This is a genomic window from Nonomuraea sp. NPDC003804 (genome assembly GCF_040610675.1).
In the GTDB taxonomy this organism is placed as follows: Bacteria; Actinomycetota; Actinomycetes; order Streptosporangiales; family Streptosporangiaceae; genus Nonomuraea.
Map to the genome: position 1 here is coordinate 453,700 of NZ_JBEXMT010000001.1, position 54,680 is coordinate 508,379.

The 54,680-nt window shown below is 73.6% G+C and carries 36 protein-coding genes (1 of these 36 running past the window's edge); 15 read left to right on the top strand and 21 right to left on the bottom strand.

The window, feature by feature from the left end; genetic code table 11:
* Together ABZX22_RS02105 and ABZX22_RS02110 are read right to left on the bottom strand one after the other, a co-directional pair.
* On the bottom strand, positions 1–626 hold the 5' portion of the coding sequence (locus ABZX22_RS02105) for a DMT family transporter (RefSeq protein ID WP_354905133.1). It extends 355 nt beyond the left edge of the window; only the first 626 of its 981 coding nucleotides appear in the window; the start codon lies at positions 624–626; its stop codon lies off the left edge, out of view.
* 50 nt (positions 627–676) lie between these two features.
* Positions 677–1,177 (bottom strand): MarR family transcriptional regulator, encoded by a 501-nt coding sequence (locus ABZX22_RS02110; protein WP_354905135.1) that lies wholly within the window; start codon positions 1,175–1,177, stop codon positions 677–679.
* Positions 1,178–1,265: 88 nt separating this feature from the next.
* Between ABZX22_RS02110 and ABZX22_RS02115 the strand changes: the two genes are divergently transcribed.
* Both ABZX22_RS02115 and ABZX22_RS02120 read left to right on the top strand, forming a co-directional pair.
* Positions 1,266–1,907: an NAD(P)H-dependent oxidoreductase gene (locus ABZX22_RS02115; protein WP_354905137.1), complete on the top strand. Its 642-nt coding sequence runs from the start codon at positions 1,266–1,268 to the stop codon at positions 1,905–1,907.
* Between the two features lie 78 nt (positions 1,908–1,985).
* Complete coding sequence (locus tag ABZX22_RS02120; protein ID WP_354905140.1) at positions 1,986–2,639, top strand: class I SAM-dependent methyltransferase; 654 nt, start codon at positions 1,986–1,988, stop codon at positions 2,637–2,639.
* A gap of 73 nt (positions 2,640–2,712) precedes the next feature.
* On the opposite strand, the gene ABZX22_RS02125 is transcribed toward ABZX22_RS02120, so the two are convergent.
* Positions 2,713–3,441 carry an SDR family NAD(P)-dependent oxidoreductase gene (locus ABZX22_RS02125; protein WP_354905142.1) on the bottom strand — a complete coding sequence of 243 codons (729 nt, stop codon included), beginning with the start codon at positions 3,439–3,441 and terminating at the stop codon, positions 2,713–2,715.
* A 117-nt stretch (positions 3,442–3,558) separates the two neighbouring features.
* On the opposite strand from ABZX22_RS02125, the gene ABZX22_RS02130 reads away from it, so the two are divergent.
* On the top strand, positions 3,559–4,191 hold the full coding sequence (locus ABZX22_RS02130) for a helix-turn-helix domain-containing protein (protein ID WP_354905144.1): 633 nt from the start codon (positions 3,559–3,561) through the stop codon (positions 4,189–4,191).
* Positions 4,192–4,207: 16 nt separating this feature from the next.
* Here ABZX22_RS02130 and ABZX22_RS02135 read toward each other — a convergent pair whose 3' ends face one another.
* Complete coding sequence (locus ABZX22_RS02135) at positions 4,208–5,146, bottom strand: methionyl-tRNA formyltransferase (RefSeq protein ID WP_354905145.1); 939 nt, start codon at positions 5,144–5,146, stop codon at positions 4,208–4,210.
* Between the two features lie 81 nt (positions 5,147–5,227).
* Between ABZX22_RS02135 and ABZX22_RS02140 the strand changes: the two genes are divergently transcribed.
* Positions 5,228–6,502 carry a lysine N(6)-hydroxylase/L-ornithine N(5)-oxygenase family protein gene (locus ABZX22_RS02140; protein WP_354905146.1) on the top strand — a complete coding sequence of 425 codons (1,275 nt, stop codon included), beginning with the start codon at positions 5,228–5,230 and terminating at the stop codon, positions 6,500–6,502.
* On the opposite strand, the gene ABZX22_RS02145 is transcribed toward ABZX22_RS02140, so the two are convergent.
* The 3 genes from ABZX22_RS02145 to ABZX22_RS02155 are packed head-to-tail and all read right to left on the bottom strand — an operon-like array spanning position 6,468 to position 9,403.
* Entirely contained in the window at positions 6,468–7,301 is an 834-nt protein-coding gene (locus ABZX22_RS02145; RefSeq protein WP_354905148.1) for an ABC transporter ATP-binding protein, read from the bottom strand. The two genes, ABZX22_RS02140 and ABZX22_RS02145, sit on opposite strands and share 35 nt — an antisense overlap.
* 5 nt (positions 7,302–7,306) lie before the next feature.
* Complete coding sequence (locus ABZX22_RS02150) at positions 7,307–8,380, bottom strand: iron chelate uptake ABC transporter family permease subunit (protein WP_354905150.1); 1,074 nt, start codon at positions 8,378–8,380, stop codon at positions 7,307–7,309.
* A gap of 3 nt (positions 8,381–8,383) precedes the next feature.
* On the bottom strand, positions 8,384–9,403 hold the full coding sequence (locus ABZX22_RS02155) for an iron chelate uptake ABC transporter family permease subunit (RefSeq protein WP_354905152.1): 1,020 nt from the start codon (positions 9,401–9,403) through the stop codon (positions 8,384–8,386).
* Positions 9,404–9,540: 137 nt separating this feature from the next.
* On the opposite strand from ABZX22_RS02155, the gene ABZX22_RS02160 reads away from it, so the two are divergent.
* The 3 genes from ABZX22_RS02160 to ABZX22_RS02170 are packed head-to-tail and all read left to right on the top strand — an operon-like array spanning position 9,541 to position 25,891.
* Positions 9,541–10,548 carry an iron-siderophore ABC transporter substrate-binding protein gene (locus tag ABZX22_RS02160; RefSeq protein WP_354905155.1) on the top strand — a complete coding sequence of 336 codons (1,008 nt, stop codon included), beginning with the start codon at positions 9,541–9,543 and terminating at the stop codon, positions 10,546–10,548.
* Between the two features lie 56 nt (positions 10,549–10,604).
* Complete coding sequence (locus ABZX22_RS02165; RefSeq protein ID WP_354905158.1) at positions 10,605–25,679, top strand: amino acid adenylation domain-containing protein; 15,075 nt, start codon at positions 10,605–10,607, stop codon at positions 25,677–25,679.
* Complete coding sequence (locus tag ABZX22_RS02170) at positions 25,676–25,891, top strand: MbtH family protein (protein WP_354905160.1); 216 nt, start codon at positions 25,676–25,678, stop codon at positions 25,889–25,891. Before ABZX22_RS02165 ends, ABZX22_RS02170 begins: the two co-directional genes overlap by 4 nt.
* An 18-nt stretch (positions 25,892–25,909) precedes the next feature.
* Here the strand turns inward: ABZX22_RS02170 and ABZX22_RS02175 are convergent, their stop codons facing one another.
* Positions 25,910–27,733, bottom strand: a complete 1,824-nt coding sequence (locus ABZX22_RS02175; protein WP_354905162.1) for an ABC transporter ATP-binding protein — start codon at positions 27,731–27,733, stop codon at positions 25,910–25,912.
* Positions 27,730–29,508, bottom strand: a complete 1,779-nt coding sequence (locus tag ABZX22_RS02180) for an ABC transporter ATP-binding protein (RefSeq protein ID WP_354905165.1) — start codon at positions 29,506–29,508, stop codon at positions 27,730–27,732. Before ABZX22_RS02180 ends, ABZX22_RS02175 begins: the two co-directional genes overlap by 4 nt.
* A gap of 130 nt (positions 29,509–29,638) precedes the next feature.
* Between ABZX22_RS02180 and ABZX22_RS02185 the strand changes: the two genes are divergently transcribed.
* The 3 genes from ABZX22_RS02185 to ABZX22_RS02195 all read left to right on the top strand — a co-directional run bounded on the left by ABZX22_RS02185 (position 29,639) and on the right by ABZX22_RS02195 (position 31,935).
* Entirely contained in the window at positions 29,639–29,908 is a 270-nt protein-coding gene (locus ABZX22_RS02185) for a metal-sensitive transcriptional regulator (protein WP_354905167.1), read from the top strand.
* A 74-nt stretch (positions 29,909–29,982) separates the two neighbouring features.
* Complete coding sequence (locus tag ABZX22_RS02190) at positions 29,983–31,323, top strand: MBL fold metallo-hydrolase (protein ID WP_354905170.1); 1,341 nt, start codon at positions 29,983–29,985, stop codon at positions 31,321–31,323.
* 39 nt (positions 31,324–31,362) lie between these two features.
* The gene (locus tag ABZX22_RS02195; RefSeq protein WP_354905173.1) at positions 31,363–31,935 is read left to right on the top strand and encodes a rhodanese-like domain-containing protein; all 573 of its coding nucleotides are present in this window, start codon (positions 31,363–31,365) and stop codon (positions 31,933–31,935) included.
* Positions 31,936–32,005: 70 nt separating this feature from the next.
* On the opposite strand, the gene ABZX22_RS02200 is transcribed toward ABZX22_RS02195, so the two are convergent.
* From ABZX22_RS02200 to ABZX22_RS02240, 9 genes are all read right to left on the bottom strand, one after another.
* Positions 32,006–33,211 carry an ROK family transcriptional regulator gene (locus ABZX22_RS02200; protein WP_354905176.1) on the bottom strand — a complete coding sequence of 402 codons (1,206 nt, stop codon included), beginning with the start codon at positions 33,209–33,211 and terminating at the stop codon, positions 32,006–32,008.
* Between the two features lie 79 nt (positions 33,212–33,290).
* Entirely contained in the window at positions 33,291–33,683 is a 393-nt protein-coding gene (locus ABZX22_RS02205) for a DUF1992 domain-containing protein (protein ID WP_354905178.1), read from the bottom strand.
* Between the two features lie 101 nt (positions 33,684–33,784).
* On the bottom strand, positions 33,785–35,278 hold the full coding sequence (locus ABZX22_RS02210) for an ATP-binding protein (protein WP_354905180.1): 1,494 nt from the start codon (positions 35,276–35,278) through the stop codon (positions 33,785–33,787).
* Between the two features lie 72 nt (positions 35,279–35,350).
* Positions 35,351–36,754, bottom strand: coding sequence for a Si-specific NAD(P)(+) transhydrogenase (gene sthA / locus ABZX22_RS02215; protein WP_354905183.1), 1,404 nt, complete (start codon positions 36,752–36,754; stop codon positions 35,351–35,353).
* Between the two features lie 15 nt (positions 36,755–36,769).
* Complete coding sequence (locus ABZX22_RS02220) at positions 36,770–37,021, bottom strand: hypothetical protein (protein WP_354905185.1); 252 nt, start codon at positions 37,019–37,021, stop codon at positions 36,770–36,772.
* A gap of 102 nt (positions 37,022–37,123) precedes the next feature.
* The gene (locus ABZX22_RS02225) at positions 37,124–37,876 is read right to left on the bottom strand and encodes a glucose 1-dehydrogenase (protein ID WP_354905187.1); all 753 of its coding nucleotides are present in this window, start codon (positions 37,874–37,876) and stop codon (positions 37,124–37,126) included.
* 40 nt (positions 37,877–37,916) lie between these two features.
* A complete protein-coding gene (locus ABZX22_RS02230; protein ID WP_354905190.1) occupies positions 37,917–39,020 on the bottom strand; it encodes a hypothetical protein in 1,104 nt (367 codons plus the stop codon).
* A gap of 100 nt (positions 39,021–39,120) precedes the next feature.
* Positions 39,121–42,459: a serine/threonine-protein kinase gene (locus ABZX22_RS02235; RefSeq protein ID WP_354905193.1), complete on the bottom strand. Its 3,339-nt coding sequence runs from the start codon at positions 42,457–42,459 to the stop codon at positions 39,121–39,123.
* Between the two features lie 16 nt (positions 42,460–42,475).
* A complete protein-coding gene (locus ABZX22_RS02240; protein ID WP_354905196.1) occupies positions 42,476–45,928 on the bottom strand; it encodes a serine/threonine-protein kinase in 3,453 nt (1,150 codons plus the stop codon).
* Between the two features lie 402 nt (positions 45,929–46,330).
* Between ABZX22_RS02240 and ABZX22_RS02245 the strand changes: the two genes are divergently transcribed.
* The gene (locus ABZX22_RS02245; RefSeq protein WP_354905199.1) at positions 46,331–46,504 is read left to right on the top strand and encodes a hypothetical protein; all 174 of its coding nucleotides are present in this window, start codon (positions 46,331–46,333) and stop codon (positions 46,502–46,504) included.
* Here ABZX22_RS02245 and ABZX22_RS02250 read toward each other — a convergent pair.
* Entirely contained in the window at positions 46,501–47,124 is a 624-nt protein-coding gene (locus tag ABZX22_RS02250; protein ID WP_354905201.1) for a pyridoxamine 5'-phosphate oxidase family protein, read from the bottom strand. The two genes, ABZX22_RS02245 and ABZX22_RS02250, sit on opposite strands and share 4 nt — an antisense overlap.
* Before the next feature lie 273 nt (positions 47,125–47,397).
* Positions 47,398–48,027, bottom strand: coding sequence for a TetR family transcriptional regulator (locus ABZX22_RS02255; RefSeq protein ID WP_354905203.1), 630 nt, complete (start codon positions 48,025–48,027; stop codon positions 47,398–47,400).
* A 64-nt stretch (positions 48,028–48,091) separates the two neighbouring features.
* On the opposite strand from ABZX22_RS02255, the gene ABZX22_RS02260 reads away from it, so the two are divergent.
* The 3 genes from ABZX22_RS02260 to ABZX22_RS02270 all read left to right on the top strand — a co-directional run bounded on the left by ABZX22_RS02260 (position 48,092) and on the right by ABZX22_RS02270 (position 52,945).
* Positions 48,092–49,519: an MFS transporter gene (locus ABZX22_RS02260; RefSeq protein WP_354905205.1), complete on the top strand. Its 1,428-nt coding sequence runs from the start codon at positions 48,092–48,094 to the stop codon at positions 49,517–49,519.
* A gap of 235 nt (positions 49,520–49,754) precedes the next feature.
* Entirely contained in the window at positions 49,755–50,852 is a 1,098-nt protein-coding gene (locus ABZX22_RS02265; protein WP_354905207.1) for a PrsW family intramembrane metalloprotease, read from the top strand.
* Positions 50,853–50,953: 101 nt separating this feature from the next.
* Positions 50,954–52,945 carry a hypothetical protein gene (locus ABZX22_RS02270; protein ID WP_354905209.1) on the top strand — a complete coding sequence of 664 codons (1,992 nt, stop codon included), beginning with the start codon at positions 50,954–50,956 and terminating at the stop codon, positions 52,943–52,945.
* 137 nt (positions 52,946–53,082) lie between these two features.
* On the opposite strand, the gene ABZX22_RS02275 is transcribed toward ABZX22_RS02270, so the two are convergent.
* The gene (locus ABZX22_RS02275; RefSeq protein ID WP_354905211.1) at positions 53,083–53,931 is read right to left on the bottom strand and encodes an alpha/beta hydrolase; all 849 of its coding nucleotides are present in this window, start codon (positions 53,929–53,931) and stop codon (positions 53,083–53,085) included.
* 53 nt (positions 53,932–53,984) lie between these two features.
* On the opposite strand from ABZX22_RS02275, the gene ABZX22_RS02280 reads away from it, so the two are divergent.
* Positions 53,985–54,557, top strand: coding sequence for an ABATE domain-containing protein (locus ABZX22_RS02280; RefSeq protein ID WP_354905213.1), 573 nt, complete (start codon positions 53,985–53,987; stop codon positions 54,555–54,557).
* The last annotated feature ends 123 nt before the right edge of the window (positions 54,558–54,680 follow it).

The window sequence follows — 54,680 nt, forward strand, 5'->3', positions numbered from 1 at the left end:
GGCACTCCCGCCAGCGCGGTGATCACCGCGAGCTGGAGGGTGCCGCTCATCAGCTGCCCCGTGGCGAGCACGACGGGCGCCTCGGTGCGGCGTCCGGTGACGAAACGGCCGAGGTAGGAGCCGCCGATGCCGTAGCAGAGGGCCGCGCCGAAGCAGGCCAGGCTGCCGCCGAGCTGGCCGCCGTCCATGGGCTGCCACACGCCGAGCACCACCATGACGCCCGCGAATCCGAGGCCGAGCCCGGCGACCCTGCCGGCGTTCGGCTTCTCGGTGCGCAGCAGCAGCGTGAAGGCGAGCGTGCACAGCGGGGTGGTGGCGTTCCAGATGGCGGCCACGACCGAGGAGACGTACTGCTCGCCGTAGGCGAAGAGGGTGAACGGCAGCGTGGTGAGCACCACGGAGGCCACCTGGAAGTGTCCCCACAGGCGCGGATCGCGTGGCAGCGCCTTGCGGCTGACGGCCAGGGCGGCCAGCAGGGTCGCCGCGCCGATGGCCATCCGGCCGAAGGAGATCTGGAGGGGATGCAGGGCGCCGACGGCCACCTTGATGAAAAAGAAGCTGTTGCCCCAGATGAGGGCGAGCAGCAGGAAAGCGGGCAGCCAGCGGCCCATGGGGGTGCTCTTCACGAGGTCATGAGCGTAGCGATGAGCCACGCGCACGATGTAGGGAAATATCCCTATTTGTCCGCGACGGCCTCGGCGACCACGCAGGCGTCGTGCTCGTTGCCGCCGTTGGCCAGATGGTGGGCGGCCAGACGCCGGAGCATGTCGCGGAAGCGCCCGCGCTCGTCGGGGTCGAGCGCGCGCAGCACGTGCTCCTCGACCAGACCGAGCACCCGCGCGGCCTCCGCGAGCCTGGCCCTGCCCGCGTCAGTGGCGACGATGACCCTGCTGCGCCTGTCGTTGGGGTCGGGCATGCGCTCGACCAGCCCCGCGGCCACGAGCTGGTCGACCAGGTAGACCATCACGGTGCGGTCGAGGCCCAGCTGGTTGGCCATGTCGATCTGGTTGCGGGCGCAGCCGTTGACCGCCGCGTGGACCACCATGTAGCCGCGCTGGGAGCCGGGGAAATCGGCGAGCGCGTGCTGCGCGGCCGTCAGGTGCGCGTGGAAGACCTGCCCCATGAGCCACCCCAGGTTGGTGTCGAATCCGGCGGGGAGCCCGTGCTCAGTCTTCATGGCCCGATGCTACTTCACTTGACAGATAAGCTGATGGACAGACAATCTGTCTCACAGATTATCTTTTCAACAGACGAAAGGGATCATCGTGGCTCATCTGCTGCACATCGACGCCTCCGCCGTACCCGCCGGCTCGGTCTCCCGCGGGGTGGCCGAGACGTTCAAGGACGCGTGGGAGGGCACCGTCGCCTACCGCGACCTGGGCTCCCGGCCGATCCCGCACCTGACGGCCTCGGGCATCAGCGCCCGCCTCACCCCCGCCCAGGACCACGACGCCGAGCAGGCGACGGCCTCCTTCCTGCAGGACGCGCTGGTGCGCGAGCTCCTGGAGGCGGACGCGTACCTGTTCGCGGTGCCGATGTACAACTTCGGCGCCCCGTCGACCTTCAAGGCGTGGCTGGACCAGGTCCTGATCCCCGGCCGGACGTTCGGGATGAGCCCGGCCGACAGTCCCGTCGCCGGCCGTCCGGCGACGCTCGTCCTGTCGCGCGGCGGCGCGTACGGCCCCGGCACGCCGAGGGAGGGCTGGGACTTCGCCGACCCCTACCTGCGCAAGATCCTGACCGAGGTGTTCGGCCTGGACCTCCACGTCATCACCGCCGAGCTGACGCTGGCCGAGACCACGCCCGCGATGGCGCCGCTGCGGGAGGCGGCGGCCGCCTCGCAGGCCGCCGCGCACGCCGCGGCCAGGGAGCACGCGCGCAGGCTCAGCGGAGCGGCACTCGTCTGACGGCCCGCCGCCTCGGGGCCGCGGCGGCCGTCCGGGGACGGTCCGGGCCGCGGCCCCGGAGGACTACGGTGGTCACCCGTGATCGAACCGGACTTCCTTCGCGCCACCCGCGCCGCCTACGACCTGGCCGCCGTTCCGTACACCGAGTTCAACAGCACGGTCTTCCCGACCCTGACCTTCGACCATGCCATGATCGCCGTGTTCGCCGACGTCGTGCGGGCGGCGGGGGGCGGGCCGGTCGCCGACCTCGGCTGCGGGCCCGGCCACGTGACGGCGCAGCTGCACGATCGCGGGCTGCCCGCCTTCGGCGTCGACCTGTCGCCGGAGCTGATCGCGCTGGCCCGCCGGGCGCACCCGGAGCTGCGGTTCGAGGTGGGCTCGATGGGCGCCCTCGATCTGGCGGACGGTTCCCTCGCCGGGATCCTGGCCCGCTACTCGATCATCCACACCCCGCCGGAGCGGCTGCCGGAGATCTTCGCCGAGTTCGGCCGGGTGCTGGCTCCGGGCGGCCACCTGCTCGTCTCCTTCCAGGCCCACGAGGATCCGGCGGGGCCGGCGGAGATGTTCGACCACAAGGTGACCCCGGCCTACCGGTGGCCGCCCGACCGGATCGCCGGCCTGCTGCGCGAGGCCGGGATCGCCGAGGTGGCCCGGCTGGTGTCGGCCCCGGAGGAGGACCCCCAAAGGGGCTTCCCGCAGGCCCACCTGCTGGCCCGCAGGCGGGCGAGCTGAGCCTGGTCGGCCCGCACGAGGACGTGCGTGCGGGCCGACCGGGGGGACGTGCGAGCCGACCGCGGGTCCCGGGTCAGGCGAAGGCGCTGAACGTCGTCTCGGCGCGGTCGCGCGTGGTGTACATCTGCCACGCGGCGTCGGCGATGGCGTCGGGGTTCAGCGTCTTGTCCCCCACGTCGCCGAACTGCTCCGGCTGCGACGTGACCAGCTGGTGGATGTCGCCACGCTCGATCAGCCCGCCGATGGTGAGCATCCCGGCGTAGACCCCCGTTCCCGCCAACCCCGCGTTGAGGGTCAGGACGTAGTTGCGCAGCGCCGCCGACGAGACGGCCAGGTCGCCGAGCGCGGGCATCGGCACGGCGGCGCTGAGCCCGCCCGCGAACAGCAGCCCGCCCGCGCCGCGCTCGATCATGCCGGGCAGCACCGTGCCGGTCACGTCGATGGCCGGGTACACCCAGCTCATCGCCTCCCGCACCCCGGCCGTGTCGGCCTCGGTGATCGGCCTGGGCCGGGGCCCGTCGATCGCGCCAGGACCGTAGTAGATCAGGTCGATGCCGCCGTACCGCGCGGTGACGGCCTCAAGCGCCGAGCGGAGCTGGTCGCCGTCGCGGACGTCGGCGGGGAAGGAGGCGGCCTCGATCCCCTCCTCGGCCAGGGCGGCGATGTACCCCGCGTGCCTGGCGCCGGTACGGGAGACCAGGGCGACGGTGTGGCCTTCGCGGCCGAAGCGGTGGGCGACGGACAGCCCGAGGCCGGGCCCCACCCCGATGACCACAGCCGTCCCGCGGGCGGTTTGAGACATGGAAAAGGACACAGTGCTGCCTTCCGAGTCGCAGTGACAAATAACTCGAGGGCGCCCTCAGGTTATGTCGACGGTAACATAATCTGAGGGCGCCCTCGAGTTAATGGGATGGGAAACATGGCCACGGGATCACGACCCCTGCGCGCCGACGCCGCGCGCAACCGCGACAAGCTGCTGGTCACCGCGACCCAGCTGTTCGGTGAACGCGGCCTCGACGTGCCGCTGGAGGAGATCGCCCGCACGGCTGGGGTCAGCATCGGCACGCTCTACAACCACTTCCCCACCAGGGAGGCCTTCTTCGACGCGATCTTCCCCGAACGGCTGGCGGCCCTGGACCGGATCGCCGCCGCGGCCCTGGAGGACCCCGATCCGTGGAACGGCTTCGCCGGCTTCCTGGAAGGGCTCTTCGCGCTGCAGGCCGAGGACCGCGGGCTCAACGACGCGCTCGCCCGGCGCTTCCCCAGCACCTCCGAGGTGAGCGACGCCTGCCACCGCGGTCTGCGGGACGTGGACCAGGTCATCGAGCGGGCCAGGCGAAGCGGGCAGTTGCGCGCCGACTTCACGGCGCAGGACGTGGCGACGCTGGTCTGGGCGATGTCGCAGGTGATCAGGGAGTCGACGGGGGTGGCGCCCCAGGCCTGGCGGCGGTGCCTGTCCTTCTTCCTGGACGGCCTGCGCACCGAGGCCGCCCATCCCATGACGCCGGCGGAGCCGGAGCAGGCCGGCCGCGCGACGGCGGACAGGCCCTGAGCCCCGGCGGACGCCCCTAGCGGAGGTAGCCGCCCATCGTCGTGAAGAACTCCGTCGCCGGCAGCTCGACGTCGTCGTCCTTGCGGACCCGCTCGATCACCAGGCCGTGGCTGCGGCCGCGCCTGGCGTCGGCGCCGGCGACGATGACCACGCCGTCGCCCTCGCGGATGAACACCCTGCCGGGCGTGCCGCCGTACCTGCCCCGGGAGACCGAGGCGCGCAGCACCCTGATGCGCGTGCCGTTGTAGTGGGTGAAGGCGTTGGGGTACGGGTCGGACTGGGCGCGGACCAGCCGGGCGATCTCCTCGGGGCTCCAGGTCCAGTCGATCCTGCTGTCCTCGATCGAGCGCTTGTGGAAGAAGCTGGCCTTCGAGCGGTCCTGCGGCGTCCAGTCCGTCCGGCCGGAGGCGATGAGCTCGAGCGACTCGGCGACGATGGGGCCGATCAGGTCGACCGTGCGGTGGAACAGGTCGGTGGCGGTGTCGTCGGGGCCCACCGGTACGGCGCGCTGGAGCACGATGTCACCCGCGTCCAGGTCGGCGTCCATCATGTGCGCGGTGACGCCGACCTCCTTCTCGCCGTTGACGAGCGCCCAGATGATCGGGGAGAACCCGGCGTAGGCCGGCAGCAGCGAGTCGTGCACGTTGAGCGTGCCGTGACGGGGCAGGGCGAAGATCTCCGGCGGGATCCACGTGCGCCAGTTGTTGGCGACGATGAGGTCGGGGTCGGCCTCCTTGAGCCTGGTCATCAGTTCCTCGTCGCCGGGCCGGTCGCGCACCAGGACCGGGACACCGTGCTCCGCGGCCAGGTCGGCGACCGAATCGCCCCAGATCCGCTCGTAGGCGTGCTCGCTCTTGGGATGCGTCACGACGAGGGCCACCTCGTGGCCCGAGTCCAGCAGCGCTCGCAGCGTGCGGTGGCCCCACGTCTGGTAGCCGAACATCACGACCCGCATGGCGTCTCCTTGTAGGGGGGATCGGAAAAGGTTAGGCTCGCCTTAATTAGGAGAGGCTAACCTAACCATGGAAGGTCATCAATGCCCCCGTCGGAGCACCACGTCCACGATCTCGTGGGCATCGGTTTCGGTCCCTCCAATCTCGCCCTGGCCATCGCGTTACGGGAACACGCCCCGCTCGACGCGGTCTTCTTCGAGAAGCAGCCGGCCTTCGGATGGCATCGCGGCATGCTGATGGAGGGCACGACGATGCAGGTGTCCTTCCTGAAGGACCTGGTCACCATGCGCAACCCGGCCAGCCCGTTCAGCTTCCTGAGCTACCTGAGCGACAAGGGCCGGCTGGTCGACTTCATCAACCACAAGACGATGTTCCCCTCGCGTCTGGAGTTCCACGACTACCTCGAATGGGCCGCGGCCTCCTTCGCCGACCAGGTGGAGTACCGGTCCGAGGTCGTCGCCATCACCCCCGTGACCGTCGACGGCGTGATCGAGTTCCTCGACGTGGTGGTACGCCAGGGCGGCTGCTCCGACGAGCTGACCACCAGGAGGACCAGGAACGTGGTGATCGCCGCGGGCCTGGAACCGGTGCTGCCGCCGGGCGTGGTGAGCGACGAGCGCGTCTGGCACAGCGAGGAGCTCCTCGACCGGCTGCCCACGCTGCGCGAGCCGCGGCGCGTGGTCGTGGTGGGCGCTGGCCAGAGCGCGGCCGAGGTGACCGACCACCTGCACAGCACCTTCCCCGGCGCGGAGGTGTGCGCCGTCTTCGCCAAGTACGGCTACACGCCCGCCGACGACAGCTCGTTCGCCAACCGCATCTTCGACCCCGCCGCCGTCGACCACTTCTACACCGCGCCGGACGAGGTGAAGCGGCGGCTGCTGGACTACCACGCCTCCACCAACTACTCGGTGGTCGACCTGGAGCTCATCGACGAGCTCTACCGGCGCCACTACCAGGAGAAGGTGCGCGGCGTGGAGCGGCTGCGGATCCTCAACGCCTCCCAGGTGGTGGAGGTCGCCGAAGGGCCCCGGGTGACGGTGGAGTTCCTGCCGACGGGAGAGCGCACGGTCCTGGAGGCCGACCTGCTGGTGTACGCGACCGGTTACCGTCCCGGCGACCCGCTGACGCTGCTGGGCGAGGCCGGCGAGCACTGCCTGCGGCTGCCGGACGGCCGCCTGCGGATCGAGCGCGACTACCGCGTCGCCACGACGGAGGCGATGCGCTGCGGCATCTACGTGCAGGGCGCCACCGAGCACACCCATGGCATCACCTCGACGCTGCTGTCGAACACCGCCGTGCGGGTGGGCGAGATCGTCCACTCGATCAGCCGCGCGCGTTCCTACGCGGGCCGGCGCTGACGTCGCCGTCGTGGTGGCGGCCGATCGGGATGATCAGCGGGGTTCCGCTGACCGGGTCGGCCGCCACCTGGCAGCGCATGCCGAAGACGTGCTCGACCAGCTCGGCGTCGATCACGTCGGCGGGCGGCCCCTCCGCCACGACGCGCCCGGCCCTCATCACGATCAGCTGGTCGGCGTACCTGCAGGCCTGGTTGAGGTCGTGCAGGACCATGACGACCGTGCGGCCCTGGTGGCGGTTGAGGTCGACGACCAGGTCGAGGACGTCGATCTGGTGCGCCAGGTCGAGGTAGGTCGTCGGCTCGTCGAGCAGCAGCACGGGCGTGCCCTGGGCGACCGCCATGGCGATCCAGGCCCGCTGCCGCTGGCCGCCGGACAGCTCGTCCAGCGGCCGGTCGGCGTGTTCGAGCATGCCGGTGGCCACCAGCGCGTGCGTGACCGCGTCCTGGTCGGCCGACGACCACTGCCGCCACCAGGTCTGGTGCGGTGAGCGGCCCTGCCCGACCAGGTCGGTGACGGTCAGCCCCTCGGGCGCGACGGGCGACTGCGGCAGGATGCCGAGGTGCCGGGCGACCTGCCGGGTGGGCATGGTGTGGATGGCGCGGCCGTCCAGGTGCACCGCGCCGTCACGGGGGGCCAGCAGCCGGGCCAGGGCGCGCAGCAGCGTGGACTTGCCGCAGGCGTTCGCGCCGATGACGGCGCTGATCCTGCCCTGCGGGATCTCCAGGTCAAGGCCGTCGACGACGACGCGGTCGTCATAGGCGAGCGTCAGCCCGCTGGCCCGCAGCGACGGGTACGTCACGTGTCTCATCCTCCCGTGCCCCGCCGGTTGGCCCGGCTGAGCTGCCACAACAGGAACGGCGCGCCGAGCACGCCCGTCACCACCCCGACGGGCAGCACGGAGTCGGCCATGAGGCGCTGGCTGACCAGATCGGCGACCAGGACGACCACTGAGCCCGTGAGAGCCGAGGCGGTCGCGGGCGGGCCTGCGGTGCGGGCCATGCGCTGGGCGATCTGCGGCGCGGCCAGCGCGACGAACAGGATCGGCCCGGCCGCGGCGGTGGCGAAGGCGGCCGCCGCGGCGCCGCACAGCAGCAGGGCCAGGCGGGTGCGCTGCACGGGGGTGCCGAGCCCGCCGGCCACGTCGTCGCCCAGGCGCAGCGTCCGCAGCAGCCGTACCAGCAGGAGCACCGCGGGCAGCAGGACGGCGAGCGTCACGGCCAGCGGCCCCGCCTGCGCCCATCCCCGGTCGTTGAGATTGCCGACCAGCCAGCCCAGCACCTTCTGCGCCTGGTGGAGCTCCGCCCTGCTCAGCAGGTAGGAGGTGAGGCTGACGCACATCCAGCTGACCCCGATGCCCACCAGCACGATCCGGTAGCCGGTGGTGCCGCGCTTCCAGGCCAGCAGGTAGATCAGCACGCCCACGGCGACGGCGCCCGCCAGGCCGAGCCACTGGAGCCCCAGGCCGGCGCCGGCGCCGAGCACGATGCCCGCGGCGACGGCGGCGCCCGCGCCCTGGGTGATGCCCAGCATGTCGGGGCTGGCCAGCGGGTTGCGGGTGACGGCCTGAAAGATCGCGCCCGACAGCCCGAGGGCGGCCCCGGCCAGCAGACCCACCACGGCCCTGGGCAGCCGCAGCTCCCACACCACGAACAGGTCGGCCCGCTCCCCCTCCCCCGCCAGCGCGCGGACGACGGCGGCGGGCGCAAGCGCGTAGTCGCCCGCGCCCGCGCCGACGGCCAGGCAGAGGACGGCGAGCGTCACGAGGGCGAGCAGCAGCCAGGTCAGCACGAGCCGGGGGCGCAGCACGCCGGAGACGGCGGGCCGGTCCACCCGGAAGGTCAGGCGGTCGCGGGAGCGCGTGAGATGCGGTCCGAGCATCGGCTACAGCTCCGCGAGCCTGCGACGGCGGACCATGGCGATGAAGAACGGCGCGCCGAGGAAGGCGGCCACCAGGCTGACGTCGAGCTCGGTGGGGCGCACGACGACGCGGCCGAGGATGTCGGCCACCAGCAGCAGGCAGGGCGCCAGCAGCATCGAGGCGGGCAGCAGCCAGCGGTGGTCGGGGCCGGTGACGATTCTCACCAGGTGCGGGACGACGAGCCCGACGAAGACGATCGGTCCGGTGACCGCCACGGTCGCCCCGGTCAGCACGGTCACCGCGAGCGCGCCGCGCAGCCGTACGGACACGAGGCTGCGGCCGAGGGCGGCGGCGACGTCGTCGCCGAGGGACAGGCTGTTGAGCGCGGGCGCGGTGCTCAACGCCAGCACGGCGCCGCCGGCGAGGAACGGCAGGAGCACCAGCAGCGTCCCGCCGTCGTGCCCGGTCAGCGAGCCGGCCGACCAGTACCTGTAGCGGTCGAGCGCCTCGGGGTCGGTCAGCGCGATGCCGCCGGTCAGCGAGTCGAGCAGGTAGGTCACGGCCACGCCCGCCAAGGCGAGCTTGACCGGCGCGGCGCCGCCCCTGCCCCTGCTGCCCAGCAGGTAGACCACAGCACTGGCGACGGCCGCGCCGCCGAAGGCGAACCAGACCGACGACAGCAGGCCGCTGACACCGAGCGCGGCCGCGGCGACCACGACGCCGAAGGCGGCGCCCGCGCTCACGCCGAGCAGGCCGGGATCGGCCAGCGGGTTGCGGGTCAGCCCCTGCATGACGGCTCCGGCCAGGCCGAGGGCCGCTCCGGCGAGCACGGCGACCAGGGTGCGGATCAGCCGCGTCCCGCCGACGATGGCCGCGACCTCGGGGTCGACGGCGGCCGGATCGGCCAGGGCCGTCCAGACCTGGCCGAGCGGGATCGCCCTGCTGCCGACGGCCAGGGACAGCGCGCAGAGCACGACCAGGACCCCCGCGCTCACCGCGATCAGGAGCGGCCGCCGTGCCGCGGCGGTTCTCTGCTGTGTCACGAAGATCCGATCTTCCGCTTTTTAGGTTAGGCATACCTCACTCAGTCGCCTCGCGCAAGACTTTTCCGCGATTGAAGATAGGTAAGGCTTACCTTAGTCTGCGTGCCGGTGACACTTCAGATCCGGAAGAGGAAACTATGTCCAAGCGTCTCTCGACAGTGCTCGCCGCACTGGCGCTGACCGTCGCCGCCGGCTGCGGCAGTCCCACCCCGGCCGGTACGGCGGCGCCCGCCCCCGCCTCGCCCGCCCCGGCGACCGGATCGGCCTTCCCGGTGAAGGTCGAGCACATGTACGGCACGACCGAGATCGCCAAGCGTCCCGAGCGGATCGTCACCATCGGCCTGAGCGACCACGAGCCCGTCCTCGCGCTCGGCTTCAAGCCGGTCGGCGTCGTGGACTGGTTCCAGCGCAGCCCGTTCTCCGACTGGCCCTGGACCAAGGACAGGTGGGGCGGCACCGAACCCACCGTGCTCGGCCTGCGCGAGGACGGCGTCAAGTTCGAGAAGCTGGTCGCGCTCAAGCCCGACCTCATCTTCGCCATGTACTCCGGCATCCAGAAGGAGCACTACGACAAGCTGTCGCAGATCGCTCCCGTCGTCGCCCAGCCGAAGGGCTTCGACCCCTATGCCGCCCCGTGGCAGGAGATGACGCTGCTGGCCGGCCGCGCCCTCGGCGAGGAGGACACGGCCAGGCGGCTCATCGCCGGCATCGCCGACCGGTTCGCGAAGGTCCGGGCCGACAACCCGCAGTGGAAGGGGCTGACGGCCGTCGCCGCCGACAGCTTCAAGGCCGGGCAGTACTCGGCCTTCCAGAAGGGCGACCCCAAGTCGGCGTTCCTGGCCGAGCTGGGCTTCACCGTCCCTGAGGAGATCACCAGGCAGGCCGGCAAGTCCAACGTGGCCGAGTTCGGCTCCGAGGGGCTGAGCCTGCTGGAGGTCGACCGCCTCGTCTGGCTGACCACCGGCAAGCAGCCGTGGGAGCGGATCAGGAACGACAGCGTCTACAAGCAGCTGAAGGTGGCCAGGCAGGGCCGCGACCTCTTCCTGACCTACCAGGACCCGCCGATCGGCGCGGCGCTGTCCTTCAACACGGTACTGAGCATCCCCTACGCCATCGACCAGGTCGTGCCGCTTCTCAAGAAGTGATCCCCGGCCGGCCCGGCCCACCCTGATTCCCGCAGAGTGACGTGAAAGGCAGCCAGATGTCCGTACTTCCGCTGACCGGAGCCCAGACCGGAATCTGGCTGGCCCAGCAGTTAGCGCCGGACAGCCCGGCCTACACCATCGGCGGCTACGTGGAGCTCGCGGCCGACGTGGCGCGGCTGGCCGGGGCGATCAGGCAGGCCGTGACCGAGGCGGAGAGCCTGCACGTGGTGTTCGCCCAGGACGAGGCCGGCCCTGTCCAGATCACCAGGCCCGCGGGCGACTGGCCGCTGCCGGTCCTCGACCTGGCGGAGGCGGACGCGCGGGCGTGGATGGCGGCCGACCTCGCGCGGACCGTCGATCCGGCCCGCGGGCCGATGTTCGCCCACGCGCTGCTCAGGCTCGGCGACGGCCGGCTGTGGTGGTACCAGCGGTACCACCACCTGGTCACCGACGGGGCCGGGATGCTGCGCCTCATCCAGCGCGTGGCCGCCCTGTACGGCGGCGGCCCCGACACCGGCGTCGACTGGTCGCTGCCCGCGCTGGTGGCGGCCGACGCCGGCTACCGAGCCTCAGCCGGGCACGCGGCCGACGCCGCGTACTGGCACGGCAGGTTGGCGGGCCTGCCCGACGAGCCTGCCAGGCTGGTGGAGTGCCCGCCCGCCCAGGCCGGCGGCGTCCTGCGCCGCACGATGGAGCTGTCGCCGGAGCGCTCCGACGGGCTGCGCGCGGCGGCGGCCGCGCTGGGCACCCGGCTGTCGCGGCTGGCCATCGCGGCCGTGGCCGCCTACCTGCACCGGGCGAGCGGCGAGCGCGACCTGGTGCTGGGCCTGCCCGTCGCGGGCAGGCTCCACGGCGAGGACTCCCCCGCCCTGATGTCCAACGTGCTGCCGCTCAGGCTCGCCGTCAGCCCGTGGACCACGGGTGCCGAACTGGTCGCGGCCGTGGCCGAGGAGGTCAGGTCGCTGGGCGCGCACGCCCGCTACCGGGGCGAGGACCTGGCCAGGGAGCTGGGCCGCGTCGAAGGGCTGCGCTCGCTGATCGGGCCCACCGTGAACGTCATGCCGTACCACGAGGGGATCAGGTTCGGCGACGGCGACTGCGTCATCCACCACCTGTCCCTCGGGCCGGTCGGCGACCTGTCCGTGGCCGTCTACGACCGGCCCGCGGGCCAGGGGCTGCGGATCGACCTCGACGCCGACGCCGCGGTGTGCGACCCCGAGGCGCTGGCCGAGCACGAGCGGCGCCTCCTGCTGACGCTGGAGGCGCTGGCCGAGCGGCCCGACACGCCGCTCGGCGGCATCGACCTGGCGCCCGTGCCCCCGTTCGTCCCCCTGCCCGGCGACCTGCCGGAGATCTCGTGGACGGCGGCGTTCGAACGGCAGGCCGCGCACGCGCCCGGCAGGCTCGCCGTGATCTGCGAGTCGGAGCGGCTGACCTACGGCGAGCTGAACGCCAGGGCCAACCGGCTCGCCCACACGCTGCGCGCGCAGGGCGTCGGCGCCGAGGACGTCGTCGCGGTGGCGCTGCCCCGCTCGGCCGACCTGGTCGTGGCGCTGCTCGGCGTCATGAAGGCGGGCGCCGCCTACCTCCCGCTGGACGCCGACCATCCGGCCGACCGGCTGGCCTTCATGGTGGCCGACGCCGGTGCCCGCCTGCTCGTCACGGTCTCGGGCCACGCCGCCGACCTGGAGCTGCCCCGCCTGCTTCTGGACGCCCTCCCGCAGGCGGCCGACACCGACCCGCCCGAGGGCGCGCTGCACCGGGCCGCCTACGTCATCTACACGTCCGGCTCGACCGGCCGGCCGAAGGGCGTCGTGCTCTCCCACGAGGGCGTCGGCGCCCTCATCGCCACCGCCGTCGAACGGCTCGGCGTCGACTCCTCCAGCAGGGTCGCCCAGTTCGCCTCCGTGGGCTTCGACGTGGCCGTCTGGGACCTGGTGATGTCGCTGTGCGTGGGCGGCACCGTCGTCGTCGTGCCGTCCGAGCGGCGCGTGGCCGGCGAGGAGCTGACCGGCTACCTGGCCGAGCACCGGGTCACGCACATGATCCTGCCGCCGTCGCTGGTGGCGGCGCTGCCAGCCGGGTGCGCGCTGCCCGAGGGCGGCGTGCTGGTCGTCGGCACCGAGACGGTCCCCGCCGAGCTGGTCGCCCGCTGGAGCGAGCGCATGCGGGTCGTGGCCGCCTACGGCCTGACCGAGGCCACGGTCAACTCCACGCTCTGGCTCGCCGAGCGCGACTGGTCGGGCCCCGTGCCGATCGGCGTGCCGGACCCGGGGACCCGCTGCCACATCCTCGACGCGGCGCTGCGCCCGGTGCCGCCCGGCGTCACCGGCGAGCTGTACGTCGGCGGCCTCGGCCTGGCCAGGGGCTATCTCGGCAGGCCGGGGCTGACCGCCGAGCGGTTCGTCGCCGACCCGTTCGGCGCGCCGGGCGAGCGGATGTACCGCACCGGCGACCGGGCCCGCAGGCGCGCCGACGGCACCATCGACTTCCTCGGCCGCGAGGACGGCCAGATCAAGATCCGCGGGTACCGCATCGAGCCCGGCGAGGTCGAGAGCGTCCTGATGAGCCACCCCGCGGTCGCCCAGGCGGCGGTCGCCGCCGTCGAGGACCACCGGGGCGTCAGGCGGCTGGTCGGCTACGTGACGGGCGACGGCGGCCTCGACCCCGCCGACCTGCGGCGGCTGGCGGCCGGCGCGCTGCCGGAGTACATGGTGCCCGGCACGATCGTGGTGCTCGACGGGCCGCTGCCGCTCACGCCGAACGGCAAGCTGGACCGCAAGGCGCTGCCCGCGCCCGAGTGGACGGCGCAGGCGGGCGGCGCCGCCCCCGAAACCCCCGCCGAGCGCGTGCTGGCCGGGCTGTTCGCCGAGGTCCTCGGGCTGCCGTCGGTGGGCGCGCACGACAGCTTCTTCGAGCTCGGCGGCGACAGCATCGTCGCGATCCAGCTGGTCAACAAGGCCAGGCGGGCGGGTCTCGCGATCACGCCGCGGGAGGTCTTCCAGCACAGGACCGTCGCCGCGCTGGCGCGGGGGCGCGGCCAGGCCGTACCCGAGCAGGCTCATGACGCGGGCGTCGGCCTGGTGCCGGAGACGCCGATCGTCCGCCGGCTGCGGGAGGTGGGCGGGCCGATCGACGGCTTCCACCAGTCGGTGACCGTGCGCGTGCCGGACGATCTGGACGAGGGCCTGCTCACCGGGGCGTTGCAGGCCGTCCTCGACCATCACGGCATGCTGCGCGCCCGGCTGCTGCGCAGTGAGGACGGCTGGCACATGGAGGTGCCGCCGCCCGGCACGGTCCAGGCGGGCGGCCTGGTGGCCGGCGACGGGGTCGAGGCCGCCGTCGGCCGGCTGGACCCGGCGGCGGGCGTGATGCTGCAGGCGGTGTGGTCGCCGGGCGAGAGGCGGCTGTCGCTGGTGGCGCACCACCTGGTGGTGGACGGCGTCTCCTGGCGCATCCTGCTGTCCGACCTGGCCCAGGCCGCGCGGGCGGTGTCCGCGGGCGAGCCGGTCGAGCTGCCGCCGGTCGGCACCTCGTTCGCGCGCTGGTCGCGGCTGCTGGCCGAGGACGCGCCGACCCCCGCGCGGCAGGCGGAGCAGCAGGTCTGGCGGCGGACGCTCGCCGGGCCGGTGCCGTCGCTCGGGCTGCGGCCCCTCGACCCCGCGACCGACACGGCCGCGCGCGAGCGTAGGCTGACCGTCGTCCTGCCCCCCGACGGGACGACGCCACTGCTGACCGACGCCCCGGCCGCCTACCACGGCACCGTCAACGACGTGCTGCTGACCGCGCTCGCGGCGGCCTTCGCCCGCCGTCACGGCGCCGGCGGCCTGCTGGTCGACCTGGAGGGGCACGGCCGGGAGCAGGACGCGGTGGCGGGCGATGCCGACGTGACCCGCACGGTCGGCTGGTTCACCAGCCTGTTCCCCGTCAGGATCGACGGCGGCGACGTGGCGTGGGAGGAGTTCCGCGCCGGCGGCCCGGGGGTGGGCCGGGCGCTCGGGCGGGTCAAGGAGCAACTGCGCGCCGTCCCGTCGGCCGGTCTCGGTTTCGGGCTGCTGCGGGGCGCGCTGGGCGACCTGCCGACACCGGAGGTGCTGTTCAACTACCTGGGCCGGTTCAGGGCGGACGGCGGCGCGGACTGGGAGCCGGCCGCCGGGGCGGAGCCGCTGTCGGCCGGGCGCGACCCCGGCATGCCGCTGACCCATCACCTCGAGGTCAACGCGATCGTCCGCGACGGCGCGTCCGGGCCCGAGCTGAGCGCCACCTGGTCGTGGCCCGAAGGGGTCCTCGACCGGGTCGACGTGGCGGAGCTGGCCGAGGCCTGGCTGGAGGCGCTGCGCGGGATCGCCGCCCACGTGGCCGGGCCGGCGGCGGGCGGGCACACGCCGTCCGACTTCCCTCTGGTCACGCTCGACCAGGAGGAGATCGACGCGCTGCCCCGCGACCTGGAGGACGTCCTGCCGGTGACGCCGCTCCAGCAGGGCCTGTACTTCCACTCGCTGTCCGACCCCGACGTCTACACCGTGCAGCAGGTCGTCGAGCTGGCCGGACCCGTCGACCCCGCCACGCTGCGCCGCCGGGTGGAACGCCTGGTGGACCGGCACGCGCCGCTGCGCGCCGGGTTCCTGCAGCGCGCCGACGGCAGGGTCGTGCAGTACGTGGCCGGCCGGGTGGCGGTCCCGTGGGCGGAGGTCACCGGCGCCGACGTCGACGAGATCGCCGCGCGGGAGCGGGCCAGGCCCTTCGACCTGGCCGCGCCGCCGCTGCTCAGGTCCGCCCTGGTCAACGGGCGGACGCTGGTGCTGACCCTGCACCACCTGGTCGCCGACGGCTGGTCGGTGCCGATCATGCTGCGTGAGCTGCTGGGCGAACGCCTCGGCGAGGTCACCCCCTACCGCGACTACTTCACCTGGCTGCGCGACCGCGACGACGAGGCGGCGGGACGGGCCTGGCGTCGGGCGTTGGAGGGGCTCGACGAGCCGACACTGCTCGGCCCGCGGTACCAGGCCGGCGCGCCCGGCCAGATCACCTTCGAGGCCGGCGCGGACCTGGCCGGCTGGGCACGGGCGCGCGGGCTGACGCTGAGCACGCTCGTGCAGGGCGCGTGGGGGCTGCTGCTGGGCCGGCTGACCGGCCGCCACGACGTCGTCTTCGGCAGCACCGTCTCGGGCCGGCAGGCCGCCGTCGAGGGCGTGGAGTCGATGGTCGGCCTGCTGGTCAACACCATCCCCGTACGGCTGGCCTGGCGCCCCGGCGACCGTCCGGCCGACCTGCTGGCCGGGCTCCAGGACGCGCAGGCGCGGCTGCTGGACCACCAGCACCTCGGCCTGGCCGACATCCAGCGGATCACCGGGTTCGGCACCCTGTTCGACACGCTGGTGGCGGTCGAGAACTATCCCGTCGAGGGCGACATGGGAGCGATCGCGGGCGTGGACGTCCGTGACGGCTCCCACTACCCGCTGTCGCTGACCGTCGTGCCGGGACGCCGGATCACCTTCAGGCTCGACCACTCCATCGGCGCGAGCGCCGCCGCGCGGGTGGCGCGGGCGCTGCGGCACCTGCTGGAGGAGCTGGTCGCCGCCGGCGAGCGCCCGGTGGGGCGGCTCGACCTGGTCGAGCTCGAGCAGGCGCGCCTGCTGGGCGGGCCGCGTGAGGTACCGCCCACGACGCTGGCCGCCGCGTTCGCCGCCCAGGCGGCCACGACGCCCGACGCCACCGCGGTGATCTTCGGCGAGGAGGAGGTCTCCTACGCCGAGCTGGACCGCAGGGCGCAGGCGCTCGCCGTACGGCTGGCGCGACGCGGCGTCGGTCCGGGCGGGTTCGTCGCCGTGGCGCTGCCCCGCTCGCCCGACCTGCCGGCCGCCGTGCTCGGCGTGCTACAGGCGGGCGCGGCCTACGTGCCGCTGGACCTCGAGCATCCGGCCGAGCGGCTGGCGTACATGCTGGCCGACTGCGGCGCCCGCGTGGTGGTCACCGACGGGTCCTTCCCCGAGCACGAGGGGGTGGAGCGTGTCCTGATCGGCGGCGCTGCGAGCGATCTTTTGAGCGGCCCTTTGAGCGGCCCCGCGAGCGATCTTTTGAGCGACCCCTCGAGCGGCACCGAGAGCGGCGCCCGGAGCGGCACCGGCGGCGTCGAGGGCGGTCCCGAGGGCGGTGGGGGCCCGCTTCGCGCTCCCGCGCCGGACGACCCCGCCTACCTCATCTACACCTCGGGCTCGACGGGCCGGCCCAAGGGCGTGGTGGTCACGCACCGCGCCATCGTCGGCCACCTGGCGTGGGCCCAGGACCTGTTCGCCATGGACGGCACCGACCGGATGCTGCAGCAGGCGTCGGCGAGCTTCGACGCCTCGGTGTGGCAGATCTTCTGGCCCCTGTGCTCCGGCGCCGCCGTGGTGCTGGCCGAGCCCGGCGGGCACGTCGATCCGGCCTACCTGGCCGGGCTCGTCAGGGACCACGGGGTGACCGTCCTCGACATCGTGCCCTCGATGATGAGGGCCTTCCTGTCCACCGACGAGGTCACGCGGGATCCGGGCTGGGCGGCGAGCCTGCGCAGGGTCTTCGGCGGCGCCGAGGCGCTGACCGCCGGGTTGGCCCGCCGCTGGCGGGAGCTGACCGGCGTCCCCGTCGACAACTGCTACGGGCCCACCGAGGCGACCGTCCAGGTCACCTGGTGGGACGGCGACGAAGGTGGCGGCACGGACGGCGACGCGAACGGCGGCACAGACAGCGGCACAGACGGCGGCACAGACCGCGGCACAGACCGCGGCACAGACCGCGGCACAGACCGCGGCACAGACCGCGGCACAGACCGCGGCACAGACCGCGACGCGGCCGTGCCGATCGGCGGGCCGGTCTGGAACACCGGGCTGTACGTCCTGGACGTCTGCCTGCGCCCGGCGACCGAAGGCGAGCTCTACATCAGCGGCGCGCAGCTCGCCCTCGGCTACCACGGCAGGACGGCGCTTACCGCCGAGCGGTTCGTCGCCGACCCGTTCGGCCCGCCCGGAACGCGCATGTACCGCACGGGCGACCTGGTGCGGCTGCGCCCCGACGGCGCCCTGGAGTACACCGGCAGGACCGACCACCAGGTCAAGATCCACGGCAACCGCGTCGAGCTCGGCGAGGTCGAGGCGCGCCTGGCGGCCCTGGACGGCGTCGCGCAGGCCGTGGTCGTCGCCCGCGACCACGGCGGCGCCACCCGCCTGGTCGGCTACGCCGTCCCCGAGCGGGGCGCCCGCCTCGACGGGGCGGGGTTGCGCGCCGCGCTGGCCGCCGCGCTGCCCCCGCCGATGGTGCCGAGCGCGGTGGTGACGCTGGAGCGGCTGCCGCTGACGCTGAACGGCAAGGTGGACCGCGGCGCCCTGCCCGTTCCCGAGGTGGCGCCGCGGGCCGTGCGGGCACCGCGGACCGAGCGGGAACGGCTGTTCTGCGACATCTTCACCGCCGTGCTCGGCACCGAGGCGGGCCTCGACGACGACTTCTTCGCCCTCGGCGGTGACAGCATCGCCTCGATCGCCGTCTCCGGCCGGGCCAGGAAGGCGGGCCTGGCGGTCAGCCCCAGGGACGTCTTCGCCTGCCGGACGCCCGCCGCGCTGGCGGCCAGCGCGGAGGCCACCATGGAGGCCACCATGGAGGCCACCATGAAAGCCACCGCGGAGGAGCACGGGGCGGCCGAGCTGATCACGCTGACCGCCGAGGAGCACGAGAGCGTGCGGCGCGTCTGCCCCGTCCCGGTCGAGGACGTCTGGCCGCTGTCGCCCCTGCAGGAGGGCATCCACTTCCACTCCAGCTACGACACCGCCGCCGTCGACGTCTACACCTCGCAGGACGTCTTCGAGTTCGCGCGGCCCGTCGACGCCGACCGGCTGCGCGCGGCGTGCGCGGCGATGCTGGCCCGCAACCCGAGCCTGCGGGCGGGCTTCACCGCCGAAGGGCTGTCGCGTCCCGTGCAGTTCATCGGCGCCGGAGTGGAGCCGCCGCTGCGCGAGATCGACCTGTCGGCGCTGCCGCGCGAGGAGCGCGACCGGATGGTCGCCGAACTGCTGGCCGAGGACAGGACCACCCGGTTCGACCTGGCCGCCCCGCCGCTCATGCGGTTGCTGCTGATCCGCCTCGGCGAGCGCGACCTGCTGGTGCTGAGCCACCACCTGATCCTGTGGGACGGCTGGTCGGGATGGCTGGTGCTCGAACAGCTCCTCGGCGACGCCGCGGCGGCGCCCGCCGCCGGCACCTACCGCGACTACCTGGCCTGGCTGACCACGCAGCCCGCAGGCGAGGCGCTGACCGCCTGGCGCGCGGCGCTGTCGGGGCTGGAGGAGCCGACGCTGGTACGGCCGGCCGACGACGGCCTGCGCCCGGAGATCCCGGTGAACCTCGACGTCGTACTGCCCGCCGAGCTGGGCGAGGGCCTGCGCGCGCTGGCCCGCGAGACGGGACTGACGCTCAACACGCTGCTCAACCTCGCCTGGGGACTGGTGCTCGCGGCCACGGTCGGCCGCGACGACGTGGTGTTCGGCGCGGCGGTGGCCGGCCGGCCGGTGGCGGTGCCCGACGTGGAGAACGTCATCGGGATGTTCCTCAACACGGTGCCGGTGCGGATCGGGTTCGACCCGCGCGAGCAGGTGCTCGAGCTGGCGCGGCGGGTGCAGGACGAGCGCGTGGCGCTGATGCCGTACGAGCACGTCGGGTTGGGCGAGCTGCAGCGGGAGAGCGGCCACCGGCGGCTCTTCGACACCCTCTTCGTGCTGCGCGAGGCGGGTGGGCAGGAGCGGATGGCGGAGTTCACCGGCCGGCACGGGATCGTGAACGTGTCGGCGGTCGACGCCACGCACTACCCGCTGACGCTCATCGTGACCCAGGGCGCCCGCCTGCGCGTGACGCTGTCGTACCGCCCCGACGTGGTCGGCGGCGCCGAGGCCGGCCGGGTGCTCGACCGGTTCACCACCGTGCTCGGGCGCCTGGTGGCGGCGCCGCGGGCGCTGGTCGGCACCGTGGACCTGCTGCTGGAGGGCGAGCGGCGGCAGGCGGCACCGGCCCGGCCGCTGCCCCCGGTGACGGTGGCCGAGCTGCTGTCGGAGCAGGCCGCGCGCACCCCCGGCGAGGTGGCGCTCGTCTTCGGCGCCGAACGCTGGACCTACGCCGAGCTCGACGCCCGCGTCAACAGGCTGGCCAGGCTGCTGCTGGAGCACGGCGCGGCGCCGGAGCGGGTGGTCGCGCTGGCGCTGCCGCGCTCGGCCGACATGGTGGCGGCGTTGTTCGCCGTGCTGCAGACCGGCGCGGCCTACCTCCCGCTGGATCTGGAGTACCCGGCGGAGCGGCTGGCCTTCATGCTGGAGGACACCTCGCCCGTCTGCGTGGTGACCACGGGATCGGTGGCGCTGCCCGAGACCGGGGTGCCGCGCGTGCTGCTCGACGACCCGGCGACCGCCGCCCGGCTGGCCGCGCTGCCGGCGGGCGTGCCGTCCGACGCCGAGCGGCCCGGCTTCGCCCGCGGCCTGCCGTACCGGCTGGAGCATCCCGCCTACGTCATCTACACCTCCGGGTCGACCGGCAGGCCGAAGGGCGTCGTCACGCCGTACCGCGGCCTGACGAACATGCAGTTCAACCATCGTGAGGCCATCTTCGGGCCGGCCGTCGCCGCCGCGGGCGGCAGGCGGCTGCGCATCGCCCACACCGTCTCCTTCGCCTTCGACATGTCGTGGGAGGAGCTGCTGTGGCTGGTGGAGGGGCACGAGGTCCACGTCTGCGACGAGAACCTGCGCCGCGACGCCGAGGCCCTGGTGGCCTACTGCGACAGGCAGCGCGTCGACGTCGTGAACGTCACGCCCACCTACGCCCACCACCTGATCGAGCAGGGCCTGCTCGACGGCCATCGGCCGCCGCTGGTGCTGCTGGGCGGCGAGGCCGTCTCCGAGACGGTGTGGACGGCGTTGCGCGACAGCGAGGGCACCGTCGGCTACAACCTGTACGGGCCCACCGAGTACACGATCAACACGCTCGGGGCGTCCACGGACGACAGCGCGACACCCGCCGTGGGCAGGCCGATCTGGAACACGACGGCGTACGTGCTCGACGCGGCGCTGCGCCCGGTGCCGCCCGGCACGCCGGGCGAGCTGTACATCGCGGGCGTGGGCCTGGCCCGCGGCTACCACCGCAGGCCGGGACTGACCGCCGCGGCCTTCGTCGCCGACCCGTTCGGCGCGCCGGGTGAGCGGATGTACCGCACGGGCGACCTGGTACGGCAGCGTCCCGACGGCGTCATCGACTTCCTCGGCCGCACCGACGACCAGGTGAAGATCCGCGGCTACCGGGTGGAGCCGAGCGAGGTCGCGGCGGCGATGGAGGAGCACCCGCTGGTCTCCCACGCGGCGGTCGTCGCCGACGGCGGCCGGCTGCTCGGCTACGTCGTGCCGCGAGCTGAGGGCGCGGACCTCGCGGTGGTGCGGGCGGCGCTGAAGGAGCGGCTGCCCGGCTACATGGTGCCCGCCGCGCTCGTCGCGGTGGACCGGCTTCCGCTCACCGTGAACGGCAAGCTGGACGTGCGCGCGCTGCCCGCGCCCGCCCTCAGCGGCGGTCAGGAGAGCCGCCCGCCCCGCACGGCGCGCGAACGGGTGCTGTGCGAGCTGTTCGGCGACCTGCTGGGCGTGACGGGCGTCGGGATCGACGACGACTTCTTCGACCTGGGCGGCCACTCGCTGCTGGCCACCCGCCTGGTCAGCAGGGCGCGCGCGGCCCTCGGCGCCGAGCTGGCGATCCGCGACCTGTTCGAGGCGCCGACCGTGGCCGAGCTGGCCGCCAGGGTCGGCGGGCAGGACGCCAGGCCCGCCCTGACGGCTGCGGCCGACCGGCCCGCCGAGCCGCCGCTGTCGTTCGCGCAGCGCCGGCTCTGGTTGATCGAGCAGCTGGAAGGGCCGTCGGCGCTCTACAACTTCCCGCTGGTGATGCGGCTGCGCGGCGAGCTCGACGTCGAGGCGTTGCGGGCCGCGCTGGCCGATCTGGCGGCCCGGCACGAGGCGCTGCGCACGCTGATCGTCGAGCGGGAGGGCCGCCCCTTCCAGCGGGTGGTGCCGGCGGCCGAGGCGGTCCCCGTCGTCGAGGTGGTCGAGGCCACGGCGGCGACGCTGGAGCCGACGCTGGAATCGGTCGTCGCCCGGCCGTTCGACCTGGCCGCCGAGCTGCCGCTACGGGCCACCGTGGTCCGGCTGGGCGCGCGCGATCACGTGGTGGCGCTGCTGCTGCACCACATCACGACCGACGAGTGGTCGGACGGCCCGTTCCTGCGTGACCTGTCGGCCGCCTACGCCGCCCGCCGCGGGGGCGGGGCGCCCGCGTGGGAGCCGCTGCCCGTGCAGTACGTCGACTACACGCTCTGGCAGCGGCGGCTGCTCGGCGAGGGGACCGACCCGGACAGCGTGGCCGCCCGCCAGCTGGCCTTCTGGGCCGAGACGCTGCGCGGCGCCCCCGAGCGGCTGGAGCTGCCCACCGACCGGCCGCACCCCGCGCGGCCGGCCGCCGCGGGCGGCGAGCTGCGGGTCGAGTTCGGTGCCGAGGACAGCCGGCGGCTGCGGCGGCTGGCCCAGCACTCGGGCGCGAGCATGTTCATGGTCTGCCACGCGGCGGTCGCGGCCCTGCTGCACCGCCTCGGCGCCGGTGCCGACCTGCCGCTCGGCGTGCCGGTCTCGGGCCGCGCCGACGAGGCGCTGGACGACCTGGTGGGCTTCTTCGTCAACACGCTCGTGCTGCGCGCCGACGTGTCGGGCGACCCGACCTTCGCCGAGCTGGTCGCGCGGGTCAGGGAGCAGGCCCTGGCCGCCTTCTCCCACCAGGACGTGCCGTTCGAGGCGGTCGTGGAGGAGCTCAACCCGGTCCGCTCGCCCGGCCGCAACCCGCTGTTCCAGGTGATGGTCGGCTACCGCAACCGCGGCGCCGACGACTTCGCGCTGGCGGGCCTGGAGGTGCTGCCCGCGCCGGTGTCCGCGAGCACCGCCAAGTTCGACCTGGTGTTCAGCTTCGTCGAGGACGAGGCGATCTCCTGCGTCGTCGAGTACCGCGCCGACCTGTTCGACCGGTCCACGGTGGCGGCCATGGGGGCGCGGCTCGCCGGGCTGGTCGGGACGGTCGCCGCCGACCCGTCGGTCAGGGTCGCCGACATCGACGTGCTCACCCCGCGGGAGCGGGAGCTGGTCGTCACCGGCTTCAACGCGACCGACCGCGAGGTGGCCGAGCAGACCCTGCACGGCATGTTCCTGCGCAGGGTCGCCGAACGCCCCGGCGCCGTGGCGGTGGTCGAGGGGGACCGCTCGGTCGGCTACGCGGAGCTGGACGCCCTGTCCGACCGGATGGCGGCGATGCTCGCCCGTCACGGCGTGCGGGAGGAGAGCGTGGTCGGCGTGGCCCTGCCGCGCTCGGTGGACATGGTGGCGGTGATGCTCGGCGCGCTCAAGCTCGGTGCCGCGTTCCTGCCCCTCGACCTGGCCCACCCCGCCGACCGCCTGGCGTACATGGTCGGCGACTCGGGGGCGAAGGTGGTCGTGGCCGCGCAGCCCGTCGAGGGCCTGGACGTGCTGCTGCTCGACGACGCGCCCGACGGGCCGTGGCGGGCGCCCGCCTACCCGGAGGTGGCGCTCGACCAGGCGGCCTACGTCATCTACACCTCCGGCTCGACGGGACGCCCCAAGGGCGTGGTGGTCACGCACGAGGGGATCGGCAGCCTGGTCGCCACGGCCGTCGACCGGATGGGGCTCACCCCCGACAGCAGGGTGCTGCACTTCGCCTCGACCGGGTTCGACGTCACCGCCTTCGAGCTGAGCATGGCGCTGTGCCACGGCGGCAGCCTCGTGCTCGTCCCCGACGCGGCCAGGGTGCCAGGCCACGAGCTGACCGGCTTCATGACCGAGCACGGGATCACCCACGCGATCCTGCCGCCGTCGCTGGTGGCGGCGCTGCCGGCCGGCTGCGAGCCGCCCGAGGGCTGCACGGTGCTGGTCGGCACCGAGACGGTCCCGCCGGACGTGATCGAGCGCTGGGCGGGCCGGCTGCGCCTGCTGGCCGCCTACGGGCTGACCGAGGCGACGGTGAACTCCACGCTGTGGGCGGCCGAACCGGGCTGGGCGGGAGCGGTGCCGATCGGCGTGCCCGACCCCAACACCCGCGCCTACGTGCTCGACGAGCGCCTGCGCCCGGTGCCGCCTGGGGTGGCCGGCGAGCTCTACATCGCCGGGCGCGGGCTGGCGCGCGGCTATCTCGGACGGCACGGCCTGACCGCCGAGCGGTTCGTGGCCTGCCCGTTCGGCCCGCCCGGCGCCAGGATGTACCGGACCGGCGACCGGGCCCGCTGGCGCGCCGACGGCAACCTCGACTTCCTCGGCAGGGCGGACGACCAAGTCAAGATCCGCGGGTTCAGGATCGAGCCGGGAGAGATCGCCGGCGCGATGACCAGGCACCCGATGATCTCCCAGGCGGCCGTCGTCACCGACACGAGCGGTCCCGAGCCGCGCCTGGTCGGCTACGCGGTCGCGGCGGGCGGCCCGCTCGACCCCGCCCAGGTGCGGTCGCACGTCGCGGCGCTGCTGCCTGCGGCCATGGTGCCGTCCGCGGTGGTGGTGCTCGACCGGCCGCTGCCGCTGACGCCCAACGGCAAGCTGGACCGGGCCGCGCTGCCGGCGCCCGACTGGTCGGCGCTGACCGGCGCCGCCCGCCCGCGCACCGGGCGGGAGCACGCGCTCGCCGAGCTGTTCGCGGAGGTGCTGGGCCTGCCCCAGGTCGGCGTCCACGACAACTTCTTCGAGCTCGGCGGCCACTCGATGTCGGCCATGCGGCTGCTCGGCAGGATCCGCACGACGCTGGACGCCCGGCTCACGCTGCGGGCCGTCTTCGACGCGCCCACCGTCGCCGAGCTGGCCGCCCGCCTCGACGAGAGGGATCTCGGCGAGCGGGCCAGGCTGCGCCGGCGGGAGCTGCCCGCCGCGCCGCCCCAGGAGTGGCAGCACGCCAGGACCGGGGCCGGGCGGCCGCACGACATGGCCTTCGCGCTCCGCTCCCCCGATCCAGGCGCCGCGGCCGCCGCGCTCGCCGACGTCGCGGCGCGTCACGAGCCGCTCCGCACGGCCGTCGTCCGCGGGGACGGCGGGCTCGTCCAGGTGCCGGCCGCGCAGTGGCTGGAACACGTCGAGGTGCCCGACCTGGACGAGGGACTGCACGCGCTGGCGGGCGAACCCGCCGACCTGGAGGGGCGCGCGCCGCTGCGGGCCAGGCTGCTCACCGACCGCTCGGGCGCGCGGGCGCTGCTGCTGACCATGCACTACCTCGCCGTCGACGAGTGGTCGGTGGTGCCGCTCCTGCGCGACTTCGCCGCCGCCTACGCGGCCCGGCGGCGCGGCGCCGCCCCGGCGTGGGAGCCGCTGCCGGTCGGCTACGCCGACTACACGCGGTGGGCGCACGAGGTGACCGACGGCGCCCAGATCGAGCACTGGCGGCAGGCCCTGGACGGCATGCCGCGCGCCGTCGCGCTGCCGTACGACCGGGCCGGTGAGGGGGTGCGGGGCGACCACGTCGGCGTCACGCTCGACGCCGGCCTGCACGCGGCCATCGACGCGGTCGCCGCCGAGAGCGGCACCAGCATGTTCATGGTGCTCCACGCGGCGTTCGCGACGCTGCTCACCCGGCGGGGGGCGGGCACCGACCTGCCGATCGCCTCGCTGGTCGCGGGCCGTACCGAGGAGGAGCTGACCGGCCTGGTCGGCTGCTTGTTCAACACCGTGGTGCTGCGCACCGACACCTCCGGCCAGCCGGCCTTCCGCGAGCTGCTCGCCCGGGTGAGGGAGACCGACCTGGCCGCGCTCGACCGGCAGGACGTGCCGTTCGACCGGGTGGCCAGGGCACTGGGCCTGCGGGCGCCGCAGGTGATGATCGTCCATCACGAGCAGGCCGACACCGGCGAGCTCGCCTTCGAGCACGTGCCGACGGGTGCGCTCAACGCCGACCTGACGCTGAGCTTCTTCGAGCCGCGCGGCGACGGTCCGGTGGAGTGCCTGCTGGAGTACGCGACCGACCTGTTCGACCGGGCCACGATCCAGTCCATGGCGGACGAGCTGGTCCGCATTCTGCACACCGAAGTGAGGAGCAACGCATGAGCACGAACCCGTTCGAGGACCGGGACGGCCGATTCCTGGTGCTGGTCAACGACGAGGAGCAGCACTCCCTGTGGCCCTCGTTCGCCGAGGTGCCCGCCGGGTGGCGGGTGGTGTTCGGTGAGGAGACGCGGGAGGCGTGCCTGGAGTACGTGGAGACCCACTGGACCGACCTGCGCCCCCGCAGCCTCGTCGAGGCGACGAGGCAGGACTGACCCGCCGGCCTGGTCCGGTCACCCCTGGCGGTGGCCGGACCAGGCGGCCCACAGGGTCGCGTAGCGGCCGCCGACCCGCACGAGCTCGTCGTGCGTGCCGGTCTCGGCCACCCGGCCCTCCTCCAGCAGCACGACGCGGTCCGCGGCCGCGGCCTGGGTGAGCCGGTGGGCGACGACCAGCGCGGTCCTGCCCTCGATCGCGGCTGCCGCCGACGCCTCCAGCGCCCTCGCGCCCGCGCTGCCCGCCTCGGCCGTCGCCTCGTCCAGCACCACCACCGGAGGGTCGGCGAGCACCAGCCGGGCCAGCGCCAGCTGCTGGGCCTGGGCCGCGGTGAGCCGGTGGCCGCTGTCGCCCACCACCGTGCCGAGCCCCTCCGGCAGCGCCCGCGCCCACGCCAGCGCGCCGACACGGTCGAGCGCGGCGACCAGCTCGGCCTCCTCGGCGTCCGGCTTGGCCAGCCGCAGGTCGTCGGCGAGCGGGCCGGCGAAGACGTGCACCTCCTGGGTGAGCAGCGCGACGTCGCGGCCCTCGCCCCCGACGCCGATCGAGCCGCTGCCGGGCGGGTGGATGCCCGCGATCAGCTTGGCCAGCGTGGTCTTGCCCGCCCCGCTGGCGCCCACCAGCGCCACCGTCTCCCCCGCGGCGATGTCCAGGCAGACCCCGCGCAGCACCGGACGGCCGCCGCGGTAGGCGTACCCGACGTCGCGGACGCGCACCTCAGGCGCGGCCGTGCCCGAGGCGAGCGGCGGGGCGGGCGCGGGGGCGGCCTCCACCACGCCCACCAGTCTGGCCAGGCCCGCCCCCGCCGCCTGCGCGTCGTCGACCAGGCCCAGCGCGATGTTGATCGGGGTGAACAGGCTGTGGAAGTACAGCGCGGCGGCGCCTGCCGTACCGACCGTGACGCCGCCGCCGCGCACCAGCAGGAAGCCGGTCACCAGCACCGCCGACAGCCCGACCCACTCGGCCAGGTTGAGCCTGGCGTAGAAGCGGGTGACCAGCCTGACCCCGGCCACCGCCAGGTCGACCGCGGCCCGCGAGCCGGCGCCGACCAGGCCGACGTGCTGCTCGGCCAGCCCGAACGCCCTGACGGTCGGCGCGCCGCCGACCGTGCCGAGCAGTTGCTGCTGCTGCGCGCCGACCGCCACCCGCTGCGCCGCGTACAGCGGGACGGCGCGGCGCACGTACCAGCGCAGCGTGTGCGCCTGGATCGGCACCGCGAGCAGCGCGACGAGCAGGAAGCGCCAGTCGAGGACCGCCATGCCGGCCAGGGTCAGGACGATCGTCAGCAGCGAACGGGCCAGCGCGGGCAGCGCGTCGCGGACCGCGTTGGTGATCACCGCCACGTCGCCGGTGACGCGGGCGGTCAGGTCGCCGGAGCCGGCCCGCTCGACCTGCTCCAGGGGCAGCCGCAGCGCCCTGTCGACGAAGCGTTCGCGCAGGGTGGCGAGCATCCCCTCGCCCAGCCTTGCCACGAGCGAGACGCCGACGGCGCTCGCCACGCCCTGGCCGGCCGCGATCGCCACCAGCCAGACGACCGGCTCGGTGACCGCGTCCGCGGGCCTGCCCTGGACGACCAGGTCGATGATGTGGCCGAGCACCGGCGCGGTGAGCAGGCCGACGCCGGTCGCCACGACCAGGACGGCGAAGCCGGCCAACGCGGTGACCCGGTGCGGGCGGGCCAGCCGCCACACCGCCGCCCTGGTGCGTGCCGCGGTGGCGGTGGGCAACAGCTCGCGCTCCCCACCCTTCGCCGGGGCGCCGCCGGGCGCGGGCCTGCTCTCCTCAGCGGTCACGTGCCGCGCCTCCTCCGTCGTCGCCTGCTCGCTCTTCGCGGCCGTCACGTCAGCACCGCCGCCCGGTAGGTCTCGTGCTCCTGGACGAGGTCGGCGTGGGTGCCGTCCGTCACCAGGTCACCGTCCAGGAAGATCACCCTGTCGGCCGCCGCCAGCAGCGCCGGACTGGTGGCCACCATGACCGTGGTGCGCCCCGCCCTGGCCGTCCTGATCCCCTGGGCGATCGCGGCCTCGGTGGCCGCGTCGACCGCGGTGGTCGGGTCGTGCAGGACCAGCACCGGAGGGGCGGCGGCCAGCGCTCTGGCCAGCGCCACCCGCTGGCGCTGGCCGCCCGACAGCGACAGCCCGCGCTCGGTGAGCAGGGTGTGCGCGCCGTCCGGCAGCGCCGCCGCGACCTGGTCCGCGGCCGCCGCCGCCATCGCCGAGACCACGGCACGGGACACCGGGCCGTGGCCGGACCGCGCGGCGGCGCCGCCCTTCTCCGCCAGGAGGCCGTCACCCTGAGCGGCGCCGCCCTTCTCCGCCAGGAGGCCGTCATCCTGCGCGGCCGCGGCGACGTTCTCCAGCAGGGTGCCCTCGAACAGGTCCGCGTCGTGCGCGGCCACCACGATCGCCCGGCGCACCAGTGCGGGATCGACGCTCGACAGCGGCACTCCGTCCAGCTCGACGGTGCCCGACCCCGGGTCGGCCGTCCGGCCGAGCACCTGCAGCAGCGCGGTGGCCACCGCCGGGTCGGTCGTGACGACACCGAGCAGCTCCCCCGGCGCCACCTCGGCGCTCAGCCCGCGCAGGGCGCCGTGGGAGACGTCCTTGACCACCAGCCCGCCGCGCACGACTTCGGGCAGTTCGCGCGAGCCCCCCGCCACCGCCGGCGGCGCGGCCAGCACGGAGGCGATCCTGGCGGCCGACGCCCGGCCCTGGGCCAGCTCGCCGTTGGCCCAGGCCAGGATCGACAGCGGGGTGAGCAGGAACTGGGCCAGCCCGACCGCCGCCACCAGCTGGCCGACGCTGATGTCGCCCTGCGCGGCCAGCCGCCCGCCCACCAGCGCCACGATCGCGAGGAAGACGCCGGTGAGGATCAGCATGCCGCCGTCGTGCCAGGCCTGCGCCCTGGCCGCCCGCACGGTCGCGGCCAGGGCGTCGCGGCTGGTCCGCCGGTACCTGTCGACCGCCGCCCGCTCGGCGCCGATGCCCTTGAGCACCCGCAGTCCTGCGACCAGGTCGGCCGCCACGCCCGAGGCGCGCGCGGCGCGCTCCTGCTCGGCGCCGCTGCGCCGTTCCAGCGGCTTGCCGAGCAGGTGCGCCAGCGCCAGCAGCGGCGGGACGCCCAGCAGGACCAGCAGGCCGAGCGGTACCGACACCATCAGCAGCGCCACGCCGCCGGCCACCAGCCCGGCCAGGGCCGCGACGCCCGCGGTCAGGGCGACGTTGACGGCGCCCACCCGCTTGGCGTCGGAGGTGGCGACGGAGACCAGCTCGCCCGGCAGCCGGCCGGTCTCGGCGCCCGCCCCTGGCGCCAGCACCCGGCTGGTCAGCGCCAGGCGCAGCTCGTGGGCGGCCAGCTCGGCGGCCTGCTCCGCGGCGCGGGCGCTGAAGCGGTAGCTGAACGACAGCCCGGCGAAGGTGAGCGCGAGGACGGCGATCCAGCCGGCGAGCGCGCCGCCGTCACCGCCGGAGATCGCCTGGTCGATCACCACGCCGACCACGACGGGGACCAGGGCCTCGCCGGTCTGATGACTCGCGGCGAGCAGCGCTCCGCTCGCGGCCTGTCTCCACTGTCCGGTGATGGCACGTCGCAGGACGTCACGGCCTTCGCTGGGCACCCGGGGTTCCTCCGGTCGTCGCGCGCGGGGGTTCACACTAAGGTGAGCCTAACCTAATCATGTGGATCGCCGAAGCCTGTCACAGGCTCCGATTTGCCTTCCCGGATGCCCCCGGGGGTATAGTCGAAGCATGGAGCTGAACGAGGGCATGGTCGGCGACGCGCTGACCCGGCTGAAGCGGGCACACGGCCAGCTGGCCGGGGTGATCGCGATGATCGAGGCGGGCGAGGACTGCACGAAGGTGCTCACCCAGCTCGCCGCCGTCTCCAAGGCCCTGGACCGGGCCGGCTTCAAGATCGTCGCGACCGGCCTGCGCCACTGCCAGGACGCCCAGAACCGCGGCGACCAGCCCCCCATGAGCGTCAGCGAGCTGGAGAAGCTCTTCCTGGCCCTCGCCTAGCCCGGCGGCCGCGCGCCCGCGGCCGCACTTTTTTGCCCGATGGATACCCCCAGGGGTATCAGAGAGGAGACGGGATGGAGATCACGTCGTTCCGTACGCCCGGCCTGGGCGACCAGACCTACCTGCTGTCGCACGAGGGCCGCGGCGTCCTGGTCGATCCCCAGCGCGACATCGACCGCTTCCTGCGCGCCGCCACCGAGCGCGACGTGGAGCTGCGGTTCGTGCTGGAGACGCACCTGCACAACGACTACGTCTCCGGCGCCGAGCAGGCCGCCCTGCGCACCGGCGCCGAGCTGGTCCTGCCCGCCGCCGCGGCGGCCGCCTACCGGCACACCCCCGCCTTCCACCTGGAGGACATCGACGGCGGGACGGGCCTGACCATCCGCCCGGTCCACACCCCTGGCCACACTCCCGAGCACACCAGCTACCTGGTGCTGGTCGACGGCGAGCCGGTCGCGGTGTTCTCCGGCGGCAGCCTGCTGGTCGCCTCGGCCGGACGTCCCGACCTGCTCGGCCCCGAGCGCGCCCGCACGCTGGCCCGCATGCAGCACCACTCGCTGCACCGCCTGGCCGCCCTGCCGCCCGGCGTCGGCCTGTACCCCACGCACGGCGAGGGCTCCTTCTGCACGGCCACCGGCGCCGGCCGGCTGACCTCCACCATCGGGGCCGAACGCGCCGGCAACCCGCTCCTGGCCATCGACGAGCCCGAGAGGTTCGCCGACGAGCTGCTGGCCCACCCCATGCCCATCCCCGCCTTCTACGCGCACATGGGGCCGGCCAACACGTTCGGCGTGCCGCCCATGCCGTCCGTGGCGGTTCCCGATCTCGGCGTGGCCGACATCCCCGCCGGCTCTCATGTGGTCGACCTGCGGCCCCGCCGGGCACAGGCGCTCGGCATGCTGCCCGGCTCGGTCGGCATCGAGCTGGACGAGGACTTCGGCAGCTGGGCGGGGTGGCTGCTGCCCCACCAGGAGCCGATCACGCTGGTCGCCGAGCCGGGGCAGGACGTTTCCGAGGCCGTCACCCAGCTCGCCAGGATCGGCGTCGACACCGTCCAGGGCGTCGTCCGCGACCTCGGCGAGGCCGCCACGCAGACCTACGAGCTGCTGGAGCTCGACGCCTTCGTCGAGCGGGCCGCCGAGCCGGACGCCCAGCTGCTGGACGTGCGGATGCCCGGCGAGCGGGAGGAGCAGCGGCTGGAGGGCGCGGCCGAGCGCTTCCTGCCCGAGCTGTTCACCCTGGGCGTTCCCGGCGAGCTCGACCCGGCACGACCGGTGCTGGTCGCCTGCGTCTCCGGACGCCGCGCGAGCATCGCGGCAGGCCGCCTCGCCGGCGAGGGCTACCGGCCGATCGCGCTCACCGGCGCCGGCGTCCGTGAGGTCGCAGCCGCGCTGGAGACGCGCGCGAGCGCCTGACGCTCGCGCCCCACCTTCGACAGAACAGGAGAAACCCCCATGTCACGTATCGACGTCGCCTCCGCTCGAGCGCTGGTCGCGGCCGACCCCGGCGTCCTCGTCGTGGACGTCCGCACCCCGGCCGAGTTCGCCTCCGCGTACATCGACGGCGCCGTCAACCTGCCCCTCGACCAGGTGGAGGCCCACCGGCGGCGCATCGTCGCCGACGCGGGCGGCCGCCTGCTCCTCGTGTGCCAGTCCGGCAGCCGCGCCGAACGGGCCAGAACGGCGCTCGCCGGCGCCGGGCCCGCCGACGTCGTGGTCCTGGACGGCGGCATGAACGCCTGGATCGCCGCCGGCGCGCCGGTCGACCGCGGCCGGCCGCGCTGGGCGCTGGAGCGGCAGGTCCGCCTCGTCGCGGGGACCATCGTGGTCGCCTCCGTGGTGGCGAGCCTCTGGATCCCCGCCGCGGTGGTCGTGGCCGGGCTCGTCGGGACGGGCCTGGCGGTGGCCGCCGTCACCGACACCTGCGCCATGGGCATGCTGCTGTCCAGGCTGCCCTACAACCGGGCGGGCGGCGCCGACGTCGAGGCCGCCATGACCCGCCTGCGCCGCCCCGCCCCCGGCGCCTGACCTCCGGAACGCCGTATGGCACGCCGGCCCATGACCTCTGGATACCCCCGGGCGTATCGCCGTCCGGGAGTCACGAGGCCTGGAGGGCGGGCAGGCGGCCCGAGTCGACCGAGTCGAGGACGCGCGCCGCCCCGCCGAGGGCCGCCGCGCCGTACCCCAGGGTGGAGGCGACGATCCGGCACCCGCCCAGGTCGCCGGCGAGGGTGCGGTCGCAGGCTTCGGCGGTGGCCGCGGGCAGCAGCCACGGGGCGAGCGGCACGTAGTAGCCGCCCAGGATGACCGCCTCGGGGTTGAGCAGGTTCGTGACGATCGCGATGCCCCTGCCGAGGTCACGCCCGACCCTGGCGAGCAGGTCGAGGGTCGGCCGGTCGCCCGCCTTCGCCCGGCGGACGACCTCCCGGATCTCCGGCTCCACCTCCGCGGGGTCGGTGGCCGAGACGAACACCCCGATGCCGGCGACCGCCTCAAGGCAGCCGGTACGGCCGCAGCGGCACGCGGGCCCCTCGGGGTTGATCTGGATGTGCCCGATCTCCCCGCTGAAGCCCTGGCCGCCGCGCCGCAGCCGTCCGTCGAGGACGACACCGGCGCCGACGCCCACCTCGCCGGTCAGGTAGACCAGGTTCGGCGTGCCGCTCAGCGGCCCGAACCGGTGCTCGGCCAGGACCGCGAGGTTCGCGTCGTTCTCGACCTGGATGGGGAAGCCGGGGTCGCGGAGCGCCGTGGCCAGGTCACCCGCGAGGTCCACCTCGCGCCAGCCGAGGTTGGGCGCCACCACGACCGTGCCGCTGGTGCCGATCAGGCCGGGAACGGCGACCGCCACGCCGAGCACCTGCCGCCGGTCGCGGCTCATGCGGCTGATGACCCGCCTGGTGAGAGCGGCGACCGCGGACACGGCCTGCGCGGCGGTGGCCGTCGCTCCGGGGAAGGAGCGCCGCCACGACAGCAGCCGCTCGCCCGACAGGTCGACCGCGACCGCGGTGAGGTAGTCGACGTTGACCTCGAGGCCGACCGACGCGTACGGCGAGCCGTCCAGGACCAGCATGGTGGCCGGCCGTCCGACGCGGTTCTCCGTCAGGCCCACCTCGCGCACGAGCCGCCGCTCGATCAGGTCGGCGACCAGGCTGGACACGGTCGCCTTGTTGAGCCCGGTCGAGGCGGCGATGTCGGCCCGCGAGCACGGCGCCTTGTCACGCACGAAGCGGAGGACGACGGCGAGGTTGGTCGCCCTGACGTCGGTGAAGTCGGCGGGCCGCGGGCCCGCTGAGGAAGAGATCAAGATCAGCCTCCGACGATCGGCCAGGCTGGCCCCATCATGCCGCAGCAGGCGCCCGCCGACCAATCCGCCGACCTCGACGTCAGGACCCGCCGCCCCGGCGGGCGCGCCAGCCGGCCAGGAACTCCTCGATGTCGTAGGGCATGAGGTTGAGCGGCGGTCCTGACATCGCCTTCCTGTTCCCCTCGGCGATCTTCCCGTTGATCTCCTCGAGGACGCGCCTGACCTCGCCCTCGGTCGCGGCGGCCCGCGCCGTGGCCAGGGCCGTCTCCGCCTCCTTGCGCAGCGCCAGCGAGGGCGGGAGCGGCAGGGTGAGGTTCTCCTCGGCGAGCTTGCGCTTCACCCACCAGAGCTCGTCGTTCAGCTCGTCCCTGTTCGGCAGCGGCTTGCCGGCGCCTGGCAGGTCGTCGAACTCGCCGCGCTCCTGCGCTTCGCGGATCTGCCGGTCGATCAAGGTCTCGAAGCGGTCGGTCATGGACGCTCCTTCCCGTGTCTCGGGCGATGCCGCCATCCTGGCACGCGGCCTGCTCGCCCCCGCCGCCCGCCCTGCCGCCGCGCCCCCGGCGGGGCGGCGGATCAGAAGTCGTGGAAACCCACGGTGGAGCCGGGATGCGGGCCGCCCGGCAGGTAAGGCGCGGGCTCGGGGAACGGCTCGTCGTCGTCCGCGCCGGGGTGATGGACGCGCTCACCCGAGCCGAGCAGGGCCCTGGTCAGTGCCGCGCGCTCGTCGAGCATGTCGTCGAGGGCGCGGCCGAGGTGCGCGCCGGTGAGCGTGGGCACGGTCGCCGTGCCGCTCTCGGGAAGGGCGGCGAGAACGGCACGGCGCAGCAGTTCCTTGAAGAACGACGCGGTGGCGCCCTCCGTCCTGGCCACGATCGGCTCCAGGTCGGCCTCAAGGAGCAGGTCCCTGGCGTACAGCCGGAGCAGGGCGGCACGGCCGCCGGCGTCCGGCTTGGGGATCTCGACGGCCAGGTCGACCCGTCCGGGCCGGTCGGCCAGGGCGCGCTCCAGGACGTCGGCGCGGTTGGTGGTGAGCACGAACGTCACGTCGGCGTCGGCGCCCACCCCGTCCATCGCGTCGAGCAGCGCGAACAGCAGCGGGTTGCCGTCGGCGGTGTAGGAGCGGTCGCGGGCGACCAGGTCGACGTCCTCCAGGATGACGATCGCCGGCTGCAGCCGCCTGGCCAGCCCCGCGGCCTGGGTGACGTACCTGATCGCCGAGCCGGTCATGACGATCACGGTGCAGTCGGGCATCCGGCCCATCAGGTAGCGGACGGTGTGGGTCTTGCCCGTGCCGGGCGGCCCGTGCAGCAGCAGGCCGCGCTTGAGGTGCTGGCCGTTGGCGCGCAGCCGTACGGCGTGCTCCCCGATCTCCACGATGTGCCGTTCGATCGTGGCCAGCACGTCGCCCGGCAGGATCACCTGGTCGGCGGTCATGCGGGGCCGGGGCAGGAACGTCACCAGGTCGTTGCCGCGATGCTCGCTCCACTCGAACGACAGGACCTGCCCCTGGTAGACGTCGTTCTCGCGCATGCGCCGCGAGATCTCGTCGCGGGCACGGGTGGCGCTCGGCCGGTCCTTCGCCAGCACCACGAGCCGGCACTGCGGGGTGTGCTCCTGCGCCCCGCGCAGGCCGATCACCACCGGGGCGCCGTCGGGAGAGCGGGCGAGCACGAGGCCGAGCGAGACGACCTCGGTGGTCTCGTCGGGCCCCACCGCCGCCGTGGCGTAGTCCACCGCGCCGGGCTCGTACCGCTCCCAGCCACGCGCGGCGCCGGCCAGCATGTTGACGATGTCCTCGTGCTCGCGGCCGTGCCCGGCGATGCCGAACCACTCCGCCTGCGGGCTGTGCGCGGCCAGGTAGGAGTCCACACCGCGCTGGAGGTTGACGTGCTCCCAGCCCGGAAGGTTCTCGGCGACGTTGACGATGTGCCGCAGATCGCATCCCAGGTGCGCGGTGACCCGGGTCACCAGCTCGGGCGGCTCCCTCTCCTCGCTGATCGTCTGGTGCGCGGTCGTGATGAGCTCGTCGAGCGCCCGGGCCAGCCGCTTGGCGTCATGGAGATCCATAAGCCATACCCTGACAGACTCCGTCACGCTGCCGCCGGAATTCTCCGGTCGCGTGCCGTTCTCGCCGGCCGTTCAAAGCTCGAACTTCGCCACCCTGCGCAGCTTGTTCATCGCGTCCAGCGCCGCCACCTTGTACGACTCGGCCAGCGTCGGGTAGTTGAACACCGCGTCCACGAGGTAGTCGATCGTCCCGCCGCAGCCCATCACCGCCTGCCCGATGTGCAGCAGCTCCGTCGCCCCCGTGCCGAACACGTGCACGCCCAGCAGCGACCGGTCCTCGGGCGAGACCAGCAGCTTCAGCATGCCGTACGTGTCGCCGATGATCTGGCCGCGGGCCAGCTCGCGGTAGCGGGAGATGCCGACCTCGAACGGCACGTGCGAATGCGTCAGCTCGTCCTCGGTCTGCCCGATGAAGGAGATCTCGGGAATGGTGTAGATGCCGATGGGCTGCAGGGCCGACAGGCCGCCGAGGGGCTCGCCGCAGGCGTGGTGGGCGGCGATGCGGCCCTGTTCCATGGAGGTCGCCGCCAGTGAGGGGAAGCCGATGACGTCGCCGACGGCGTAGATGTGCGGCACCGCCGTACGGTAGACCGCGTCGACGGTGATGCGCCCGCGGTCGTCGGCGGTCAGGCCGGCGGCCGCCAGCCCCAGGTCGTCGGTCATACCGTGGCGTCCCGCCGAGTACATGACGGTCGCGGCGGGGATCTTCTTGCCGCTCTCCAGCAGCGTGATCGCGCCGCGGGGACGGCGTTCGACGGCGGCGACGGTCTCGCCGAAGCGGAAGGTGACGGCCAGGTCGCGCAGGTGGTACTTCAGCGCCTCGACGATCTCCAGGTCGCAGAAGTCGAGCATGCGCTCGCGCCGCTCGACGACCGTGACCTTGGTGCCGAGCGCGGCGAACATGCTGGCGTACTCGATGCCGATGACGCCCGCGCCGACCACGACCAGCGAGTCGGGCACCGACGGCAGGTTGAGGATGCCGTCGGAGTCGATGACGGTCTGCTCGTCGAACTCGACGGAGGCGGGACGCGCGGGCCTGGTGCCGACCGCGACGACGATCTTGTCGGCGGTGACCTTGACGTCGTTGCCGTGCTCGTCGACGACGCTGACGGTGTGCGGGTCGACGAAGCGGCCCGTCCCGTTGAGGACGGCCACGTGGTTGCGTGACAGCTGGCTGCGGATCACGTCGACCTCGCGCCCGATCACGTGTTGCGTGCGGATGCCGAGGTCGCCCACGGTGACCTCGTCCTTGACGCGGTAGCTCTGGCCGTACATCTCCCGCTGGTTGAGACCGGTCAGATAGAGCACGGCCTCGCGCAGCGTCTTGGACGGGATGGTGCCGGTGTTGATGCACACGCCGCCGATCATGTTGCGGCGTTCGACCACGGCCACGCGTCGTTCGAGCTTGGCGGCGGCGATGGCGGCCTTCTGCCCGCCAGGGCCCGAGCCCACGACCAGTACGTCAAAGTCGGACACAAGGCCAGTGTCCACCTAAGCGGACGTCCCCGCCATGACCCTGTCGACGATCGCCGTCGCCCCCTCCTGCCGGGCGCAGTGGGCGCAGCAGTACCAGCGGCGGTTGGCCTCCACGCCGTGCCCGATGATCTTCTGTCCGCAGTGCTCGCAGATGGGGGCCATCGCCTGGATGGCGCACTGGAAGGAGTCGAAGGTGTGCACCGCGCCCTGGGCGTGCACCTCGAAACTCATGTCGTAGTCGTTCCCGCACACTTCGCAGACGGCCATGTCGGTCCTCCGATCCCGGGGTTACTTCAGCGGAGATACCCCGAGGGAGGAATGCATTCGTCCTCCGCGCCGACTCTTGGCCGATGATCTACGTGGTGGCGGTCAGACGGAGGCGCCGCCGTCGACCACCAGGTCGGTGCCCACGGCGAAACCGGCTTCGGGCGAGGCCAGGTACAGCACGGCCCCCGCGATCTCCTCCAGCGTGCCCACCCTGCCGAGCGGCAGCGCCGACTTCATCCGCTCGGCCCGCTCGGCCTCGCTCTCGCCTGGCCGCAGCGACATCGCCGTCTCGGCGGGGCCGGGGCTGACGGCGTTGATGCGGACGCCTTCCCCGATGTACTCCAGCGCCGCGGCCCTGGTCAGCGCGCTCACCGCCGCCTTGGAGGTGATGTAGGCGGCCAGTCCGGCGTAGCGCTTGTGGGCGCCCAGGTTGGAGGCGGTGTTGACGATGACGCCGCCCCCGTTGCGGCGCATGTGCTCGATCTCGTACTTCATCGACAGCCACACGCCCGTCACGTTGACGTCCATGACGTGCGCCCATGTCGGCTCGTCCAGGTCGGTGACCGCGCCCCCGGCGAAGACGCCGGCGTTGTTGAAGGCGACGTCGAGCCGGCCGTACCTCGCCACGACCTCGGCGACCATCGCCTCGGCGTCGGCGGCGCGCGTGACGTCGGCCCGCACGTGGCCGGCCGTACCGCCGGCCTCCTCCACGAGCCGCACCGTCTCCAGCAACGGCTCGACGCTCCGGCCGGCCACCACCACCGTGGCCCCTTCGCCGGCGAACGCCTGGGCGCTCGCCCGCCCGATGCCGGAACCGCCTCCGGTGACGAGCACGACCTTGTCCGTGAAACGCATGACCACTCCCTTTTCTAGAACGAGTGGTCTTGAATATGCCCTATCCAGAACGATCGGTCAAATATCTGCCGAGGAGCGGGACGGCCAGCACCCCGAGCAGCGCCAGCGCCACGGGTAGGGAGAAGGCCGCCGACAGCGCCGCGACCAGCAGCGGGCTGGCGACGAACCCCGCATAGGAGAAGGTGGACACGGCCGAGACCAACGCGCCGTCCTCGTCGCCCACCGCGGCCCTGCTCAGCATGGCCGGCACCAGCGGCCCGAGCGCCAGCCCGGTCAGCCCGAACCCGGCCAGCGACAGCCACGCCACAGGGGCCAGCCCCGCCAGCGCGATCCCGCCCCCGCCGCCGAGTCCCGCCACGAGGTAGAGCGTGCGCAGACCCAGCCTGGGCAGGGCCTGGGCGACCAGCCGGCCCGCGGTGAGCGCGCCCATGTAGACGGCGGGCGCCGCGCTGGCCAGCAGGGTGGGCGCGGCCAGATGGTCCTCCAGCAGCAGGACGGACCACTGCTCGACGGAGTTCTCGATGACCAGCGCCCCCGCGGCCAGCGCGCCGAGCACGACCGCGTGCCGCCAGGCGCCGTGCCGCCCGGACTCGGCGACCGGCTGGACGCCCCGGCCGAGCGCGAGGCCGGCGGCGAAGGCCGCGCAGGCCAGCACCAGGACCGCGACGACGGCCAGCACCTGCGCGGGGCCGTACCCGAGGGAGCGGGCCAGCCCCGTGGCGGGGGCGGCGACGATCACGGCGACGGGGAAGGCGGCGTGCACGGGCTGGAAGAGCCTGCGCCCCGACTCGCGCTCGGCCCTGCCGGTCGCGGTGTTGAGCGCGATGTCGAACGCCCCGCTGGTCGCGCCGAGCCCGACCAGCGCCAGCCCCAGCGCCAGGGGGCTGCCGACGAGGCCGACCAGCGACACCGCGACGGCGAACAGCACGGTGGTGACGGCCAGCGCCGCGCGTTCCCTGCCCCTGACCAGCCTGCTGGTGAGCGCCATCGCCGGGATGGCGCCGGCGGGCACGCCGGCCAGCGCCACGCCGAGATCGGCGTCGCTCGCCCCGACCTGGGCCTGTACGGCAGGCAGCAACGCCGACCACGACCCCCAGAACACCCCCCAGGCCGCGCAGACGGCGACGAGCCTGGCCAGGGTCATGCGAGCGGGAAGGCGTGAGCGTCGATCAGCGTCATGGCCGTAGCGTATGCGGGCGCATCACCCGGCGCCGCTCCTTTCTCACCTGCCGCACACCCGCCTCTCACCTGCCGCACACCCGCCGGTACGGCAGGCCCGGCACGTACACCGCCCATTCCGCCTCGCTCAGCGACCGCCCCGCCCGCGCGCACACCCGCTTCGCCACCACGGCCGGGTCCAGCGGGTACTCGGCCAGCTTCCCGTCGACCAGCGCCAGCAGCCTGCCCGCGGCGAACCGGGCCTGGCTGATCGAGGGATCCTTGACCGTGACGATCACCACCCCGGAGGCCACGTCGTACACCCGCACCCCGTCCATGGCGGTGACGGCGACGAGCGAGCCGTCCGGCGAGAACGTCAGCTCCGGGTTGACGGGCAGGTCGCGCAGCGGCGCCGAGGACGGCCCGGCCGTCCCCCGCCGCCAGAAGGCCATGCGGGCCGAGCCGTCGGGCCAGCCGAAGACCGTGCCGTCGGTGGAGAAGCCCAGCCCTCGCACCACCGCGCCGAGCGGCCGTGGGGTGGCCGGACGCCCGGTCGCGGCGTCCAGGAAGCCGTCGCCGACCGACAGGTGGCGTCCGTCAGGGGTGAAGGCGAGCTCGTCGGCCATGTTCGACGGCGCCCGCCAGATCTGCCTGCCGCTCTTCAGGTCGACCAGGCTGACGAAGGTCTGCGCCGAGACGGCCAGGCGGGCGCCGTCGGGGCTGAAGGCCAGGCCCTGGGGTGCCTCGTCGCGCATGGGCAGCTCGGCCAGCCTCCGGCCGGTCGCGGTGTCGTGGACGGAGACGCTCTCGTCGCCGCCCGTGGCGACGGCCGCGCCGGTGCCGCTGAAGACCCGCGGGTACTGGGGTTCGTCCTTCAGGGTGACCGTCCGGCCCGTGGCCAGGTGGCGCACGGTGCGGCCGGCCAGCAGGCGGCCGCCGTCGGGGCTGATCAGCTCCCCGCTCGGGCCGCGGCGCGGGCGCGCATCGAGCGGCACGCCGACCACGGTGTCACCGGCGAGGTAGCGCAGCGTGCGGCCGTCGGGATCGAAGGCCAGGTGGTCGGCGCCGGGCGGGACGGGCTCGTCGAGCACCATCGTGGCGTCGCCGGCCCGCCACACCTGCAGCCCGTTGTCGCCCAGTGCGGCGATCAGCCTGCCGTCCCCGCTCCAGGAGATGGCGCCGCCCTTCCATCCGCTCAGGTTGATGTCCGTTTCCTTGCCCGTGCTGACGGCCAGGCGCTGGATGTCCTCCTCAGGCCCCGGAACGGCCGCCTTCGCGCCGTCCGGGCTCAGGGCGAAGTCCTGGCACAGCCGCGGGCAGCGCGACAACGTGGCCGCCCGCCCGCCGGGCAACGCCTGGCGGCGCAGCTCGGAACCCATCAGCGTGTACACCGCCGTCCTGCCGTCGGGGGTCACCTCCAGGTTCCCGCCGAGCGTGGGCACACCTGTCTTCGCTCCCGTGCGGGTGTTCCAGAACGTGGCGCCCTGCCCCACCCGCACCACCACGACGTCCTCGGACGCGCTGTACGACACGGCGAAGTCGATCTGTTCCGCGCCCTCGAAGAGCCGGTAGCGGGGCCGGCGCGCGGCGCCCGTCGCCGCGTCCCACAGCATGACCCCCTCCTTGTCGGTGGCGACCGCGAGCGTGCGGCCGGACGGGCTGGCCGCCATCCCGATGACGTCGCCTTCCTGGTGCCGGAAGGCGGCCGTCCTGCGGCCGGTGCGCGTGTCCCACACCCTCACCTCGCCGTCGGAGGCGCTGAACAGGCGGTGGCCGTCGGCGCCGAGCACCCTGACCGCCACAGCGGCCGGGTCGGTGAAGGACCGGGTGGCCGCCGAGGTGAGACCGCGGTACATCGCCGCCATCGCCTGCGGCGTGGCGGCGACGTCGTGCGCGGCGACGCCGAGCAGCATGCCCAGCACCGGGTCCTTCGCCCGGACCGAGTCGGCCAGCGCCGCCAGCCGTCCCGACTCGGCCACGTCGCGCTGCTCGGCCACCTGCCTGCTCTGCTGGACGGCGAAGCCGCCCGCGGCCACCGCGAGCACCAGCAGGACGGCCAGCGCGACCGAGACGGCCCTGACCCTGCGCCCCCTCCGCCTGACCAGCGCCGAGCCGGCCTCCAGGAAGTCGCGCTCGGCAGGGGTGAGCGTGATGTTCCTGCGGCCCGTCGCGGCCCAGCGCTGAGCGGCGTCCAGGGTGCTGCCGTGGAACAGGTCGGCGTCCCTGCGCCCGCCGGAGGCCCAGCTCGTGGCGGCGGCGGCGATGCGCCGGTGCACGGCCAGGCCGTCCCTGTCGGCCTGGATCCACGCGCGCAGCCGCGGCCAGGCCAGCGGAAGAGCCGGACGCAACAGCCTGACGGGGTCGCCGCCGGACACCACGTAGGCGAACGCCCGCAGGACCGGCTCGATGCCGTCGGGCAGCTCGGCGCGGGCGGCCTGCCGTACGGCCAGATCGCCGTCCTCGGTGACGGTCACCAGGCGCAGGAACAGCTCGGGCACCAGCTCCCGCTCGGCGGGGCCGAGCGCGGCGTAGGCGTCCTCGGCGAGCGTGCCGAGCGCGGGGTCGGCGGCCGGCCGGCCGCCGTGGGCCGCCATGGCCGCGGCCGAGCCCACGCCCTGGGCCAGCAGCCTGGCGGTGTCGAGGCCGTCCCCGCTGACCAGCCCCAGCAGCAGCTCCCTGGCGGTGGGCCGCTGCCGGGGGTCCTTGGCGAGCGCGGCGCCCACCAGCGCCCGCAGCGGACCCGGCAGCATCGACAGGTCGGGCTCGTGGGAGAGCACGCGGTGCATGACCGCGCCCAGCGAGTCGGCACGGAACGGGTCCTGCCCGGTCGCGGCGAACAGCACGGTGGCGCCCCAGGCGAACACGTCGGCGGCCGTGCCGGCCCGCTCGCCCGAGAACACCTCCGGCGCCATGTAGCTGGGCGTGCCCGCCAGCAGCTGCGCCGAGGTGAGCGACATCTCCAGCGTGCGGGCCACCCCGAAGTCGATGACGCGCGGCCCGTCCGGGCCGAGCAGCACGTTGTCCGGCTTGAGGTCGCGGTGGATCACGCCCGCATCATGGATGGCGGTCAGCGCGGTGGCCACGGCGGTGGCCAGCCGGTGCAGCTCGTCGCCCGCGAACACGCGGCCCGCCGCGCGCAGGCTCGGGCCCTCGACGTACTCCGAGACGATGTACGGCCGCGGGCCGTCCAGGTCGGCCTCCAGCACCCTGGCGGTGCAGAAGGCCGGGACGCGGCGGGCCGCCGCGGCCTCCTTGGCCAGACGGGGCTGGGTCGAGGGGTCGCCGCGCAACACCTTGATCGCCACCCGCTCGCCCTGGGCGTCGTAGCCCTCGTAGACGACTCCCTGGCCGCCCTCCCCGACCCGTCCGGCGAGCCAGTAGCCGCCCAGCCGCTGCGGGTCCCCGTCGATCAGCGCATCCCCCATGGCGTGTTGGATGCTCTCAGGAGCTGCAAAGTTGGCGATAGGGAACCTGCTCGAAGGACTCTCGCCATTCCCGCTCGGTCAGCTCGCGTCCCGCCCGCTCGCAGAGGGCGCCGGCCATGCGCTCGGGGTCCACCACGAACTCGTGGATCAGGCCGGCGTGCTCGGCGACGTACAGCGCCTTCCCGTCGGGGCTGAAGGCGAGGCCGCCCTCGCCGGGCAGCCCTTCGGCGTACGCGCTGACCGGGCCGCCGAGCCGCCGCCGGGCCCGCACGTCCCACAGCTGGAGCGTGCCGGGGTCGTCGCCCACGGTGGCCAGCAGGTCACCCTGAGGAGAGAAGGCCATGTGCGCCACCCGCTCGATCGCGCCTCTCAGCATCGGCGAGGCGGCGGCCTGGCCGTCGAGGCGGCGCAGCGCGATCCGGCCGGTGCGGTCGCCGCTGACGGCCATCGTCGACTGGTCGCTGACGGCGACGACCCCCGTGCCGAACCCGGCGCCGATCGGCCTGCCGGTGGCCACGTCGTGGAACCGGCCGTCGGTGCCCGCCAGCCGTTTCCCGTCGGGGGTGAGGACGCCGCCGGCGGCGCGTGTGGCGGAGGTGCCCAGCCCGCGGCCGGTGCGCGCGTCCACGCGGCTCATCCTGATGTCCGTCTCCGTGAGGGCGGTGGTGAGGACCAGCGTCCGGCCGTCGCGCGTGAACGCCGCCTGGACGGCGGGCCTGTCGAAGGGCACGGGCGCCGACCACCGCCGCTGCCGCGTCCTGAGGTCCCACAGCGTCATCCGGCCGCTCTCAGGGATGGTCAGCAGCCGCTCGCCCTGCTGGTCGAAGACCGGCCGGCCGGAGGCGCGCATCCGCCACACCCGGCGGCGGGCGGCCAGCTCCCACAGCTCCATCGTGTGCTCGTCCGGCCTGGTCAGGGCCCACCTGCCGTCGGGACTCAGCTCGGTGCCCCACTGGGCGGCGGTGGTGCGGAAACCGCTCACCCGGGGCCGCAGGTCGAGGGTGACGACGGTGTCGTCGAGCAGGTAGCGCAGGACGTCGCCGTCGAAGCGGGCGTCGGTCAGCTCGCCCTCGGCCTGGTAGGCGAGGACCTGCCGCTGGTCGGCCACCTCCCAGACGCGCAGCGACCGGTCGGCGAACGCGGCCAGGTAGCGGCCGTCCGGGCTGAAACGCAGGCCCTTGACGGCCGCGCCGCACAGCTCGCACGCCGGCGCCGCGGGCCAGAACTCGTGTTCGCCGCCGGGCAGCGGCAGCCGCCTGCCCGTCGCGGGGTCGACGAGCTGGATCTCCCGTCCCGCGCAGGCCAGCATCGTGCCGTCGGCGGTGAACGCCGCCGCGTGCGGCTGGTCCTTGCAGGCGGCCGTCAGCCTGTCGTCCCTGGTCCACGCGGGCAGCCGCAGCGCCGAGAAGGGCGGGTCGCCCGGCACGAGCAGCAGCCGTCCGGTCCTGTCGACCAGCGGGTCGCCGCCCGTGAAGGAATCCCGCGCGCGGATGCCGCCGAACGTGCGGCCCCTGTCGTGGTCCCACAGGTAGATCAGCGAGTCGGTGAGGCTGACGGCCAGCGTGGACTCGCTGTCGCCGTAGTCGGCGCCGCGTCCGCCCGACCCCTCGGGCATCGCCTTCTGCGCCACCAGCCGTCCCGTGGCGACGTCCCAGACGGTGATCCTCTTGTCGGTCGTCACGGCGACGCGCCGCCCGCTGCCGTTGACTGACACGTCGAACAGGTACTCGCCGCCGATCCCCGGTACGGCCCAGCCGCGCGTCCTGCGGCCGGAACGCAGATCGTGGACCGACACGCCGCTCTCGCTCACGCTGACCAGGAAGCGCCCGTCATGGGTGAGCGTGCGCAGCGCCACCCCGTCGACCGGCGGGTCGTGGAAGGCGGCCACCTCGCTCTGCTGGTAGGACGACACCAGCGCCGAGCGCGTGTCGACACCGGGCGAGACCCGCCAGGCGGCCAGCGTCAGCAGCATCGCCCTGACCGGATCGCCCGCCCGCAGCGCCGCCGCCTCGATCGCGACGTTCCTGGCCGTGGCCGCGTCACGCTGGGCGTCGGCGCGCCGGGCCTGCCACACCGCGAGCCCGCCCGCCACCAGCGCGACGGCGAGCAGGCCGGCCAGCGCCGCGGTGGTCAGCCTGCGCCTGCGGGCCCGCTTCCTGGTCAGCTCGGTACCCGCGCGCAGGTAGTCGCGTTCCGTCGGGGTGAGCGTGACGTGCTTGCGCCCCGTCGCGGCCCAGCTCAGCACGCTTTCCAGGCGGCTGCCCTGCAGCAGGTCGCCGTCGCGGCGGCCGTGGTCGGCCCACTGCCTGGCGGCCGCGCTGAGCTCGGTCAGGACGGCGAGGCCGGCCCTGTCGGCGTCCACCCACCCGCGCAGCCTCGGCCACGCCCGCAGCAGCGCCGGACGCGACAGCGCGACCATGCCGTCCCTCTCGGTGACGAGATAGGAGAAGGCGCGCAGGATCCTCTCGACCGGCTCGTCCCGCCCGCCGTCGAGCAGTTCCGACCTGGGCGTCCAGCGGACGGTCTCGCGGCCGTCCTCGTCCACGGCGACCAGCCGCAGGAACACCTCGGGGACCAGCTCGCGCTCCTGCGGCCCGAGCCCTCCGTAGGCGTCCTCGGCGATCGTGCCGAGCGCGGGATCGGCTTCGCCCGTCACGTGCAGGCCCATGGCCGAGCGGCTGCCGGCCGCCAGCAGCTCCCCGGTAGCGGCCACCGGAGCGCTGACCAGCGCGAGCAGCAGGTCGCGGGCGGTCGGCCGGGCGGCCGGATCCTTGGCCATCGCCGCGGCCACCAGCGGGGCCAGCCGTTCCGGCAGGACACTCAGGTCCGGCTGCGAGGACAGCACCCTGTGCATGACGCCGCCGAGGTGGTCGGCGCGGAAGGGGTCCTCGCCGGTCGCGGCGAACAGCACGACCGCGCCCCACGCGAACACGTCCACCGCCGGCGTGGCGCGCTGGCCCGTGAAGATCTCCGGGGCCATGTAGCTGGGAGTGCCGGCGACCTCACCGCTCCTGGTCAGCGACATCTCCGCGGTCCGTGCGATGCCGAAGTCGATCACTCGCGGCCCGTCGGGGCTGAGCAGCACGTTGTCCGGCTTGAGGTCGCGGTGGATCACGCCCGCGTCGTGGATGGCGGTCAGCGCGGTGGCCACGGCGGTCGCGAGCCGGTACAGGTCGTCGCCCGCGAACAGGCGGCCCGCCGCGCGCAGGCTCGGGCCCTGGACGTACTCCGAGACGATGTGCGGCCGCGGCCCCTCGGTCTCGACGTGCAGGACCCGGGCCGTGCAGAACGAGGCCACCCGCTGGGCCGCGGTCGCCTCCCTGGCCAGGCCTCGCGCGTCGGCGGTGTGCAGCACCTTGATGGCGACCCTGTGGCCCTCGCCGTCGTATGCCTCGTGGACGACACCCTGGCCACCCTCGCCGAGCCGTCCGGCCAGCCAGTAACCACCGATGCGCGCTGGATCATTCACGGGGGGTTAGATGCCCTTCCCTGTCGCGAAGTTGCGGTGCGCGGGCGGGGTGCTCGCGCCGGTTGTGGCCACGCCGGGCCCGCCCGGACCTGAGGGTGGTGCTCGTTCGGGCTTGCTCGGGGCTTGCGCGGTGTGGAGACGACCTGGTCGGCGGGCCGCAAGTGCTCGCCAAGCCGCTGTCAAGCGGCCGGGTGCACTGTGGGGACAACCGAAGGGGGCAGACCATGCGACGCACCAGGATCGTCAAGACACCGTCCAAGCGCCAGCCGAGCCGGCCTCAGGACCTGGACCTGCGGTCGCCGTCCGGACGACGGCTTCCGTACTGACGCGATCTTTACATGGGACTTATGGGGCAATCTGTAAGTAATGTGATGTAACAAAAACATCACGCCGGGGGGCTCAGTGAACACGAGGCTTGAGGCGGTGCCGCCGCGGGTGGCGCGACACAAGGTCCGCGACATCAGGAAGACCGGCCGCCGCAACCACACCCAGACCGACACCACGGTCGTCGACCTGAGCGCGTACAGCGGCCGCAACGTGATCCGGCTGCCCTCGGGACCCCCGTCCGCCGCCTAGGACTTGTACAGCTTCTCCTGGTAGGAGTCCCCGTAGTAGCGCTCCAGCTCTTCGAGGGACTCCTCCACTTTCTGGACACTCTTCAGGATCGCCGCGTGGGACGGCATGGCGTCGGGCCGCCACGTCTCCGGCTTCCACAGCGTCGAGCGCAGGAACGCCTTGGCGCAGTGGAAGAAGATCTGCTCGATCTCCACGACCAGCGCCAGCCGCGGCCGATGGCCCTTGACGATCATCTCGTCGAAGAACGGCGCCTCCCTCACCAGCCTGGCCCTGCCGTTGATGCGCAGCGTCTCGCCCCGCCCCGGCACCAGGTAGAGCAGGCCGACGTGCGGGTTGGTCAGGATGTTGCGGAACCCGTCCGCCCTGCGGTTGCCGGGACGGTCGGGGATCGCGATGGTGGTGTCGTCGATGACGTGGGTGAAGCCGGGCGGGTCACCCTTGGGCGAGACGTCACACGTGCCGTCGGCGGCCGCGGTGGAGATCAGGCAGAACGGGGAGTTGGCCAGCCACTCCTTGTCGCGCTCGTGCAGCGCGAACCGATCCTTGGCGGCGGCCCTGGGCATCACCTCGCCCAGCAGGTCGCGCAGCTCTTCCTCGGACGTGATCTCGGCCCAGTCCATGTGATCCCCTCTGCCGGACGGCTCTGGCGTGCCCATCCTCGACCATGCCGCCACCATCACCACCACCGGGTCGCCCACCCGATCCCACCGGTCGGCCACCTCTGACCATCCGGCACCCAGGACCCACCCCACCCAACGCGCGGGCCCTGGATCGCCGCGCCGCGCGACACCCACCGTCCGTCAGCGCGGCCGGATCCTCCCGCGGCGCGGGCGCTCCGGGCCACCGCATCGCGCCGCGCGACACCCGCCGGCCCTCAGTACGGCCGGGCCACCTCACCGGTCGGCGTTCGCCCCGGTCAGCGCGACGCTGTCGGGGATCGCGGCGAAGGCCGTGTCGAGGCGCTCCTGCAGTCCCGCGAGCCCGCCCGGCCCGCCGTCGCCCGTCCAGCTGAGCGCCGCGTGCCGCCACGCCGCGATCGCGACCTCGATCACCAGCTTCAGCCGTACGTCTTCGGCGTCGAACCCCGCCCGGGCGCCCATCCTCGCGAAGGCCGCCTGCGTGGTCTGGTCGCAGTAGCGCAGGCTGTGCGCCTGCACCGCCGGGGTCACCGCGCACAGCGCCCTGGTGGCCAGGAACCTGGCGCCCCACCCCTCGTCCATCCGCTCGAGGCTCACCCGCAACGCCGTCCTGAAGGCGTCGAGCACCAGCCCCGCCACCTCCATCGCGTCGACCTCGTCCAGGAAGGTCGACCACAGCTCGGTGTCGGCCGCCAGGGCGACGTCCTCCTTGCTCGGGAAGTTGCGGAAGAAGGTCCGCTTGGAGACCTCCACGGCGTCGACGAGCTCGTCGAGGGTGGTGTGGTCGAACCCCTTCTCGGTGAACAGCCGCAGCGCCGCCTCCGTCAGCGCCTGCCTCGTGCGGGCCTTCTTGCGCTCCCGAAGCGGCAGCTCGCGTAGATCCATGCGATCACCCTAACGCAAAAGTGCCAATTGACAGCTAACGCCACTCAGTGGCATTTTCTGCCGAGTGGCAATTCAATCGCGCTCCTCGAGCCCCGCCCTGACCATGGCCGTGGTCCTGCTGGGCTTCCTCGTCGTCCCCATGTCCATCTCCGGCGCCGCCGTCGCGCTGCCCGGAATCGGCGCCGACCTGCGCACGGCGGGCGCCCCGCTGCAGTGGGTGATGAACGCCTACAACCTCACCTTCGCCTCCTTCACCCTGGTCGCGGGCTCGCTGGCCGACCTGTTCGGCCGCCGCAGGGTGTTCGCGACCGGAGCCGCGGTCTTCGCCGCCGGGTCAGTGGTGGCCGCCCTCTCCGACGGCATCTGGCTGCTCGACGCGGCCAGGGCGCTGTCCGGCGTCGGCGCCGCGGGCGTGATGGCCGGCGGCGCGGCGATCCTGGCCACCGCGTTCGACGGACCGGCCAGAACCCGGGCCTTCGCCCTGCTCGGCACTGTCGCGGGCATCGGGCTCGCGCTCGGTCCGACGATCTCGGGCTGGCTGGTCGGCGGGCTCGGCTGGCGGGCGATCTTCCTGTCGAACGCGCTGATCCTGGCCCTCTCACTGGCCGGCATCCCGTTCATCGGGGAATCGCGCGCCCCGCGTCGTCCGCAGGTGGACGTCAAGGGCGCGGTGACGTTCGTCGCCGGTCTCGGGCTGCTGACCGTGGCGGTGGTCCAGGGACCGCAGGCGGGCTGGGGAGATCCTGTCGTGCTGGGTCTGCTGGCCGCGGCCGCGGCGCTTCTCGTCGCCTTCGCGGCCGTCGAACGGCGCAGCCCCCACCCCGTCCTCGACCTCACGCTGGTGCGCAACCGGCGCTTCCTCGCGCTCAGCCTCGTGCCCGTCGCCACCAGCTTCGGCATGGTGACGCTGCTGACCTACCTGCCCACCTACTTCGCCGGCGTCCACGGCGCATCTCCCCAGCAGGCGGGCCTGTGGATGCTGGTGATGACCGCCCCCGTGCTGATCGCCCCGCCGGTCGGCGGCTGGCTGCTGAACAGGGGCGTGCCGGCCAGGACGCTGGTGACCGTGGCGGTGGTGCTGTTCGCGGCGGGCAACGCCTGGCTCGCGACGACGGATGCGGCGCCGCCCGTCGCGCCGCTGCTGCTGGTCGGGGTGGGCGCGGGCCTCGGCTTCGGCGTCGGCGACGGGCTGGCGATGAGCATGGTGGAACCCGAGCGGGCCGGGATGGCCGCCGGCTTCGTCAACACGCTGCGGATAGGCAGCGAGGCGATCGTCATCGCGGTGTACGGCTCAGCGCTGGTCAGCCTCGTCCAGGCCAGGGTCGGTGACGCGGAACTGGCCAACACGATCGCGGCGGGCGGTCCCGGCGGCGGCCCCCAGCTCGCCGCGGCGTTCCAGGTCGTCGTGTGGGCCGTCGCGGGGATCACCCTGGCGATGGCGGTGGGGATCCACGCGATGCTCCGCCCTCCGGCCGCCGCCGACCAGCCGTAGCCGCGCCGTACCCGACCTCTCCAGGGGTGCTGCCGCCCACGACGCCCCTCGGGGCAGGGGAGCCCGGCCCCCGCCTCACGGCAGGACGCACCTCGGAAAGACGCGCCTCGGGAAGGCACCCCCGGAAGGCGCTGCGGGAGGACGCACATGGGAGCGAGCCTTGGGAGGGACCCCTTGTGAGGGCCCGCAAGCACGCGTCAACTATCCGTCTATCGCGACAGCTCAATGTGAGAGCGTGACTGGTGTGACACGCCCCGCGGTGCTCTCACCGCGCCCCAGCAAAGCTCTCATCATCGGCCTCGTGGTCTCGGGCATCTGCGCGCTGCTGATGCTGGCCCTGATGCTGATGTCCAACGAACCCTCGGGCTTCGGCCTGGCGGCGCTCATGGCCGTGGCGCCCCTGCCCATCCTGCTCGGCGCCGTGCTCGCGCTCGACCGGCTGGAGCCCGAACCCAGGCTCCATCTCGCCTTCGCGTTCGTCTGGGGCGCGGGAGTGGCCGTCGTGCTGGCCGTCATCCTGAGCATGGCCGGCCAGGAGCTCTTCCGCCGTGCCGGGTACGGCGAGACGGTGGTCAACGACATCGGCACCGTCGTCCTGGCCCCCGTCACCGAGGAAGGCCTGAAGGGGGCGGCGCTCCTGCTCCTCCTGCGCAGGCGGAAGGAGATCGACGGGCTGACCGACGGCATCATCTACGCCGCCATGGCGGGGCTCGGTTTCGCGCTCGTGGAGAACGTCGGCTACTACGCGATCGCCTTCATGGAGGGCGGGGCCGACGACGCGGTGGGCGTGTTCGTGCTGCGCGGCCTCGTCTCGCCGCTCGGCCACCCCGTCTACACCTCGATGATCGGGCTCGGCGTCGCCTACGCGGCCACCAGGCGAAACCCGGCCAGGTGGCTGGCCATCCCGCTCGGCTACCTGGCCGCCGTGCTGCTGCACGGCCTCTGGAACGGCGCCGCGACGCTGGGCGGCGTTCGCGCGCTGGGCGGGGTCTACCTGCTGGAGTTCACGGTGATCGTCGTACTCGTGGCGGTGATCCTTACCGAACGCAGGCGGGTGCTCGCCAAGATCGGCAGTGTCCTGCCCGGCTACCTGCCGACCGGTGTCCTCACGCAGCAGGACATCGGCATGCTCAGCTCGCTGAAGGCGCGCAGGCACGCGCGCACCTGGGCCAAGAAGGCCGGCCGGTCCCGCGCCATGTCGGACTACCAGCACGCGGCGACCGAGCTGGCCATGCTTCACATCCGGGCCGAGCGGGAGGGCATGGCGCAGGCCGCGTTCGCCGGACGCCGCGATGCCCTGCTGCACGTCATGGGCACCGCCCGAAGCTGGTGACCTCGCGGCCCTTCCCCTCCATTGATCCTCTGGTCGCCCCGCGGGAAGATGGGCCGACAGACGGCCATCAGCGGTGATATGCCATCGCGGGGAGGGTTCGGGTGGCATCGTTCAAGACACTCACGATCGCGCTCGGGTTACTCACCCTTGCCGGCGCCTGCAGCGCGGACCCTCGCACGGCACCCACCCCATCGCCCCCCGCGATCCCGGAGATCACCACGCACGCGGCGCCCGTGCCCGGCCGTCAGCTCGGGCCCGCCATGTACGGGCACAGCAACCGGGCTGTTTCCCCGGCGGTCGGTTCGGTGAACGGCAAGCCGGTGATCGTCACGGGTGGCCACGACGACCTGCTTCGCGTCTGGGATCTCGCCACGCGCAAGCTCATCGGCGAACCCATCCCCGCGGGTCAGGGCGGCGTGAACCACATCGAGCTGCACCACTGGGACGGCAAGGACATCGCGGTCGTGAGCGGTGGCACCCTGCGCGCGTGGGACCTCGGCACACGCCGCCCGCTGACCCCACCGATCATGACCCAAAACGATACCAATCTGCTGGCCGTCGGCTCCCACGACGGTCAGCGTGTCGCGCTGACCGAAGGCGAGTTCCCCTTCGAGCTCCAGCTCTGGAACCTGACCACCGGCTACGCGGTCGGCGCCCCGCTGAAGGGGCATGAGGCCGAACCCAGGGCCGGGGCGATCGGGCAACTGGGTGGGACCACCGTAGCCGTCACCGGGGACGAGGATGGGGTCCTCCGTTCATGGGACCTGAAGACGGGAAAGGCTCTGGCCACCGCCAAAGTGACATCGATGGATTACATCAGCGGCATCGCCATCCAGGGTGGCGTCGCAGTCGTCACCGGTACCGACGGCGATTTCTACGGCCACATGGAACGCTGGGACCTGGCCACCGGTGCTGTCACCGAGGTGAGACACAAGGGCGAGTTCTCCCCCGTCGAGTTACGCGAGCTCGGCGGGAGAACGGTCACGATCTTCGCAGGGGACAGCACCCTGCGGGTCGCCGACCTGGCCACCGGCGAACCCATCGGCCACGGCTGGGGCAGCGACGATCTCCTGGATCGCGTAGCGGCGGTGGGCACGTACGGCACCACGCCGATCCTGGTCATCGGCGATCCCGACGGCACGCTGACGATCTGGGACCTGCGCACGGGCAGACAACTCGGCAAGCCGTTCTTCGGCCATGGCGGGGACGTCGAATCACTCGCGGTGACCAGGGTGCGAGGCAAGGCCGTAGCCGTGACCACAGGCGACGACGACACGGTCCGCATGTGGGATCTGGCCACCCACAAGCCATTCCGCGCACCCATCTCCTGCTCGTGCATCGAGCACGCGCCCATGACCACGGCCACGCGGGACGGGAAGCCGGTCATCGTCCACGCGGACATCGACCATGGGCTGGTGGCCCGCGACGCGGCGACGGGCAAACGGGTGGACAGGAGAAGGATCTTCGTCGCATCCGCCGACGGGCCTGCCCAGCTCTCGGCGGATGGCTCCCTCGTGGCCATCGCGACGCAGGACGGCGGAGCCGCACTCTGGGATCTGTCGGCGGGAAGCCATCCCCGCCATCTCGACGCGACGGGAGTGGATGCCGTCGCGGTTGGCAGCCGGATCATCGCCACCGCCTCCGGCAAGCAGATAAAGCTGTGGGACCAGGCCACCGGCCAACCGATCGGCAAGCCGATCACGAGCGGCGGCGAGGCCGAATCTCTGGCGATCGGGCAGGTCGACGGTAAGGCCATCGTCTTCTTCCAGCGCAAATACGCCCCCGGATGGGGCGGCATCCGCTTGTGGGACGCCACGACGGGCGAACCGTATGGCAAGGCTCTGAGCATCCGCTCCACCGCCATGGCCGTCACGCGCGTCGGATCCCGGACGGTGCTGGTGACCGGGCAGGACGACGGCACGGTGATCGTGTGGGACCCGCGGACGATGGAACCGCTCCTGCCTCCCCTCCCCGGCCACCACGGTGCCGTCAGCGGGGTCGCGGTGACCATGCTCAAAGGCAAACCAATCGCCGTCTCCGGTGGCAGCGACGGCAGCATCCGAACCTGGGACCTCACAGACATCTCTCATTAAGCCCCCTCGCCCGATCAGACCGCACGCACAACCGCAACCCACGACCGCCGGACTCGCCCTGGCTTGGGGCTCGGCCCCGATGCCTGGCGTGGCGCCGGGGCCGGATCGCCGTCGGCTGGCCTTCAGGAAGTCGTCGGCTACACCTTCAGGAAGTCGCGCAGGTGCGACAGCACGACGTCGGGGCGCTCCTCCGCCAGGAAGTGGCCGCAGTCGGGGATCTCCGCGCCACGCACGTCGCGGGCGTAGTCACGCCACACCTCCTCGACCCCGACCCGGGCAGGCAGCCCCGCCGAACCCCACAGCGCGAGCACCGGCATCTCCAGCCGCTTGCCCGCGTCGTAGTCGGCGTCGTCGTGCGCCGCGTCGTCAGGGAAGGAGGCGCGGTAGTCGTCGAAGCCGGCCCGCAGCGCCCCGGGCTGCGAGAAGGCCCGGTAGTACTCCTCCACGTCGAGCGCGGCCCGCTGGACGGTCCACTTCTCGAAGAAGTAGCCGAGATAGCCGCGGACGTCGGCTTCCGCGAGCCGTTCGGGCAGGTCGGGCTGAAGGTGGAAAGTCCAGTGCCAGGTGCCGAGCGCGATGCCCGTCTTCATGTCGAAGCGCCGCCACATCTCCCTGGTGGGGATGATGTCCATGACGACCAGGCGCTCCACCTCGTCGGGGTGGTCGAGGGCGTAGCGGTGGGCGACCCGCCCTCCCCTGTCGTGGCCGACCAGCGAGACCCTCTCGTGGCCGAGCTGCCTTGCCAGCTCGCGCACGTCGGCGGCCATCGTGCGCTTGTCGAACCCGGTGCGCGGCTTGTCGGTCAGCCCGTAACCGCGTAGATCGGGCGCCACGACCGTGAAGTGCTCGGCGAGCGGGGCGATGAGGTGACGCCAGCAGTGGCTGTTCTGCGGCCACCCGTGCAACAGCATCAGCAGCGGCCCTTCCCCTTCGATCAGGTAGTGCATGCGCAGGTCGCCGACCGCGGCCATCCGTGACTCCACCATGGCGTAACTCCATCATGTGGTTACAGGGTTAACCCCATCATATGGTTAGAGGCATGCGAGCGCGAGACTGGGTGTGGGACGGCGGGCGTCCGGCACTGGATTTCGTCAATACCTATCGGGACCGCAAGACGGGCGGCCGGGAGCTGCTGCTCCAGCCCGAGGACCTGCTGGAATGGCTCGGGCTGCCCGAGGACCTGCCGTTCGGCACCAGCCCGCAGGAGTCGGCGGTGGCGGGGATGACGATGCTGATGGAGGCGCGGGAGCTGAGAGAGGCCATCTGCCGGTGCCTCGACGCGGCCATCGCGGGCGAGAGCGGCTTCCCCGAGCCGATCAACCGGTGGGCCGCGCGCCGGCAACCTGCCCTGGTCCAGCTGGCCCCCGACCTGTCCGTCGCACGGCTCCCGCCGGCCGATCCCGTGGCGGCGGCCCTGGCCGAGATCGCCAGCGACGCCGTCGAACTGATCGGCGGGCCGGACCTGCGCCAGGTGCGGGTGTGCGCCTCGCCTACCTGCGGGATCCGCTTCGCCGACCGGTCGAACGCGGGCACCAGGCAGTGGTGCTCGATGAAGCGGTGCGGGAACCGGGAGAAGGTCCGCCTGCACCGCGCCCGCCGTACCGACCACTAGTACTACATCACTAGATCGCGCCTGGTACCTGCTTGGTTTCGCTGCGTGATCAGGCTGGGACGTGCGAGCGTGTCCGCGTGTCCCAGCCTGTTGAGTATGCCGGTGCGTTGACGGCGGCGGATC

Bases quoted from the DNA above. Each gene is read 5' to 3' on its own strand.
- ABZX22_RS02110 (WP_354905135.1), bottom strand. From the start codon at position 1,177: ATGAAGACTGAGCACGGGCTCCCCGCCGGATTCGACACCAACCTGGGG.
- ABZX22_RS02125 (WP_354905142.1), bottom strand. From the start codon at position 3,441: ATGTCTCAAACCGCCCGCGGGACGGCTGTGGTCATCGGGGTGGGGCCC.
- ABZX22_RS02130 (WP_354905144.1), top strand. From the start codon at position 3,559: ATGGCCACGGGATCACGACCCCTGCGCGCCGACGCCGCGCGCAACCGC.
- ABZX22_RS02135 (WP_354905145.1), bottom strand. From the start codon at position 5,146: ATGCGGGTCGTGATGTTCGGCTACCAGACGTGGGGCCACCGCACGCTG.
- ABZX22_RS02140 (WP_354905146.1), top strand. From the start codon at position 5,228: ATGCCCCCGTCGGAGCACCACGTCCACGATCTCGTGGGCATCGGTTTC.
- ABZX22_RS02150 (WP_354905150.1), bottom strand. From the start codon at position 8,380: ATGCTCGGACCGCATCTCACGCGCTCCCGCGACCGCCTGACCTTCCGG.
- ABZX22_RS02160 (WP_354905155.1), top strand. From the start codon at position 9,541: ATGTCCAAGCGTCTCTCGACAGTGCTCGCCGCACTGGCGCTGACCGTC.
- ABZX22_RS02165 (WP_354905158.1), top strand. From the start codon at position 10,605: ATGTCCGTACTTCCGCTGACCGGAGCCCAGACCGGAATCTGGCTGGCC.
- ABZX22_RS02170 (WP_354905160.1), top strand. From the start codon at position 25,676: ATGAGCACGAACCCGTTCGAGGACCGGGACGGCCGATTCCTGGTGCTG.
- ABZX22_RS02185 (WP_354905167.1), top strand. From the start codon at position 29,639: ATGGAGCTGAACGAGGGCATGGTCGGCGACGCGCTGACCCGGCTGAAG.
- ABZX22_RS02190 (WP_354905170.1), top strand. From the start codon at position 29,983: ATGGAGATCACGTCGTTCCGTACGCCCGGCCTGGGCGACCAGACCTAC.
- ABZX22_RS02195 (WP_354905173.1), top strand. From the start codon at position 31,363: ATGTCACGTATCGACGTCGCCTCCGCTCGAGCGCTGGTCGCGGCCGAC.
- ABZX22_RS02205 (WP_354905178.1), bottom strand. From the start codon at position 33,683: ATGACCGACCGCTTCGAGACCTTGATCGACCGGCAGATCCGCGAAGCG.
- ABZX22_RS02210 (WP_354905180.1), bottom strand. From the start codon at position 35,278: ATGGATCTCCATGACGCCAAGCGGCTGGCCCGGGCGCTCGACGAGCTC.
- ABZX22_RS02220 (WP_354905185.1), bottom strand. From the start codon at position 37,021: ATGGCCGTCTGCGAAGTGTGCGGGAACGACTACGACATGAGTTTCGAG.
- ABZX22_RS02225 (WP_354905187.1), bottom strand. From the start codon at position 37,876: ATGCGTTTCACGGACAAGGTCGTGCTCGTCACCGGAGGCGGTTCCGGC.
- ABZX22_RS02230 (WP_354905190.1), bottom strand. From the start codon at position 39,020: ATGACCCTGGCCAGGCTCGTCGCCGTCTGCGCGGCCTGGGGGGTGTTC.
- ABZX22_RS02235 (WP_354905193.1), bottom strand. From the start codon at position 42,459: ATGGGGGATGCGCTGATCGACGGGGACCCGCAGCGGCTGGGCGGCTAC.
- ABZX22_RS02250 (WP_354905201.1), bottom strand. From the start codon at position 47,124: ATGGACTGGGCCGAGATCACGTCCGAGGAAGAGCTGCGCGACCTGCTG.
- ABZX22_RS02255 (WP_354905203.1), bottom strand. From the start codon at position 48,027: ATGGATCTACGCGAGCTGCCGCTTCGGGAGCGCAAGAAGGCCCGCACG.
- ABZX22_RS02275 (WP_354905211.1), bottom strand. From the start codon at position 53,931: ATGGTGGAGTCACGGATGGCCGCGGTCGGCGACCTGCGCATGCACTAC.
- ABZX22_RS02280 (WP_354905213.1), top strand. From the start codon at position 53,985: ATGCGAGCGCGAGACTGGGTGTGGGACGGCGGGCGTCCGGCACTGGAT.